The 57,671-nt window shown below is 68.4% G+C and carries 46 protein-coding genes and 2 pseudogenes (2 of these 48 cut by a window edge); 26 read left to right on the top strand and 22 right to left on the bottom strand.

All coding sequences use genetic code 11. The features are described from left to right. From QPK29_RS07895 to QPK29_RS07865, 7 genes are all read right to left on the bottom strand, one after another. Positions 1-246, bottom strand: partial view of a hypothetical protein gene (locus QPK29_RS07895; RefSeq protein WP_371771638.1) — the 5' portion only. 690 nt of this gene lie to the left of the window's left edge; 246 of the gene's 936 nt are visible here — the first part of the coding sequence; its start codon is at positions 244-246; its stop codon lies beyond the left edge, outside the window. A gap of 18 nt (positions 247-264) precedes the next feature. Continuing rightward, positions 265-1,206, bottom strand: a complete 942-nt coding sequence (locus QPK29_RS07890; RefSeq protein ID WP_371771637.1) for a hypothetical protein — start codon at positions 1,204-1,206, stop codon at positions 265-267. Between the two features lie 52 nt (positions 1,207-1,258). Next, on the bottom strand, positions 1,259-1,657 hold the full coding sequence (locus QPK29_RS07885) for a hypothetical protein (protein ID WP_056128693.1): 399 nt from the start codon (positions 1,655-1,657) through the stop codon (positions 1,259-1,261). Next, positions 1,654-2,484: a CsgG/HfaB family protein gene (locus QPK29_RS07880; RefSeq protein WP_056128691.1), complete on the bottom strand. Its 831-nt coding sequence runs from the start codon at positions 2,482-2,484 to the stop codon at positions 1,654-1,656. The genes QPK29_RS07885 and QPK29_RS07880 overlap by 4 nt, the downstream gene beginning before the upstream one ends. After that, positions 2,481-2,906, bottom strand: a complete 426-nt coding sequence (locus tag QPK29_RS07875; protein WP_056128689.1) for a curli assembly protein CsgF — start codon at positions 2,904-2,906, stop codon at positions 2,481-2,483. The genes QPK29_RS07880 and QPK29_RS07875 overlap by 4 nt, the downstream gene beginning before the upstream one ends. Before the next feature lie 21 nt (positions 2,907-2,927). Further along, positions 2,928-3,335, bottom strand: coding sequence for a CsgE family curli-type amyloid fiber assembly protein (locus tag QPK29_RS07870; RefSeq protein WP_056128687.1), 408 nt, complete (start codon positions 3,333-3,335; stop codon positions 2,928-2,930). 88 nt (positions 3,336-3,423) lie between these two features. Then, on the bottom strand, positions 3,424-4,428 hold the full coding sequence (locus QPK29_RS07865; RefSeq protein WP_371771636.1) for a zinc-dependent alcohol dehydrogenase family protein: 1,005 nt from the start codon (positions 4,426-4,428) through the stop codon (positions 3,424-3,426). Between the two features lie 96 nt (positions 4,429-4,524). Between QPK29_RS07865 and QPK29_RS07860 the strand changes: the two genes are divergently transcribed. The 4 genes from QPK29_RS07860 to QPK29_RS07845 all read left to right on the top strand — a co-directional run bounded on the left by QPK29_RS07860 (position 4,525) and on the right by QPK29_RS07845 (position 8,571). Further along, entirely contained in the window at positions 4,525-5,421 is an 897-nt protein-coding gene (locus QPK29_RS07860; RefSeq protein WP_371771635.1) for a LysR family transcriptional regulator, read from the top strand. Between the two features lie 109 nt (positions 5,422-5,530). Then, entirely contained in the window at positions 5,531-6,421 is an 891-nt protein-coding gene (locus QPK29_RS07855) for a LysR family transcriptional regulator (protein WP_371771634.1), read from the top strand. Between the two features lie 129 nt (positions 6,422-6,550). After that, positions 6,551-7,546, top strand: coding sequence for a zinc-dependent alcohol dehydrogenase family protein (locus QPK29_RS07850; protein ID WP_371771633.1), 996 nt, complete (start codon positions 6,551-6,553; stop codon positions 7,544-7,546). Beyond that, complete coding sequence (locus QPK29_RS07845) at positions 7,543-8,571, top strand: LLM class flavin-dependent oxidoreductase (protein ID WP_371771632.1); 1,029 nt, start codon at positions 7,543-7,545, stop codon at positions 8,569-8,571. Before QPK29_RS07850 ends, QPK29_RS07845 begins: the two co-directional genes overlap by 4 nt. Positions 8,572-8,766: 195 nt before the next feature. Here QPK29_RS07845 and QPK29_RS07840 read toward each other — a convergent pair whose 3' ends face one another. Together QPK29_RS07840 and QPK29_RS07835 are read right to left on the bottom strand one after the other, a co-directional pair. After that, positions 8,767-9,402 carry a Gfo/Idh/MocA family protein gene (locus QPK29_RS07840; RefSeq protein ID WP_371771631.1) on the bottom strand — a complete coding sequence of 212 codons (636 nt, stop codon included), beginning with the start codon at positions 9,400-9,402 and terminating at the stop codon, positions 8,767-8,769. Further along, a complete protein-coding gene (locus QPK29_RS07835) occupies positions 9,399-9,845 on the bottom strand; it encodes a nuclear transport factor 2 family protein (protein WP_371771630.1) in 447 nt (148 codons plus the stop codon). The genes QPK29_RS07840 and QPK29_RS07835 overlap by 4 nt, the downstream gene beginning before the upstream one ends. Before the next feature lie 108 nt (positions 9,846-9,953). On the opposite strand from QPK29_RS07835, the gene QPK29_RS07830 reads away from it, so the two are divergent. Then, positions 9,954-10,877 carry an AraC family transcriptional regulator gene (locus tag QPK29_RS07830; protein WP_371771629.1) on the top strand — a complete coding sequence of 308 codons (924 nt, stop codon included), beginning with the start codon at positions 9,954-9,956 and terminating at the stop codon, positions 10,875-10,877. Between the two features lie 11 nt (positions 10,878-10,888). On the opposite strand, the pseudogene QPK29_RS07825 reads toward QPK29_RS07830, so the two are convergent. From QPK29_RS07825 to QPK29_RS07815, 3 genes and pseudogenes are all read right to left on the bottom strand, one after another. Then, a pseudogene (locus QPK29_RS07825) lies at positions 10,889-11,230 on the bottom strand ((2Fe-2S)-binding protein); the annotation flags it as partial. Positions 11,231-11,417: 187 nt separating this feature from the next. Beyond that, positions 11,418-11,582, bottom strand: a pseudogene (locus QPK29_RS33530) (PAAR domain-containing protein); the annotation flags it as partial. A 78-nt stretch (positions 11,583-11,660) separates the two neighbouring features. Then, positions 11,661-11,951, bottom strand: coding sequence for a hypothetical protein (locus QPK29_RS07815; protein ID WP_371771628.1), 291 nt, complete (start codon positions 11,949-11,951; stop codon positions 11,661-11,663). Positions 11,952-12,071: 120 nt separating this feature from the next. Between QPK29_RS07815 and sodC the strand changes: the two genes are divergently transcribed. Continuing rightward, complete coding sequence (sodC, locus tag QPK29_RS07810) at positions 12,072-12,602, top strand: superoxide dismutase [Cu-Zn] SodC (protein ID WP_371765330.1); 531 nt, start codon at positions 12,072-12,074, stop codon at positions 12,600-12,602. 4 nt (positions 12,603-12,606) lie between these two features. Here sodC and QPK29_RS07805 read toward each other — a convergent pair whose 3' ends face one another. Next, a complete protein-coding gene (locus QPK29_RS07805; protein ID WP_371771627.1) occupies positions 12,607-13,083 on the bottom strand; it encodes a nuclear transport factor 2 family protein in 477 nt (158 codons plus the stop codon). Between the two features lie 141 nt (positions 13,084-13,224). Between QPK29_RS07805 and QPK29_RS07800 the strand changes: the two genes are divergently transcribed. From QPK29_RS07800 to QPK29_RS07790, 3 genes are all read left to right on the top strand, one after another. Then, positions 13,225-13,785, top strand: coding sequence for a TetR/AcrR family transcriptional regulator (locus QPK29_RS07800; protein WP_371771626.1), 561 nt, complete (start codon positions 13,225-13,227; stop codon positions 13,783-13,785). Positions 13,786-13,956: 171 nt separating this feature from the next. Further along, positions 13,957-16,572 carry a hybrid sensor histidine kinase/response regulator gene (locus QPK29_RS07795; RefSeq protein ID WP_371771625.1) on the top strand — a complete coding sequence of 872 codons (2,616 nt, stop codon included), beginning with the start codon at positions 13,957-13,959 and terminating at the stop codon, positions 16,570-16,572. Positions 16,573-16,636: 64 nt separating this feature from the next. Then, positions 16,637-17,641 carry a hypothetical protein gene (locus QPK29_RS07790; RefSeq protein WP_056329100.1) on the top strand — a complete coding sequence of 335 codons (1,005 nt, stop codon included), beginning with the start codon at positions 16,637-16,639 and terminating at the stop codon, positions 17,639-17,641. A 139-nt stretch (positions 17,642-17,780) separates the two neighbouring features. Here QPK29_RS07790 and QPK29_RS07785 read toward each other — a convergent pair whose 3' ends face one another. Genes QPK29_RS07785 through QPK29_RS07775 form a run of 3 tightly spaced genes read right to left on the bottom strand, consistent with a single transcriptional unit; the run spans position 17,781 to position 20,976 of the window. Further along, a complete protein-coding gene (locus tag QPK29_RS07785; RefSeq protein WP_400189745.1) occupies positions 17,781-17,957 on the bottom strand; it encodes a hypothetical protein in 177 nt (58 codons plus the stop codon). Positions 17,958-18,003: 46 nt separating this feature from the next. Further along, positions 18,004-20,280 carry a M28 family peptidase gene (locus QPK29_RS07780; protein ID WP_371771624.1) on the bottom strand — a complete coding sequence of 759 codons (2,277 nt, stop codon included), beginning with the start codon at positions 20,278-20,280 and terminating at the stop codon, positions 18,004-18,006. 27 nt (positions 20,281-20,307) lie between these two features. Next, positions 20,308-20,976 carry an energy transducer TonB gene (locus QPK29_RS07775; RefSeq protein WP_371771623.1) on the bottom strand — a complete coding sequence of 223 codons (669 nt, stop codon included), beginning with the start codon at positions 20,974-20,976 and terminating at the stop codon, positions 20,308-20,310. 260 nt (positions 20,977-21,236) lie between these two features. On the opposite strand from QPK29_RS07775, the gene QPK29_RS07770 reads away from it, so the two are divergent. From QPK29_RS07770 to QPK29_RS07735, 8 genes are all read left to right on the top strand, one after another. Continuing rightward, entirely contained in the window at positions 21,237-21,887 is a 651-nt protein-coding gene (locus QPK29_RS07770) for a response regulator (protein WP_229412145.1), read from the top strand. 26 nt (positions 21,888-21,913) lie between these two features. Continuing rightward, entirely contained in the window at positions 21,914-22,897 is a 984-nt protein-coding gene (locus tag QPK29_RS07765) for a hypothetical protein (protein ID WP_400189744.1), read from the top strand. Further along, positions 22,894-24,477 carry a sensor histidine kinase gene (locus tag QPK29_RS07760; protein WP_082577329.1) on the top strand — a complete coding sequence of 528 codons (1,584 nt, stop codon included), beginning with the start codon at positions 22,894-22,896 and terminating at the stop codon, positions 24,475-24,477. The genes QPK29_RS07765 and QPK29_RS07760 overlap by 4 nt, the downstream gene beginning before the upstream one ends. Before the next feature lie 60 nt (positions 24,478-24,537). Next, positions 24,538-26,226 (top strand): M14 family zinc carboxypeptidase, encoded by a 1,689-nt coding sequence (locus QPK29_RS07755; RefSeq protein WP_371771621.1) that lies wholly within the window; start codon positions 24,538-24,540, stop codon positions 26,224-26,226. Between the two features lie 19 nt (positions 26,227-26,245). After that, positions 26,246-27,916, top strand: coding sequence for a PQQ-dependent sugar dehydrogenase (locus tag QPK29_RS07750; protein WP_371771620.1), 1,671 nt, complete (start codon positions 26,246-26,248; stop codon positions 27,914-27,916). A gap of 77 nt (positions 27,917-27,993) precedes the next feature. Further along, positions 27,994-28,656: a cytochrome b/b6 domain-containing protein gene (locus tag QPK29_RS07745; RefSeq protein WP_371771619.1), complete on the top strand. Its 663-nt coding sequence runs from the start codon at positions 27,994-27,996 to the stop codon at positions 28,654-28,656. Between the two features lie 24 nt (positions 28,657-28,680). Then, positions 28,681-29,349, top strand: coding sequence for a response regulator (locus tag QPK29_RS07740; protein WP_371771618.1), 669 nt, complete (start codon positions 28,681-28,683; stop codon positions 29,347-29,349). Then, positions 29,346-30,677 (top strand): ATP-binding protein, encoded by a 1,332-nt coding sequence (locus QPK29_RS07735; RefSeq protein ID WP_371771617.1) that lies wholly within the window; start codon positions 29,346-29,348, stop codon positions 30,675-30,677. Before QPK29_RS07740 ends, QPK29_RS07735 begins: the two co-directional genes overlap by 4 nt. On the opposite strand, the gene QPK29_RS07730 is transcribed toward QPK29_RS07735, so the two are convergent. From QPK29_RS07730 to QPK29_RS07720, 3 genes are all read right to left on the bottom strand, one after another. Continuing rightward, the gene (locus tag QPK29_RS07730) at positions 30,678-32,486 is read right to left on the bottom strand and encodes a DUF885 domain-containing protein (protein WP_371771616.1); all 1,809 of its coding nucleotides are present in this window, start codon (positions 32,484-32,486) and stop codon (positions 30,678-30,680) included. It abuts the gene before it with no gap. 78 nt (positions 32,487-32,564) lie between these two features. Continuing rightward, entirely contained in the window at positions 32,565-33,698 is a 1,134-nt protein-coding gene (locus QPK29_RS07725; RefSeq protein WP_056128625.1) for a branched-chain amino acid ABC transporter substrate-binding protein, read from the bottom strand. A 63-nt stretch (positions 33,699-33,761) separates the two neighbouring features. Next, positions 33,762-34,247 carry an Lrp/AsnC family transcriptional regulator gene (locus QPK29_RS07720; RefSeq protein WP_056128727.1) on the bottom strand — a complete coding sequence of 162 codons (486 nt, stop codon included), beginning with the start codon at positions 34,245-34,247 and terminating at the stop codon, positions 33,762-33,764. 152 nt (positions 34,248-34,399) lie between these two features. Between QPK29_RS07720 and QPK29_RS07715 the strand changes: the two genes are divergently transcribed. The 4 genes from QPK29_RS07715 to QPK29_RS07700 all read left to right on the top strand — a co-directional run bounded on the left by QPK29_RS07715 (position 34,400) and on the right by QPK29_RS07700 (position 47,261). After that, positions 34,400-36,322 (top strand): aminotransferase class V-fold PLP-dependent enzyme, encoded by a 1,923-nt coding sequence (locus tag QPK29_RS07715; RefSeq protein WP_371771615.1) that lies wholly within the window; start codon positions 34,400-34,402, stop codon positions 36,320-36,322. Positions 36,323-36,481: 159 nt separating this feature from the next. Continuing rightward, a complete protein-coding gene (locus QPK29_RS07710; protein ID WP_371771614.1) occupies positions 36,482-44,665 on the top strand; it encodes a GH36-type glycosyl hydrolase domain-containing protein in 8,184 nt (2,727 codons plus the stop codon). Further along, the gene (locus QPK29_RS07705) at positions 44,662-45,531 is read left to right on the top strand and encodes an outer envelope protein (RefSeq protein WP_371771613.1); all 870 of its coding nucleotides are present in this window, start codon (positions 44,662-44,664) and stop codon (positions 45,529-45,531) included. The genes QPK29_RS07710 and QPK29_RS07705 overlap by 4 nt, the downstream gene beginning before the upstream one ends. A 95-nt stretch (positions 45,532-45,626) precedes the next feature. Then, on the top strand, positions 45,627-47,261 hold the full coding sequence (locus QPK29_RS07700) for a CehA/McbA family metallohydrolase (RefSeq protein WP_371771612.1): 1,635 nt from the start codon (positions 45,627-45,629) through the stop codon (positions 47,259-47,261). Here the strand turns inward: QPK29_RS07700 and QPK29_RS07695 are convergent. Continuing rightward, positions 47,258-47,833 carry a TMEM165/GDT1 family protein gene (locus QPK29_RS07695; protein WP_371771641.1) on the bottom strand — a complete coding sequence of 192 codons (576 nt, stop codon included), beginning with the start codon at positions 47,831-47,833 and terminating at the stop codon, positions 47,258-47,260. The two genes, QPK29_RS07700 and QPK29_RS07695, sit on opposite strands and share 4 nt — an antisense overlap. Positions 47,834-47,926: 93 nt before the next feature. Here QPK29_RS07695 and QPK29_RS07690 point away from each other — a divergent pair, with 93 nt between their 5' ends. Continuing rightward, positions 47,927-49,549, top strand: a complete 1,623-nt coding sequence (locus QPK29_RS07690; RefSeq protein ID WP_082577333.1) for a serine hydrolase — start codon at positions 47,927-47,929, stop codon at positions 49,547-49,549. A 113-nt stretch (positions 49,550-49,662) separates the two neighbouring features. On the opposite strand, the gene QPK29_RS07685 is transcribed toward QPK29_RS07690, so the two are convergent. Together QPK29_RS07685 and QPK29_RS07680 are read right to left on the bottom strand one after the other, a co-directional pair. Further along, the gene (locus tag QPK29_RS07685; RefSeq protein ID WP_371771611.1) at positions 49,663-50,577 is read right to left on the bottom strand and encodes a hypothetical protein; all 915 of its coding nucleotides are present in this window, start codon (positions 50,575-50,577) and stop codon (positions 49,663-49,665) included. After that, positions 50,577-52,118, bottom strand: coding sequence for a S1C family serine protease (locus QPK29_RS07680; RefSeq protein ID WP_371771610.1), 1,542 nt, complete (start codon positions 52,116-52,118; stop codon positions 50,577-50,579). Before QPK29_RS07680 ends, QPK29_RS07685 begins: the two co-directional genes overlap by 1 nt. 374 nt (positions 52,119-52,492) lie before the next feature. On the opposite strand from QPK29_RS07680, the gene QPK29_RS07675 reads away from it, so the two are divergent. The 4 genes from QPK29_RS07675 to QPK29_RS07660 all read left to right on the top strand — a co-directional run. Further along, the gene (locus QPK29_RS07675; RefSeq protein ID WP_160406771.1) at positions 52,493-54,130 is read left to right on the top strand and encodes a TldD/PmbA family protein; all 1,638 of its coding nucleotides are present in this window, start codon (positions 52,493-52,495) and stop codon (positions 54,128-54,130) included. Between the two features lie 13 nt (positions 54,131-54,143). Next, a complete protein-coding gene (locus QPK29_RS07670) occupies positions 54,144-55,481 on the top strand; it encodes a TldD/PmbA family protein (protein WP_371771609.1) in 1,338 nt (445 codons plus the stop codon). A 129-nt stretch (positions 55,482-55,610) separates the two neighbouring features. After that, positions 55,611-57,248, top strand: coding sequence for a TldD/PmbA family protein (locus QPK29_RS07665; RefSeq protein WP_056128594.1), 1,638 nt, complete (start codon positions 55,611-55,613; stop codon positions 57,246-57,248). A gap of 5 nt (positions 57,249-57,253) precedes the next feature. Continuing rightward, positions 57,254-57,671, top strand: partial view of a DUF4159 domain-containing protein gene (locus tag QPK29_RS07660; RefSeq protein WP_036240140.1) — the 5' portion only. Its footprint extends 203 nt past the window's final position; only the first 418 of its 621 coding nucleotides appear in the window; its start codon is at positions 57,254-57,256; the stop codon falls past the right edge of the window.

The raw sequence follows: 57,671 nt of genomic DNA, 5'->3' as shown, positions 1-57,671 counted from the left end.
GCGGATGTCGCGCTGGAAGATGCCCCCGCTCGTGGCGCCGGGGCCGCCCACATGGTTGTCGTTGCCGGTCTGCGTGATCGATGCGCTGTCCGGCTGCGTCGTGTCGTACGGTGTCAGGCCAACCTGCTCCGAGGCCGCGGTGTTGCCGTTGCCCTGCTGCGCGACCGCGATGGTCTGGCTCGACGCGACGTGGCTGGCGCAGGCCAGGATGGCGCCAATGGCGATTGCCGAAAGTCTGGATTTCATGAGCGTGCTCCTCGCGTATCAGTGCTGGTAGACGTTCGACCAGTTGCCCGAACCGCTCTGGTTCACGTTGGCGACATACTCGGATGGGCCGGACTGGTTCACCGTCGCGCCGTTGATATTGCCGATCTGGACAATCGAGGCCTTCAGGAAGCCGTTGGCCTGGGTCAGGTTGGCAATGTTGCCGTTGCCGCTCTGGCTGATGTCCGCGAAACCGGCGCCCGACTCGCTTGCGTTGACAACGTTGCCGACGCCCTGTTGTGAGAGGGTAAGCATGATATCGGTGTCGATCAGCAGTACATTCGCGCTGTTCACACTGCCGTCCTGGGTGATCCTGGCGCCGGGGCCAAGAAGATTGTCCGCGTAGATCGCGACCGTATTGCCTTCGCCGGTCTGGTTCACCTGCGGGCCGCCATGCGAGCTCCTCAAGTGTTCCGCCGTGGTCGTGTTGCCGGTACCGTTCTGCGTGATGTGGAACGACGCGTCGCCGGTGTCGACCTGCAGCAGGCGTGCCAGGTTGGCGCTGCCGTTCTGGTCGATGGACACATCGTTGGACACCGCGTGCGTCTGCGTGACCGCCGCATCGTTCCCGTTGCCTTGCTGGGTAATCACGGCCGTGACCGGCGGCGGGTTCGGCCCGGGCCTGCCGTCCTGCGTGATGCCGGCATTGTTGCCTGTCCCGGTCTGGGTGACCAGCGCACGCGCGCCGCCGTTCGGAGAGAGGATCTGGAAGATGCCGGCGCTCGTGCCGCCGGGACCGCCGACATGGTTGTCATTCCCGATCTGCGTGATCGATGCGGTGGTGGATGAATAGATGACTGCCTCGGGCGTCGTATTCACCTGCTCCGCGGCAGCTGTGTTGCCGCTGCCCTGCTGTGTGACCGTGATGGTCTGGCCCGACGCGGCCAGGCTGGCACAGGCCAGGCCGACGCCGAGCGCGATGGTCGAGAGTGCGAGTTTCATGGAGTACTCCTCGAAGTGGACAGGGGCGTTATCGAAAGCGATTCAGCGGCCCCTAATGCTGAACGATGGTGGCCGACTTGCCGTTGCCATACTGGGTGATGCGCGCATAGCCGTGCTGGCCGTACTGCTCGATGCGGGCCGTGTTCAACGCGCCCTGCTGGTCGATGCCGGCGCGGTTGCCTGCGCCTGCCTGCAGGATGCTGGCCGTGTTCCGCTGGCCGCTCTGCTGCACGACGGCCTCGTTGTCCAGGCCCGTCTGGAGCAGGCTGGCGTTGTTGTCGCTGCCCGCCTGCGACACCGATGCCCGGCCTGGCGCGGCGGGCATCGGTGTCGCGGCAATGACGGCGGTCGGCACATCGAGTTCGGACGGTCCCAGGTCGCCCGCGCAGGCGCCCACGAGGATGCCGCTAGCCAGCAGCAGGCCGCAGGCGCCGTGCCGCAGCGCGTTCATGGCGCGCTCCCCGCGGCGGCCAGGTAGCGCCGCAGCACCGGATTGGATACCCCGTCCTCGTCCTGCGGCGCCCAGTTCCCGGCCCGGATGCCCTGCGCGATCAGGTGCACCACGGCGGCCTCGATCGCCTCGCCCACGCACAACTGCGTCGGCTCGTTGCGGGTCGTGCCCGCCTCGAATTCCGCCAGGTCCTTCACGTTGACGAACTTGAAGACGCTCGGATGCAGCTCGTACGAATAAATGGTCTTGGTGGTCGACACGCTCTGCAGGATCTGGCCGCCGCGGATGTCGACCGTGCGCAGGTTGACGGTCACCTGGTCGACCCGGTACTGGGTGCTCATCCCGATGCCGAGGAAGCGCGCGCCCACGCCGCCGGTGCGCACATTGCTCTCGTAGGCGACGACGCCGCCTTCGATCAGGACCGAGGCCGCGAGCAGGGGCGGCATCTGCACGGGCGGCGTCCCCGCCGGCTGCGGCATCTCCAGCGCGCGCACGATCTTGCGTTCGGTGAGCAGATTCTGCAGGTTCTCGCGTTCGACCGGGATGAACCAGCCCGAGTCCTGCAGCGCCCGGATCAGCATCGACGACGCACCCTGCGTCACCGCGGTGGAGAACGAGCTGTCCGGCGCCGGCTTGTACTGGCCGGTCTGGTCGCGGATGCCGTACACGGCCACGGCGATCCTGCCCTTCGGTGGCGGCAGGGTGAGCAGGTCGCGCCGGATGGCGGTGTCGGGCGTCAGCCGGGCATTGTCACGCACCGCCGAGGGCACATGGGCGCATCCGGCCAGCGCGCACAGCAGTGCCAACACGGCCAGCCGCGCGTTCATTGTCCCACCTCGAACGAGGTCACGGCGCCGGTCGTCTTGTCCGTCGTGGTCACGCGCAGCACGCCGCCGCCCAGGTCGGTCACCGTGATGACGAAGTTCTCGGTCGAAAAGGTCCCCGGCAACAGTTTGCCGTCCGAACCCATCAGCTTCGACGTCGCGGCCGACGCGAGCTGGCTCAGCATCATGCGTTCGAGCGTCTGGTTGAACTGTTGGAGGGGCGACTGGTTCAGCGGCGACGACCCGCCGAGGCCCGACAGGCCATGCTTGTTGGTCGCCGACGCCGCACCGAGCAGGCCCGGACCGTTGGAGGGCGCGCCGCCGAAATTCGGGTTGACCGGCACGTAGACCAGTTCGGAAGCGCACGCGGCGGCGCCCCAGAGCGCGAGGCTGCAGGCGACAGGCAGGGACAGTCGGTGGGACATGGCTCACTCCTTCATGCGGGGTCAGAATTCGTCGGGCGCGAGGTCGGCATCGAGGACGAGCGTGCGTTGGCGCTCGATGTCCAGGACGGCCTGGTAGGCGCTCTCGGCGGCGTTTTCGCCCAGCGCCCTCAGCGCCGTGCGCGCGGGCGGCAGCTGCACCTGGAGTACCCGGCGCGGACCGTACTCGACCCAGACCAGCGTGCCCCAGCGCGCCGACGGGCGCTCGCGGATGGCGATCGTGTAGCGGTCGCTGCCGGGCTTGTCGAGCCAGGCCGTGATGAAGGAACGGCAGAACTCATGACCCGCCACCGTGATGGGCTGGCTTGTCACGATGCCCCAGCCGTCCGGGGCGGGGTCGCGCGCGGGCTGTGCGACGGCAGTACCGGCGGCCAGGGCCAAGCACATGAAGTGGCGGGCAATGCTGATCATCTGCAACCTTCATTGCTTAAGAGTTATAAAATAAGCAAGAAATCTCAGTGCAGTGTATCGAGCGGACGAGCCCGGCCCATGAGCATTGTCAGAGATGCGCTATTCCGATTTTGCCGATGTGGGCGCCGCTTGCCAGCATTTCGTAAGCGCCGGCCACCTCGTCGATGCCGATGGTCCGCTCAACCACCGGCACGATGCGGTTGGCCTCGACGGCCCGCACCGCTTCCGCCAGGTCCGCCACCGATCCCGTGCTGTTGCCCACCACGCGCAAGGCCTTGCCGATGATGGAGAACAGGTTGACCGACGTCGTCGCGCCCGACAGGAAGCCGACCGTGAACACGGTGCCGCCCATCGCGGCCGCGTTCAGCGAGCGCTCGAACGTCGCGTCGCCGACCGTCTCGACGACGAGGTCGGCACCGCGGCCGTTCGTCGTTTCGAGCACGACCCGGTCCCAGGCTGGCGTCGCGCGATAGTTCACGAGGTGATCGGCGCCGAGCGCGCGGCCGCGCTCCAGCTTGGCATCGGAGGACGACACGAGGATGACGGTCGCCCCGCTCGCCTTGGCAAACTGCAGCGCGAACAGGCTCACGCCGCCCGTGCCCAGGATGACGACCGTGGAACCGGGCCGCACGGACGCCGAGCGCACCGCATTCCACGCCGTCGTCGCCGCGATCGGCAAGGCCGCACCCTGGACGAAGTCGAGATGATCCGGCAGGCGCACGACGCTGCGGGCCGGCACCGCCACGTATTCCGACAGCGACCCGGGCAGCGTGATGCCGCGCATGGCCGCGATCCGTTTTGGGCGCATCGGGCCGTCGAGCCAGTCCGGCATGAAGTGGGGAATGACCCGGTCGCCGAGCGCGACATTCGTCACGCCCGCGCCCAGCGCGACGATGTCCCCGGCGCCATCGGCCACGGGCACTATCGGCAGCGTTGCGCCGGGGAAGTCCCCCGTTGCGACGGCGACGTCGATGTAGTTCAGCGCCGCCGCGCGCAGGCGGATGACGACGTCGCCGGCGGCCGGCTGCGGATCGGGCAGCGACGTGCGGCGGAACGCGGTCAACGAGGGTTCGACAAGCTGGATGGCATACATGGGTTGGCTCCTATGAAATGAGACGCCCGGTGTGATTGCCAACGGAAAGACGATAAACTCGGCTTTTCTTGCAACATTTCCAACCAGGACTTGCGAATGGATCTGCTGGACAGCATGAAGGTCTACGTGTGCACCGTCGAGAAGGGCAGCCTGAGCGCGGCGGCGGACGCGTGCGGCATGTCGGCGACGATGGCCGGCAACCACGTGCGCGCGCTCGAGCAGCGGCTCGGCATGCAGCTGATGCACCGCACGACGCGGCGCCAGCACGTGACGGCGTTCGGCGAGGAGTATTACGCGCGCTGCAAGGAGATCCTGCGGCTCGTGGCCGAGACGGACGCCCAGGCGCTCACGATGCGGCTCGCGCCCGCGGGCACGTTGCGCGTCAGCGCGCCCGTCACGTTCGGCACGGAGGCGCTGGCGCCGGTGCTGTCCGATTACCTGGCGCGCTATCCGCAAGTGGATGTCGAACTGGATATTTCCGATCGCTTCGTGGACCTGATGGCAGACGGTTACGAGGCCATCATCCGTGTCGGCCAGTTGCCACCGGATGCGAACGTCGTCGCCCGGCCGCTGGCGCCGTACCGGCTGATGCTGTGCGCATCGCCCGACTACCTCGCGCGGCGCGGCGTGCCCGACACCCCGGCCGACCTGGCCAGTCACGATTGCCTCGCGTTCGGCGCGGCCAGCATCAACCAGTGGCGCTTCCAGCACGACCACGACGTGTGCCAGGTGCCCGTCACCGGCCGCGTAAAAATCAACAACGGGCAGGCGTTGCGCACGGCGGCGCTGCAGGGACTCGGCATCGTGCTGCAGCCGACGATCCTGCTCGAGGCCGACGTGCGGGCAGGGCGGCTCGTCCAGCTGTTTCCCGAATACGGCCTGCCGGAGCGGCCGATGCACATCGTCTACCTGCCGGACCGATATCGCTCGCCCAAGCTGCGCAGCTTCATCGATTTCATCGTCGAACGTTTCGGCGAGGTGGCAACGGCATGACGCCGTCGCCCGGCCGGGTGTCGTCGTGTTCCTGCTTCGACGCGCATGAGACGCCGGCCGTCTTCCAAAATCTGCCGCCCAGCCGGATAATCATCGCGAAGGGGATACTATGGACAAGCTCGATGCAATGCGGGTCTTCTGCGCAGTGGTAGAGGCTGGAGGTTTCAGCAGGGCTGCCGAGCGGCTCGGCATGTCGCCGTCTTCGGTGACGATGCAGGTGGCAAGCCTCGAATCCCATTTTCGCGTGAAACTGCTGCATCGGACGACACGCAGCATGTCCCTGACGAGTGAGGGCGTCCTGTGTCACCAGCATGCGATGCAATTGCTGGCTGATATGACAGATCTGGAATCGCAACTGCACGACGCGGCGGATATTCCCAGCGGTACATTGCGGGTGGATATGCCGGGCATTGTCTCGCGCCTGTATGTGGCGCCCGCGTTGCCGCGGTTCCTGGCGGAATACCCTGAAATCACGGTGCGCGCGTCGGCCAGCGATCGCCTGATCGACATGGTGGAAGAGGGTGTGGATGTGCTGATCCGTATCGGGAACGTGTCGGATTCCGGACTGGTGGCGCGCCGGTTGATGCAGACCCGGTTCATTTGCTGCGCGTCGCCGGAATTCGTGCGCCGGCACGGCGCGCCCCAGTCGCCCGACGCGTTGCCGGATTTTGCCTGCCTCGGATTCATGCTCCCCAAGGTCAGGCGCCTGCGGCCCTGGGTGTTCAATGGCGCGGACGACTTCCACCCCCGTACCCGCATGAGCTCGGACCACGTCGATTCGCTCCTCGAGTCATGCAAGGCGGGCGGCGGGATCGGGCAGTTCATGTCGCTGTCCGTGGCGGATGCGCTGCGCAGCGGCGAGTTGCTGCCATTGCTGGAACCCTGGCAGGCAGACGGTCCCGTGGTGCACGCGCTGTTCCAGCAACGGCATCAGCGGGCAGCGAAAGTGCGCGCCTTCATCGATTTTGTGACGGCGTTGTTTTCGCCGCCCGCGCCCTGATCGCCTGGCTGCACCACGCCATCGTCCCCATTATTTTGAATTCGTAAAAACTGCATCCATTGCTGCCCCGTTGAACCACGGATGCCGGCTCACTACACTGATTTCATTCCAACTCCACCGGAGTAAATCATGAAACAGACGATGAAAGCAGTTGTGTTGAACGCCTTCGACGCACCGATGTCGCTGAGCGAAGTCGAGCGTCCAGTTGCCGCACCGGGTCAGGTTCTCGTGCGCATCAAGGCCAGCGGGGTCAATCCCCTGGACCTCAAGATCGCCGCCGGCAAGGCCGATCACGCCAAGGTCACGCTGCCCGCCATTCTCGGCATCGACATGGCTGGCGTGGTCGAAGCGGTCGGCGAAGGCGTGGACGGCTTTGCACCGGGAGACGAGGTATGGGGCATGACCGGCGGCGTGGGCGGCGTGCAGGGTTCGCTGGCCGGATACGCCGCCGTGGACGCGCGGCTGCTGGCCCACAAGCCGGCCAGTATCGGCATGCGCGAGGCGGCGGCGCTGCCGCTGGTGTTCATCACCGCATGGGAAGGCCTGGTCGATCGCGCCCACATCACGGCAGGCAAGAAGGTGCTGGTGCATGGCGGCGCCGGCGGCGTCGGACATATCGCCGTGCAGATCGCGCAAGCGGCCGGTGCCCAGGTGTATGCGACGGGCAGCGCGTCCCAGCGCGCCACGATCGAAGGCTTCGGTGCCACCTTCATCGACTACCGGACGACCAGCGTCGACGAGTACGTGCAGCAGTACACGGACGGCGAAGGCTTCGACATCGTGTACGACACCGTGGGCGGCGCCACGCTGGACGCTTCCTTCAGGGCCGCGCGCCGCTACCACGGCCACGTCGTGAGCTGCCTTGGCTGGGGCACGCATGCACTGGCGCCGCTGTCGTTCCGTGCCGCCACGTATTCCGGCGTGTTCACGTTGCTGCCCCTGTTGAGCGGCAGGGAGCGCGCCAACCATGGCGCCATCATGGCCGAGGCGGCCAAGCTGGTGGACGCCGGCAAGGTCAAGGTGCTGCTGGACGCGCGCCATTTTGCCCTGGACGAAGTCGACCAGGCCCACGCGGCAATGCAGGACGGCAGCGCGCGCGGCAAGATCGTGGTGGAGGTCGCATGAACCTCCTCGCGCGGACACCGCTGTCGGCGCTGGACGTCGTTCCCATGCGCGCCGGCGGGTCGGCCGCCGACGCCTTGCGCGAGGCGCTGGCGTACGGGCGGGATCTCGACCGACTCGGCTTTCACCGGATGTGGCTGGCGGAGCATCACAACCTGTCCGGCGTCGCCAGTTCCGCCACCGCTGTCCTGGTCGGTCAGATTGCCGCCGCCACCCGCAGGCTGCGGGTCGGCGCCGGCGGGATCATGCTGCCGAACCATGCGCCGCTGGTCGTCGCCGAGAATTTCGGTACGCTGGAAACCCTGTTTCCGGGGCGGATCGACCTGGGTCTCGGCCGCGCGCCCGGCGCGGACGGCGCAACCATGCGCGCGCTGCGGCGCAGCGCGGGCGACGGCGGCGGTTTTCCCGATCAGGTAGCGGACATCCAGAGGCTGCTGGGGCCGGACATGCCGGGCCAACGGGTGCGCGCGGTTCCCGGCGTCGGCACCGGCGTGCCTGTCTGGATCCTGGGTTCCGGCACCTTCGGCGCTGCGCTGGCGGCCGAACGCGGCCTGCCCTTCGCCTTTGCGGCCCACATCGCGCCCCAGGCCCTGCATGAGGCGGCGCATGTGTACCGCTCGACCTTCCAGCCGTCGGCCGTCGGTGCACGACCCTACCTCATGGTCTGCCTGCCGCTGGTCGCCGCGGACTCCGACGAGAAGGCGCAGTTCCTCGCCACGACCATGTTCCAGCGCAGTCTTGCCCTGGTCCGTGGCGAAGGGCTGACGATGCTCCCGCCCGTCGCCGACATGGGCCCGCACTGGCGCCCGGACGAAGAGGAGGCGGTGCGCAGCATGCTGGCCGCGGCGATCGTCGGCGGTCCCGCGACGGTCGCACGGGGGCTGGAGCAGGTCCTGTCCACCACCGGTGTCGACGAACTGATGTTCAGTTCGAATTTCTATCACGCCGCCGACCGGCTTCGCTCGGCTGAAATTGTCGCCCAACTACGCGGCGAGACGCTGAAGACGCCGCTGGCGCTGGACGCGTAAGCAGCCGGTCCCGGCCTGGCGGCGGTTCATACGGCCGCCGCCGGGCAGCGCTCCATTCCCACTCCCCACTTATCGGCATGAACGGCGAGCCCGCCTGCGCGGGCCGATGACACGCGCCTGTTCGGCCAGTGCTTTGTGCAGGATTCCTGAAAAGAGTTCGCATTGATAGGGGGTAACTCTTTGGCCGGTCTGCGACTAACCTTGATTCCATCGCGGTGCAATCCGGCGCCAGCGACGACAACCCGAACCGTCGATCGAATGGGCGAAGGGCACGTTCAGCATGGCCGCGCCGGTGGCCGGGTCGAGCGTATAGGCGTAGGCCTCGTTCATGGCCTCGCCCCAGATGATGCCGGAACCGATCATGCTGGCGGACAGCACCTGCCCTACGTAGCCATCCTTCACCAACTGGCGCGCATGGGCGAAAGCGGGTGCGGCGCGCGTCTGCAGGCCGATCGAGGTCGCCACGCCGGCGGCGCGCGCACGGTCGCGCATGGCTTGCGCCTCGGCCAGGCTGGTGCCCAGCGGCCATTCGGAAAACACGGCCTTGCCGGCATCGACGGCCTGGCCGACCAGGGCGGCGTGCCGCGGCACCTTCACGGTCACGACCACCAGGTCGACTTCCGGGTGGGCCGCCAGTTCGGCCGCGGAGCCGAAAGCGTGCGGCACGTCGAAGCGCTTCGCCGCGGCCTGTGCGGTGGCAAGGTCGTGATGGCTGACCGCGGTGATGCGGTATTGCGGCAGCTGTTGCAGCGCCGGGATGTGTGCCGTCGTCGCCCAGCCCTTGTCGGGGTGGACGCCGATGATGCCGACGCGGATGGCCTGGTGCTTCATGGTGTGATCTCCAGTATGGTGCGGCGCAGGTCGAGGCGGGCGAGACGCCAGCCGCCGGCGCCATGCACCCAGGTTTCGTGATAGTGGCCGTAGCCGTGATGACGCGCGGGGCGGCCGTCCGCCTGCTCCGGGAAGACGATGTAGTCCTCCATCGACCAGATCGCGCCGATCTCGCCGTCCGAGACCAGGGTCAACTCGCTGTTGTGCACCTGGTGGATCGAGCGCGCCCCTGCAAGGTACTCGCGGGCGGATGCGGTGAAGGCGTCGCGCGACGTGAAGGCGGCGACGAGGGCGTCGTCAGTGTCGTGGATCCTGATGTCGGGCGCCGGGACGAACAGCCCGGTGAAGGCGTCCCACTGCCTGGTGTCGAGATAACGGCAGTAGCGGGCTTTCGCCTGGCGCACCTGGTCGAAGGCGGCGAGGGGAGTCGAAGTCGGGGACATGATGGACCGTAGTGATTCGTCGTAGGTCTATAATATGAACGGTGGCGTGGACGAACACGTTTCATTCGTCCATGATTTTTGCTTGATCGTACAATTTTCTGAGATTTCATGGATCCTCTCAGCGATATCCTCACCGGCCTGCGAATCCGCCGCGCCATGTTCACCCGGCTGGAAGCCAGCGCGCCCTGGGGCTTCGATTCGTCCGGCGAGCCCTTCCTCAAGTTCGTGCTGCTGGTGCGCGGCTCGGCGATCCTGACGACGGCCGACCATCCCGAACCGATCGCGCTGCGCGGCGGCGACGTGTTCATCATGCTGCAGGACCAGCCCTACCGCATCTACGACCACGAGGATTCGGCCACCACCGCCTGCGTCGATATCGAGAAGCTCCGCATCGGCAACAGGATCGAAGTCGGCGGCGGCGGCGCGCTCACGTCCTTCATCAGCGGATTCTTCGAACTCGATGCGCAGGCGGCCCGGCCCCTGATGAAGGTACTGCCGCCATTGCTGCACCTGAAGCTGGACAAGGACCGCGGCCTGGCCTTCCAGTCGGTGCTGGAGCTGCTGGCCATCGAGACCGAGGCGCCGGGACTCGGGGCCGAGGCGGTCGTCGGCCGCCTGTTCGAGCTCCTGTTCGTCCACGCCATCCGCGCCTATTCGGCGCAGCCGGGCGGTCCGACGCAAGGCTGGCTGGCCGCCAACGCCGACCCGCACCTGGCGCGGGCGCTGGCCGCCATGCATGGCGAGCTGGCGCACGACTGGACCGTGGAATCGCTGGCCCGTGCGGCCGGCATGTCGCGTTCCGCCTTCGCTGCGCGCTTCAAGGCCGTGGTGGGGCAGACGCCGCTGGAGTACCTGACCCAGTGGCGCATGTATTGCGCGACGCGCCTGCTGCAGCACCCGGGCCTCGCGCTTGCCGATGTATCGCGCCAGGTCGGCTACGAATCGATGGCCGCGTTCAACCGCGTGTTCCGGCGCGAGACGGCGATGACGCCGGGTGCCTTTCGCAGGAGCGTCGACGCCGTCGGTGCCTAGGGCTTCTTTCATCAGGCCTTGGCCGCATGGATGGCAATTCGTATGCGCGCATAGGTCCCGCAGCGGCAGATGTTCGTGATGGCGCCATCGATATCGGCATCGCTCGGATCCGGCTTGCCGGCCAACAGCGCCGCCGCCGCCATCAGCATGCCCGACTGACAATAGCCGCATTGCGGTACCTGGTGCACGATCCAGGCCTTCTTCAGGCGCTGTCCGATCGGATCGGACAGGCCTTCGATGGTCGTGATGCTGCGGCCGTCCACGGCCCCCACGGGCATGACGCAGGAACGTGTCGCCACGCCGTCGACGTGCATCGTGCACGCGCCGCACAAGGCGGCGCCGCAGCCGAACTGCGCTGGTGATCCAGACGCCGGCCGGTGTGCTGTTCATATTGGAAACCGTCTACCAGTGCGTAGAGCCACAAGGCCGCGTCGGCCTGCCGAAGGGCCTGGAAACGTTCGACGATATCGTTCACGCTAGCTTCTCACGACCATGGCCGATCCTGCGGCAGCGGCTTTGGCAAGGCATTCGAGGCAGATAGTCGGCGCCGGTGGTGATGGCAAACACGCCCTTGCATTTCGGGCATACCGTCAGGTCGCCTTAGCGTGCCACGGCTTTGCCGTAGACCTCCCACGTCATGTCACCGCTGATGACGGTGCCGCCATGACTGGTGCGGTCACCCATGCGAATCAAGGGTTTGCTCATCGATTTTAGTCAGGCCCAAATGTGAAATGGTCTAGCGGATGAGTAACAAAATGCCAACCTATTTCGCTTTCTTGGCCCTCAATCGCGCCTGAACCCGGACTTCACCCGCAAGAGCACATCCGCAAACCGCTGCTCGACCGGCTGGCCGGGCCGCCGGAGCCAGGCGTCGATCGCGGGTTGGCGATAAAAATTCGGGGCCGTCGCTTCGTAGCGGAGGAAGCGGGCGATGACGTCGGCATCCGTGAATCCCAGGACCACCGCATGCGCATGGGCGCGCTCGAGGCGGTCCGGCAGGCTGGCATCGTGGGCCAGTTCCGGGTGGATGTCGATGATGGTCTGGCGGATTTCTGAGAGTAGGTTATCGGACATGACGGCTCCTCGGTCGACTCGCCATTGTTCCTGCCGCGCTCACGGTATCCGTTGCGTCAACTCAGCTGGTTATCGAATACACTATTCCCGCGACACATTCCCAACCTGAAAGGAGACGGTATGACCATCAAATCGCTCATCGCGCTCGCATGCGCACTGTCCGCAGCCGCCGGCGCCCACGCCGCCGACCAGCTGCAAGCGTCGATGACGCTCGTGGGCCCGGACGGCACCGGCAAACCGATCGGCGCCGTGACGATCACCGAATCGAAGAGCGGTCTCGTGTTCACGCCGAACCTGACGAACCTGCCGCCGGGGGCGCACGGGTTCCACGTGCATGAGATGGCCAGCTGCGGCACGAACGAGAAGGATGGCAAGAAGGTGCCGGCCGGCGCGGCCGGCGGTCACTTCGATCCGACCGGCGCCAAGCACCATGCCGGCCCGTCCGGCGACGGTCACCTGGGCGACCTGCCGCCGCTCGTCGTCGGGGGCAATGGCGGGGCCAGCACGGCCGTGACGGCCCCGCGCCTGACCAAGCTGTCCGAAGTGAAGGGCAAGGCGCTGATGATCCATGCCGGTGGCGACAATTTCTCCGATCAGCCGAAGCCGCTGGGCGGCGGGGGCGACCGTATCGCCTGCGGCGTCATCCAGTAAGGGATTACAACCCCAGCGCCGACAAGCCGGGATGATCGTCCGGCCGCCGACCCAGCGGCCAGTGAAACTTGCGCTCGGATGCCTGGATCGGCATGTCGTTCAGGCAGGCATAGCGCCGCTGCATGAGGCCGCTCTCGTTGAATTCCCAGTTCTCGTTGCCGAACGTGCGGAACCAGTTGCCGGAATCGTCGTGCCATTCGTAGGCGTAGCGCACGGCGATGCGGTTCCCTTCGAAGGCCCACAATTCCTTGATCAGGCGATAGTCCAGTTCCTTCTTCCATTTGCGGTCCAGGAACGGGACGATCTGCTCGCGGCCGGTGACGAATTCCGCGCGGTTGCGCCAATAGCTGTCCGGCGTGTAGGCCAGTGCGACTTTTTCCGGATTGCGGCTGTTCCAACCGTCTTCCGCCAGGCGGACTTTCTCGATGGCGGTTTCACGCGTGAACGGGGGGAGTGGTGGACGGGGTTCGATCGTGGACATGCAGGCTCCTTGTAGTGGTGAGGTAGACAGGTCTGTATCGTAAGCGAAACGCGTCCGACGCGGCCCATCCATCCAGCTAGTTGATGTAGACAGGTCTGTATCATATAATGGAGACTCGCACTCCGACCCGACCTGACGACCATGGCCCAGCCTTCCGCCCGCGACCGCATCCTCGATACGGCAAAACGCCTGTTCTACCGCGACGGATTCCGCGCCACCGGCATCGACCGGATCGTCGCGGAATCCGGCGTGGCGAAGATGTCGCTGTACCGCCATTTCCCGTCGAAAGACGATTTGATCGCCGCGTTCCTCGACTGGCGCCACGAGCACTGGACGTCGTGGTTCACGGCCGCCGTCGACGCCAGGCTCGCGCGCGGGGAAGGGCTGGCTGCCGTGGCCGACGCGCTGGGCGAGTGGTTCGCGCAGGACGACTTCCGCGGCTGCGCCTTCATCAATGCCGTCGCGGAGACGGGCGCGACGGACGATCCCCGCCACCGCGGGCAGGCCGTGCGCCACAAGCGCGAACTGGAGCGCTATCTCGGCGGCGTGGCTGCACGGCTGGGACTGGCGGCGCCGGACCAGGTGGCGGAAGAGGCGCTGCTGTGCGTGGAAGGCATGATCGTGCGGGCGCAGATGGATCCAGGCCCCGGGATCGTCGACGCGGGCCGGCGCCTGCTCGCACGGATCGAACGGGGCGCGTAACATTTTCCCATCTTTTTGTTACAACATTTCAATATATGCACACGCCGGGCTCACGCCGCCTGCTATGATGGCTAGCTGAGCCGCTCCGGCTTGCCTCCGACTATCCACGATATGCCCTGGCCGTTCGATCCTGCATCCCTGGATGACACATCCGCCCGCAAGCCGGGCGACATGGAATTGCAGATGCGGCGCCACGCGTGGGAGACGACGCCCGTCGGTCCCGTCGCGCACTGGCCCTTCAGCCTGAAACTCGCCGTCCGCACGCTGCTCGATTGCCAGCTGCCGATGTACCTCGCCTGGGGCGACGCGTACACGCAATTCTTCAACGATGCCTACGTGCCGATCCTCGGCGCCAAGAAGGACGGGGCGCTGGGCGGCGACGTCCGTGCGACGTGGCCGGAGATCTGGCCGGTGATCGGCCCGATGTGGGCGGGCGTGCTGCAGGGCGAGCCGGTCGGTTCGAGCGACCTCGCCCTGACGATCAACCGCTACGGCTATTTCGAGACCTGCCACTTCGCCTATTCGTACAGTCCCGTCTGTGGCGACGACGGGAACCCCGAGGGCGTGCTGGTGACCTTCGTCGAGACGACGGAGACGGTGCTGGCCGAACGCCGCCGCGCCTTCCAGCTCGAGTTGGCCGACATCCTGCGCCGCGAGACGTCGTCCGGTCCGCTGCTGCGGGCCGCGCTGCGCCAGGTCGGCGCGTACGTCGACGATGCCACCGTGACGTATGCGGAGACCAGGCCGGGCGCGGCTGCGGCCGTGATCCTGGAACAGTGGGACGGCGGCACGCGCACGCCGCAGTCCGGCCGCACCGTGGCGCTGGAGGCGCTGGCGCTTGGCGTGCCGGAACGCCTGTGCAAGGGCGAGACCGCGTGGTCGACGGCTGGCGCGGCCGGAAACAAGGCGGGCATCGCGGTGCCGCTGATGGACGGCGACCGCCTGGCGGCCGTGCTGGCGCTGCATGCGCCGCTCGACGCGGGCCGCATCGGGGACGAGGTCCGCCTGCTGGAAGACGCCGCGCGCCGCATGTGGGAAGCGCTGCGCCGCATCCGCGCCGAGGAGGCGCTGCGCGAAGAGACGCGCGTGCTGGAACTGATGAAGAGCGCCACCGAGACGCTGGCGTCGACGATTGCCCTCGAGCCGCTGATGCAGGCCATCACGGATGCCGCCACGCAGCTCGTCGGCGCGGAATTCGGCGCGTTCTTCTACAACGCGAGGAACGACAAGGGCGACGTCTATTCGCTGTACGCGCTGTCCGGCGCACCGCGCGTTGCGTTCGAACGCCTGGGCATGCCGCGCGCCACCGCCGTGTTCGGGCCGACGTTCCACGGCAGCGCGCCGATCCGCAGCGACGACATTCGCCAGGACCCGCGCTATGGCCAGTCGGCGCCGCACCACGGCATGCCCGCGGGGCACCTGCCTGTCGTGAGCTATCTCGCCGCGTCCGTCGTGTCGCGCTCGGGCGAGGTGATCGGCGGCCTGTTCTTCGGCCATGCGCAGCGCGCCATGTTCAGCGAACGCAGCGAAGAATTGATCGGCGCCTTCGCCGTGCAGGCCGCGATCGCGATCGACAACGCGCGCCTGTACGACATGGCCCAGCGCGCGGCCGAGGAGCGCGAGCAGCTGCTGTCCAGCGAACGCGCGGCGCGCGCGGAGGCCGAGCGCCACAACAAGATGAAGGACGAGTTCCTCGCGATGCTGGCGCACGAACTGCGCAATCCGCTGGCGCCGATCACGAGCGCGGCCCAGCTCCTGCGCCTGCCCGAAGTGAACGAAGGGCTGCGCCTGAAAGCCAGCAACATCATCTCGCGCCAGGTGCGGCACATGACGGAGCTCGTCGACGACCTGCTGGACGTCTCGCGCGTCACCCGCGGCCTGGTGAAACTGGAGAACGAGATCCTCGACCTGAACAAGGTCGCGATGGCGGCCGTGGAGCAGGCGCGCCCGCACATCGAGGAGCGCCAGCATGGCCTCGCGGTGGAGCTGCCGGATGCGCCGGTACCGGTCGAAGGCGACCGCACGCGCCTGATCCAGGTGCTCGTCAACCTGCTCAACAACTCGGCCAAGTACACGCCGCCGGGCGGACGCATCGCCCTCGTCGTGACCCTCGAAGACGGCGCGGCGCGGGCCGCGGTGCGCGACAACGGCACCGGCATCGACGCGCAGCTGCTGCCGCACGTGTTCGACCTGTTCACGCAGGCCGACCGCGCGCCGGACCGCTCGCAGGGCGGCCTCGGGATCGGCCTCGCGCTCGTGAAGAGCATCGTCCGCATGCACAACGGCCAGGTGGCCGCGCACAGCGCCGGGCTGCAGCAGGGCACGACCATGACCGTCACCCTGCCGCTCGCGCAGGCCGAGGTGGGGCAGGTCGTGCGGTCGGGCGAGGGCAGCGGGGAGGCGCGGCCGCTCACGGTGACCATCGTCGACGACAACGGCGACGCCGGCCAGTCGCTCGCGGTGCTGCTGCGCGCGCACGGCCACACGGTGCACGTGCACGAGGACGCGGCCGGCACGCTGGCGCATGCCGATTCCGCCACCGAAGTGTTCATCCTCGACATCGGCCTGCCCGACATGACGGGCTACGAACTGGCGCGCCGCCTGCGCCGCGACACGCGCCACGCGCACGCCGTCTACGTCGCGCTGACGGGATACGGCCAGCAGCGCGACCGCGAGCTGTCGCGCCAGGCGGGCTTCGACCACCACCTCGTCAAGCCGGTCGAAATCGGCAAGCTGGCGCAGATCCTGGCCGCGGCAGCGGAGAGGAAGCCGGCCATGGAAGGTTGACATTCATTGTCATAACGATCAGTATTAGCCGCGCCTGACTTATCCCAATTTCATCCAGCCGACCGTGTCCCGCAAAAAGAACAGCCGTCAATGGGCCCGCCTGCGCATCCTGTGCTACGCGGGACTGGACCTGATGACGATGGTCCAGGATGCCTTCACCCTGGTGCGCGAGCTCGTGCCGAATTCCTGTGCCGAGCTGGCCCTGCGCGTCGATCCGGCCGGGGCGTCGCCGCTGGCCGGGGACGACCCCGCGTACGTGTCGGTGCTGCCGCCGCCGAGCGGCTATGCGTACCGCGACCACGCCGGCTTCACGGCGAACGGCACGCCCGCATTGCACACGCTGCAGGTGCCCTTGATGAATGCCGGCCGCCGGCTGGGCGAGATCACGCTGTGGCGCCACGACGGCCCCGCGTTCGACCGCCACGACGAGGAAGACCTGCAGCGCGTGGCGACGTATTTCGAGCACGTGCTGCGCAACGCGCCCGAACTGGCGGCCGGCGGCGCCGGTGTCGTCGAGGACGAGGCCATGCTGCTGGCCACCGTCGACGGCCAGATCCTGTACCTGAGCGATTCGGCCGGCGCGCTGCTCGACCAGCTGGCGGCGCAGGAGCGCCAGGCCTTCAACCGTCGCACCTTGCCCCCGTTCTGCCTGCGCCTCGTGGAATCCGTCGCGCACGGCGACCGCTATCCGTGGCTGCTGCCGCTCGGGACGCTCGCCATGGCCGGCGGCGTGCTGGAGGCGCGCGCGCAGTGGATGAGCGCCGGCGGCGCGGCCGCGCTGCATGCCGAGGACCCGGCTTACATCCGCACGGTCGGCATCTTCATGAAATTCGTCGTGCCGCTGCCGCTGCGCATCTGGCGCGCCATCGGCTCCGTCGAGCTGTCGCCGCAACAGGCCGAGGTGGCGTTCTGGATGGGCGTCGGCGGCGGCCGCGAATCGGCGCGCGCCAACATGGAAGTCAGCGACGCCGTGCTGCGCGATTGCGTGAAGGCCGTCTACGAAAAATTCGGCTGCTCGTCCGAGGCCGGCCTGCTGGAACAGCTGCGTCCCACCGTGTCGCGGATGTGACCCCACGGGTGGGGCTGGGACGGCGCGGGCGATGTTCCTATCATGGCGTCAAGCTCGAAGCAGGGACCCGGCAAGCGCCGCGGTCCCTGCCCGCTAATTCAACGACCATTCACCGGGGAAGGGGAGACGGCGCGGTCCCTCAGTCCGACAATAACAGCGATACGCATGCCCCAAGGCGTGCGAGGGGAACCCTGCGCCAGCGGCCCGCCGTCTCCCTGACTTTCCCGAACTGGTCGTCCTTCTCCCACGCGGGCATGGCCGGCGCATCGGCCACCCTGCGGCCCAGGTCCAGCGTGAACTGCGCCTGCTGCGCCATGCCCGCGGAGCCGTTGTCGGGATCCGCATCGTAGAGCAGGCACCGCTCAGGGGAACCGCAGCACGTCGGCCGCCACCGTGGTCCCCGACAGCGGCAGCAGCGGCGGCAGGCCGGGGGGACGGGGCGGCAGGTCGCGGGCGGGCAGGCCGGGGATGCGTTCCTGGATGTACACGAGGAACGGCGGATCGCCCTGGAAATCGAACGCGAAGCGCAGTGTCTCGTCTCCCATGCCGTGCAAGGCGAGATGCCAGCTGAAGCACGATTTCTCCGTCAGCACGCGGCCGTTGACGCTCGTGCGCCACGGGCACGCGCCCTGCACGCGCACGACGATGTCGGGCGCGCGGTTCTTCGAGCGCAGCGTGAATTCCACGTGGCGCCGCCGGGGGCTGCGTTCGTCCTTGTCGATGACGAGGCCGGGCCAGGCGATGCTGTCGTCCTTCGGCGCCGCCGCGTACCACACGGGATCCGCGTCGGGCCCGAACAGGTAGGGCAGCGGATACGGATGCAGTGTGTTGGGGAAGACCTGGCGCGTCCACGCATCGAGCGGCCCGGCCGGATGCAGCCAGAACGCCTGCCAGCTCGGGGTGTCCTTGTAGTACACGAGCCGGTTCGGCGCCGGCAGATCGGGCACCTGCGGCACGGCCGCATACGCCATGCCGAACGAGACGCCGGCGCCGGCCAGCAGCGGCCGCACGAGCCAGCGCCGCGCGAGCGCATCGAGGGCCATGCCGCACAGCCCCGCCAGCAGGCACACGAGGCTCGAGGGCAGCACGAGCCAGGCCGGCGTGAAGAACGCGAAGCTCGCGCACACCGCCGGCAGCAGCAGGACGAGGGCCGGCAGCGCGCCGGCGGCCGCGATGGCCGCGCGCCGGGCCGGCGTCCACGCGCGTGCGCCCATGAGTACGAGCCATGCGGCTTGCCCGGCCAGCAGCGGCCACGCCAGCACGTAGCTGGCGCCGGGTGCGCGTACGCAGGTCGCGACGAGTGCGACGTCGGCGGCGAGCAGTACGCCCAGGGCCGTCGCCGCGACGCCGAGCCGCTGCTGCAGGCGCCGCTGCAGCGCGATGAAGACGGCGGCCGGCACCAGCATGAAGGCCGCCAGCTGCCAGCGCACGCCGCCGTCGTCGGCGAGGACGGCGGCCGGATAGCGGGCCTGCAGCACCGGCAGCGCCTCGCGGCACAGGTACGCGGCGAAGGTGGCGCAGATCGTGATGAACAGGACGCTGAACATGGCGTCGACGATGTCGGTGGCGGAGATGCGGTTGCGCAGGGCCGCGCGGCAGGCCCAGGCGCCCAGCGCGCAGCAGAGCAGCGCCAGCGGCCAGGTCAGGCGGGCATCGTAGTGGACCATGCCGGCGAGCGGCAGCGCGAAATACACCTGGCCGTGCGGGGGAGAGACCAGCGCCAGGTTGGCGTTGCCGAGGCGGCGCAGCAGCGCGAGCATCGTCTCGCCCTCGTGCTGCAGGCTCGCGCTGGACAGGCGCTGCGGCACGTCGTGCATGCCTTCCCGGCCCAGCGGCCCCTGCGTCGTGGCGAAGTGCAGCACGGGAAAGGCGCCCGTCGCCAGCGGCGCGGCGCCCGCGCTTTGCGGCAGGCGGTCGTACAACTCGGCCATGAAGGACGAGCCTTGCGGTTGCGGCGCCGCGCGCGCCCAGGCGTCCAGCGCAAAGCCGTCCGCGTGCGCCGCGTCGATCAATTCGAGCGGGCCGCGGTTGCCGGCATTGTCGAAGCGCAGGGCGACGCGCACCTGCTTCGCCCACGGGTGCGATTGCATGAAGGCGCGCGCACCCATCGCCTGCACCGTGTCGGCGTCCGTGAAGACGAACAGCAGATCGTTGTCGAGCGGCGGCCCGGCCTGGAGGACGCGCATGGCTTCCAGCAGCGCGGCGGCGGCCGCGCCGCCGTCGGCCGCGCCGGGCGTCGGCGCGGCGGAATCGTAGTGGGCCATGGCCAGCACGGCGCCATGGCGCGCACCGCCCCGCTTGCGCACGACGATGTTGCGCGCGGTCGCCATCGTGCTCTGCCCATGCGACATCCAGTCCCACGACGTCGCGGACACGGTGTCGACCTGGACCTCGGGTTCGAGGCCGAGCGCGCGGATGCGCGCCAGCAGGTACGCGCGCGCGCGGGCGTTCGTGACGCTGCCGGCCGGACGCGGCGCCTGCGCGAGCACTTGCACGTGCGCCTGTGCACGCGCCGCGCTGAATCCGGGGACGAACGGGCCGGTCGGCACCGGCGCCGCGCGCGGCTGCAGCATGAGCCAGGCGAGGAGGAAGGCCAGGCCGCAGGCCGCCCACACGGCCGGTCGAGGTACGTGACGCATCGTGCGTTTCCCTTTGTTCGCCAGCAACTAGTCGAGCTTCCAGACGAAGGCCAGCTTCGCCCAGCCGGCTTGCGCGACGCCGTTGTTCGTGGCGGGCTTGAATGTGCACTGCGTCAGGGCATTGATGGCGGCGCGATCGAGGTCGCGCGACCCGCTCGACTGTTCGATGCGCGAGGAACTCACGCGGCCGTCGGCGCCCACGAGCAGCGCCAGGGTCGTGGTCCCGGTGTCGCCCCGGCGCGCGGCCGCGGCCGGATAGTCGGGCAGGGCGCAGCCATTGGCGTCCGCGAACACCGCCGTGCGCAGCTGGCCCGGGTTGGCGCTGGGCGTGGCCGGCGCGTCCGGCACGGGGTCGGACGGCATGGCCGGGAACGGCGACGGCTCGGCTACCGTGGTCGCCTGGATGGGGTTCGGCACCGGCGGCGGAGCGACCTCCACCTCGACCTTCGGCACCACGACGTCCGGCGGCGCCAGTTGCTGCGTGGGCTTCGGCGGCTCGGGCGGTGGCGGCGGCGTCGGGCGTTCCGGCTCGATCATGACGAGCACCTGCTCCGGCAGGCTGGACAGGGAAATCTTCTTCGTGTTGATGCTGTGGATGAACACGGCGCCGAGTGCCACGTGCAGGGCGGCGACGAGGACGAATTTCGCGGCTTTCGCATCGGGGCGGTTGGCGCCCGGGAGACTCGTGAATTGCATGGCCATCCTCCTTTTTGTTGTACCGGCATTGCCGGAGGTAAAACGGAGTGAAGCGTAAAATCCATCGAACGGAATCAATATATGCTATCTCATAGCAATAGGTAAAGCGATTTAATGGCAATGTGGGCTTCCACTTTATTGCCGTGGCCGTCTTGACAAGTCCGAATATGGATGCATGCCGCCTCGCGCCCGGTGCTGTTGTGTGGAATAATCGTCTCTGTGCTTTCGCCTGAAAGCAGAAGTAGCCTGGAGAATCGAACGTGCAGAAAGAGCAAAAGCCGATCCGCGTGATGCTGGCGGACGACCACCCGATCGTGATGACCGGGTTCGCGATGTCGTTGTCGGCGCAGGGAATGGAAGTGGTGGGCCAGGCCAAGAGCCCGAGCGAGGCGGCCGCGATGTATGCGGAATTCAAGCCGGACGTGGCGGTGCTCGACATCCGCTTCGGTACCGAGCTGACGGGGATGGACGCGGCGCAGAACATCCTCCGGACCGACCCGAAGGCCAAGATCGTGTTCCTCAGCCAGTTCGACCAGGACAGCCTGATCAAGGAAACCTACCGCCTGGGCGCGCACGCCTTCGTGACCAAGGATTGCGACCCGGCCGACCTGGCCGACGCCGTGCGCCACGCGCACGCGGGCAAGCTGTATTTCCTGCCGCAGATCGCGGAGCGCCTGGCCAGCTTGGCCGTGCGCGGCGACGTCTCGCCGCAGTCGCAGCTGGACGAGCGCAGCCTCGAGATCTTCAAATTGATGGCCGAGGGCCTGACCAATATGGAGATCGCCGAGCGCCTCAACCTGTCGACCAAGACCATCAGCAACATCAGCCAGTCCGTGAAGGAGAAGCTCGGCGTGCACCGGCAGGCGTACATCACCAAGCTCGCCGTCAAGCATGGCTTGATCGAGCCCTGACCCGTTTCGTTGCCGTGTTGTCGTCCGTGCTCCGGTTTGCAAACTTGGGTTCCCGCCTGCGCGGGAACGGCGGTGCCTGCGTCCGCACGTCGTCCCTGCGCAGGCAGGGACCCAATGTGGTGCTGTCGCTGGCCGCCCTGATGTCGACGACGTCCGCGCACGCCTTCGCCACCCGCGACATCAAGCCGGAACCCGTGCAGGGCTACCGCTTCCAGGTCGTCACGACGGACGACAGCGCCATCACGCGCCGCATCGTGGACGACATCACGCGTCGGCTCGTGCCCGTGTTCGCCGTGTTCCGCACCGAACTGGCCCAGCACCGGCGCATGCTGTACGTGACCGTCGGTCCGGCCGCGCTGCGCGAGGTGGCGCAGCGCCGCTGCGACTGCGTCGTCGTCTCCACGTTCACGTCGAGCCAGGTCGTGCGCTCCATCCTCGGCACGCTGCCGCCCGCGCGCGCCGCCATGTTCACGGCCGTGTACGCGGAACCGGCGCCGGTCGACCAGCTGCGCCTCGTGGCCCTGCTGTACCGGCGTCCCGTGCGCGTGGCCGCCATCCTCGGTCCGGACACGGCCTTCCTCAAGCCGCTGCTGGAGGGCGAACACGTGAACGTGCTGGAGGGCGATTCGGACGAGGGCATCAACCGCCTGCTGGGCCAGATCGCGCAGACCGACGTGCTGCTGGCGCTGCCCGACAGCGCCGTCTACAACACGGAAAACTTCCGTAACATCCTGCTCTCGGCCTACCGCAAGAAGCAGGGCGTGATCGGCTTTTCGGCCGACATGGTCAAGGCCGGCGCGCTGGCGACGACGTATTCCGAGGTCGAGGACATCAACGCCCAGGTGGCCGAGATCGTGGCCAGCTACGTGGCCGGCGGCGAACTGCCGCCACCCCAGTTCCCGCGCTATTTCCACACCATCGTCAACGAGGGCGTCGCGCGCTCGCTCGACGTCGAGGTGCCGGACAACGTACGCAACTTTGCCCGGCCCGCGCCGGCACGCCAGCCATGAAACGCCCCGCCGCCCTCCGTGACGCCTCGCTGCGCGCCGCCAAGCTGCGCTCCGCCACCTTGCGACCCGCGAAGCTGCGCCCCGGCGCGCTGCAGTTCTGGCGCGGCTGGAGCATCGGCCTGCGCATGGCCTTCATCACCATGCTGCCCGTGACCCTGCTGTTCACGTCCTTCGTCTGGTATTCGTGGTACGCGCACCGCGCCCAGGTCGACGAGGAACTGGCGGAACGCGGCCGCATCCTCGCGCGCGCGCTCGCGGAGACCAGCGAATACAACGTCATCTCGGGCAACCTGTCCGACCTGCGCCTGACCATCAACGGCCTCGTGCAGTCGGACAGCAGCGTGTACCGCATCGACGTAGTCGACATGAACGGCCAGAATACGGTGTTCGCCCTGTCCGAGCACCCGATCGAGGCGGAGGGCCGCTCGTTCGAGGCGCCGATCCGCAAGCAGGTCGTCTGGATCAACCTGTTCTCGGACAACGGCACGCCGCACGTGTCGGCCTCCAGCGACACCCGCCCGCCGACCTTGACGACGGAAGTCGTGGGCCTCGTGCGCGTCACGATGTCGCCCACGAACATGCTGGCCAAGCAGCTGCACCGCTTCCGCGTCGAGCTGGCGATGGCCGCGCTGGCGCTGGCCGCGAGCGGCGCGCTCGCGTACATCCTCGCGCGCAGCCTCACGGTCCCGCTGCGCGAGGCGATTTCCGTGCTGCGGCGCATCCGCGGCGGCAACTACCGCGTGCAGCTGCCCGTCACGACGGGCGGCGAGGTGGGCGAACTGCAGGCGTCGATCGGCGAGATGTCGGTGGCGCTGGACCAGTCCAAGCAGGACCTGGAAAACAAGGTGGCCGAGCGCACGCGCGACCTGCTCGCGTCGCGCAACGAGGCGCTGCGCGCCGACGCCGACAAGCGCAAGCTGATCCAGAAGGTCAACAGCATCATCGAGGAAGAACGCAAGAGCATCGCCGTCGAGATCCACGACGAGTTGAACGCGTCCCTGATCGCCGTGCGCCTGGAATCGCAGACGATCCAGCAGCTCGCGGCCAAGGTCACGCCGGGCGACGAGATCGACCAGATCCGCGCCAAGGCGCAGGCCATCACCAAGCTGGCGCTGGACCTGTACGCGAACGGCCGCCGGCTCGTGCGCCGCCTGCGTCCGGAAGTGCTGGACATGCTGGGCCTGCACGGCGCCGTCGAGGAGATGGTCAGCCACTACCGCAGCAGCTCCGGCGTGCACTTCGAATTCGAATCCCAGGGCGATTTCTCGAAGATCGGCAACGAACTCGCCATCTCCGCCTACCGCATCGTGCAGGAAGCGCTGTCGAACATCATGAAGCACTCGCAGGCCGGCTTCGCGCGCGTGAGTCTCGCCCTGTCCGACGAGGACGGCGCGCTGCACATCGAAGTGCAGGACGACGGCGAAGGCTTCGATCCGGCCGTCGCGTCGGAAGGCATCGGCATCATCGGCATGCGCGAGCGCGTGTTCGCCCTCGGCGGCAGCATCCACGTGCAGTCGCGCCCCGGCGAAGGCACCCTCGTCGCCATCACCCTCCCGCTCAGCGACGTGGCGACTGCCTGAAAGCAGTCTTCTGGGGTAGAGTAGCGACCTCGATCTACCATTCGCTAGCAAACCACCACCATGCTCAACGCATTGCAGACGCCTTTCGAGAAGGGCAACCAGAATCAGACCACGACCTGGTCCGATTGCATCGCCTGGTACGACAACCTCGCGCACCAATACCCCCAGGTGCTGCGTTTTTCCGTGGTCGGGACCTCCGACGCGGGCGTGCCGATCCACGCCGGCGTGATCTCGGCCGACGGCGTGTTCGACCGCGCGCAGATCAAGGCCGCGGGCCGCCCCGTCTTCTTCAACAACAACGGCATCCATCCGGGCGAACCGGAAGGCGTCGATGCGTGCATGGCGCTCGTGCGCGACCTGTGCCAGCAGCCGGACCGCCTCGCGGCGCTGGGCAGGACCGTGTTCCTGTTCGTCCCGCTGTACAACGTGGACGGCGCGTTCAACCGCGCCGATACGTCGCGCGTGAACCAGGACGGCCCGGAGTCGTTCGGCTTTCGCGGCAACAGCCGCCACCTCGACCTGAACCGCGACTTCGTTAAGTGCGACACCCTGACGGCACAGACGTTCAATAAACTGTTCACGGAATGGGATCCGGACGTGATGGTCGATACGCACACGTCCAACGGCGCCGACTACAGCTACACGATGACCTTGATCCCGACCCAGGCCGACAAGCTGGGCGGCGACCTCGGCGTCTTCCTGCGCGACGAGATGCTGCCCGCGCTGTACGCGGAAATGGACAGGCGCGGCTGGCCCACGTGCCCGTACGTGAACCCTCTCAAGGACAGCCCGGATGACGGGATCGCCGACTTCCTCGAGACGGCGCGCTTCTCGACGGGCTATGCGGCGCTGCACGACACGATCGGCTTCATGCCCGAGACGCACATGCTGAAACCGTTCGCCGACCGCTACCACTCGATGCGCGCGCTCGTCGAGACGGCGCTGGACTTCACCGTCGCCCACGGTACCAGGATCGTGCAGATGCGCCGCGCCACCCGCGCGTCCGGCCGCACGCGCCGCGAATGGCCCGTGCACTGGGCGATGGACGAGGCGAATCCGTCCACGTTCCGCTTCAAGGGTTATGCGGCGAAGTACAAGGCCAGCGTGCTGGGCGACTACCAACGCCTGTACTACGACCGCAACGAGCCGTTCGAGCGCGACATCGCGCACTACAACCGCTTCCCGGCCGACGTCGTCGTGTCGGCACCGACGGCGTACGTCGTGCCGCAGCAATGGCGCGAAGCGATCGAGCGCCTGCGCTGGAACGGCGTCAGGCTGGAGCGCGTGGACGCCGAGCGCACGCAGGAAGTCTCCGTGTACCGCATCGCGGCCCTGACGACGCGGCCGCACGCGTACGAAGGCCATATGTTCCACGACGACGTGCAGCTGGAGCGCGTGCGCGAGACGGTCGTCATCCGCGCCGGCGACTACCTCGTCCCGCTCGACCAGGACCAGGCCCGCTACGCCGTCGAGACGCTGGAGCCGCAGGCCCACGACAGCTTCTTCCGCTGGGGCTTCTTCAACAGCGTGCTGGAAAAGAAGGAAGCCTATTCGGACTACGTGTTCGAGGACGAGGCCGAGCGCCTGCTGGCCGCCGAGCCGGAACTGGCCGCGAAGTTCGGCGCGTGGAAGGCCGCCAATCCGGACCTGCTGAAGGACCAGGGCGCGGTGCTCGACTTCATCTTCGCCAACTGCGCGCGCTGGCGCGAGCCCGAGTGGCGCCGTTATCCGGTCTTCATGATCGACTGATTTACCTGGGGGAGAAAAAATGAACTACAAGATCGCCGCCACGCTGGCGCTGCTGGGTGCCGCATCGGGTGTGTCGGCCGCACCATCCGCGGGCCAGACCTATTTCGAACAGAACTGCGCCAGCTGCCACACGGCCGATGCCGCCATGGGTTCGCGCGCGGGACCGCCGCTGTTCAACGTCGTGGGCCGCAAGGCCGGTTCGGCACCGGGCTACAACTACACGGATGCGCTGTCGAAGGCCGGCGCGGCCGGCAAGACGTGGACGCGCGCGGAGCTCGACGTCTTCCTGCGCGACCCGACCAGGGATGTGCCGGGGACCGCGATGCCGATCGGGATCGCGGATGCGAAGGCGCGCGGCGCGGTGATCGATTACCTGGCGGCGCAAAGCGGCAAATCGGCCGCTCCGAAAACCGCCGCCGCGGCGGGCGCGCGCGCCGGCGCCTGGACCGACGACAAGCCGGGCGACGTGCACCACATCACGGTCGACCAGCTCGTCGCACCGTTTGCCAGCGAGAGCGCGGGCAATGGGCCCAAGCTCGCGAAGCGTCCGGACGGCGCGCTGCCGGCCGTGCCGCAAGGCTTCAAGGTCGGCGTGCTGGCCGACACGGGCAAGGCGCGCTACGCGCTGCGCGCGCCGAACGGCGACATCATCCTGGCCGATTCGGGCAAGGGCGAAGTCCGCATCCTGCGCCTGTCGGCCGATGGCGCCAAGGCGGGCACGGACAGCGTGTTCGCAACGGACCTGTCGCGCCCGTACGGCCTCGCGCTGTGGCCGGCCGCGAATCCGACATACCTGTACGTGGCCAACGCGAATTCCGTCGTGCGCTTCCCGTATGCGGCAGGCGACCTGAAGGCGAAGGGCAAGCCCGAAACCATCGTCGAGAAGATCGTCGACGGCCTGGGCAACCACATCACGCGCTCGCTCGCGTTCTCGCAGGACGGTAAAACCCTGTTCGTGTCGGTCGGCTCGGCCACCAACGTCGGCGAAGGCATCGGCGCCACGCCGCCGCAGCCGCTCGCGCAATGGGAAGCCGCGCACGGCCTGGGCGGCGCGTGGAACCAGGAGACCGACCGCGCCACCGTGCTCGCGTTCGACCCGGACGGCAAGAACCGCCGCAACTACGCGAACGGCCTGCGCAACTGCGTCGGCATGTTCGTGCATCCGGATACGGGCGACCTGTATTGCAGCGTCAACGAGCGCGACGAACTGGGCGACAACCTGCCGCCGGACTACGTCACGCGCGTGAAGCGCGGCGGCTTCTACGGCTGGCCGTGGTACTACCTGGGCACGCACGAAGACCCGCGCCTGAAGGGCGTCCGTCCGGACCTGAAGGACAAGATCACCGTGCCCGACACGCTGATCCAGGCGCACTCCGCGCCGCTGGGCATGACCGTGTACCACGCCCCGGCGGGCGCGAAGCACGCGTTCCCGAAAGAGTACGACGGCGACATCTTCCTGGCGCTGCACGGCTCGTGGAACCGCGGCATCCGCACCGGCTACAAGGTCGTGCGCGTGATGATGAAGAACGGCGCGCCGACGGGCCAGTACCAGGACTTCATGACCGGCATGGTGCTGTCCGACCGCGACGTGTGGGGCCGTCCGGCGGCCGTGACGGTGGCGGCGGATGGCGCGCTGCTCGTCGTGGACGACGGCGGCGGCGTCGTGTGGCGGATCGTGCCCTCCAAATGAGGCGATAAGAAAACCTTAAGCAGGCTTGCCGATGATGAGGGTCGGGAGATGTCCGGCCCATCGATCAGGAGGCAAGCATGAAAAACGTTCTTGTGTGGGACCTGCCGGTCCGCATATTCCACTGGCTGCTGGCGGCCAGCTTCGCCGGCGCCTGGCTGACGGCCGGCCACGAGCGCTGGATGCTGGTGCACGTGACCCTCGGCTGCACCGTGCTGGCGCTGGCCGTCCTGCGCGTCGCGTGGGGCCTCGTCGGCACGCGCCACGCCCGCTTCGGCGATTTCGTGCGCGGGCCGCGCGCCGCCATGCGCTATCTCGGCGGCCTCGTACGCGGCCAGCCGCAGCACTACCTCGGCCACAATCCCGCCGGCGGCCTTGCGATCGTGGCCCTGCTGGCGCTGGCCGTGACGGCCGCCGCCGCCGGCCTGGCGACGTACACGCTGGGCGACGCGTACGAAGATCTGCACGAAGTGCTGGCGAACCTGATGCTGGGCCTCGTCGGGCTGCACGTGGCGGCGGTCGTCGTGTCGGGCTGGCTGCACCGCGAGAATCTCGTCGCGGCCATGTTCAGCGGCCGCAAGCGCGGTGCGCCCGCCGACGGCATCGCCACGCCCCGGCGCGGTGTCGGCATCGTGCTGCTGGCAGCCGTGCTCGGGTTCTGGGGCTGGCAGCTGAGCCATCCGGCCGCTGGCCTGGGCGCCGTCGCGGTGGCCGAGGCCCATGGCGAAGACGGTGACGACTGACCCGCCGCGTGGGAGAATGAGCGCATGCACATCCTTCTCGCGGAAGACGATCCCCTGCTCGGCGACGGCCTGCGCGCCGGGCTGCGCCAGCTCGGCTTCCAGGTCGACTGGGTGCAGAGCGGCGATGCGGCCGAGCGCGAACTGCGCGCGCAGGACTACGCGGCGGCCGTGCTCGACCTGGGCCTGCCGCGCCGGGATGGCATGGACGTGCTGGCGGCCGTGCGCGCCGCCGGGCTGGCCACGCCCGTGCTCGTGCTGACCGCGCGCGACGCCGTGCCGGACCGCATCCGCGGCCTCGACGCTGGCGCCGACGACTACGTGGTCAAGCCCGTCGACCTCCACGAACTGGCCGCGCGCCTGCGCGCCCTCGTGCGGCGCGCGCATGGACAGCCGCGCGACCGCCTGCGCGCGGGCGACGTCGAACTCGATCCCGCCGCCCGCACCGTGCGCAAGGACGGTACGACGGTGACGCTGTCGACGCGCGAATTCGACCTGCTGCATGCGCTGATGCTGAATACCAACCGCGTGCTGACGCGCGAACAGCTGGAACAGCACCTGTACAGCTGGGGCCAGGAAGTGGAGAGCAACGCCGTCGAGGTGCACGTCCACAACCTGCGGCGCAAGCTGGGGAGCACGTTGATCCAGACGATCCGCGGCGTCGGCTACGTGCTGCGCGATTCCGCTGCGCCATGAGTCGCGGCGCCTCGCTGCAGGTCCGCCTGCTCGGGCTGATGTTCGGCGTGCTCGCGGCGCTGTGGGCCGCGACGCTCGCGCTGACCCTGTCCGACACGCGCCACGAACTGGACGAACTGCTCGACGCGCACCTCGCGCAGTCGGCATCGCTGCTGCTCGTGCAGGACGCGGATGCCGACGAGGACGTCGCGGCGCCCGACGCGCCGATCCTCCATCGCTACGCGCCGCGCGTGGCCTTCCAGGTGTGGCGCGATGGCCGCCTCGTCCTGCGTTCCGCCAACGCGCCCGCGCTGCCGTTCGGTCCCGCCGCGCGGCGCGGCGGCTTCGCGTTCGTCGATGCGCCGGGCGCGCGCTGGCGCGTGTTCGCCGCCTACGATCCCGCGCGCCGACGCCAGGTGTACGTCGGCGAGCGGCTCGATGCGCGCGGCGAGATCCTGGCCGCGGTGCTGCGCGGCGTGTCGTGGCCGCTCGCGCTCGCGCTGCCCGTGCTGGGGCTCGCGACGTGGTGGACCGTGCGGCGCGGCCTCGCGCCGTTGCGCCGGATGGGACGCACGCTGGCGGCGCGCCGTCCGGACGCGCTGGATCCCGTCGCGCTCGATGGCATGAGCGCGGAAATGCTGCCGCTCGCCGCGTCGCTCAACGGTCTGCTCGGACGCATCGCCGACCTGCTGGCGAACGAGCGGCGCTTCACGGCGGACGCGGCGCACGAGTTGCGCACGCCGGTCGCGGCCATCCGCATGCAGGCGCAGGTGGCGCAGGCCGCGACGGACGATGCGACCCGCGCGCACGCGCTGGACGGGCTGCTCGCCGGCTGCGACCGCGCGGCGCGCCTGATCGACCAGCTGCTGACGCTGGCCCGCGTCGAGTCCGCGCAGGCGCCCGAGATGGCCGGCGTTGAACTGGGGGGCGTCACGCGCGGCGTGATGGCCGAGCTGGCGCCGGCCGCGCTGGCGAAGGCGCAGCGGCTCGAGCTGGATGCGCAGGGGACGTACGTCGTGCGCGGGAATGCGCTGCTGCTGGCGGTCCTGGTCCGCAACCTGGTCGACAACGCGGTGCGTTATGCGCCGCCGGGGGCCGCCATCGGCGTGTGTCTGCATCGGGAAGGGGATGAGGTCGTGCTCGACGTCGAGGATGGCGGCGCGGGCCTGGCCGACGCCGACCTGGCGCGGCTCGGCGAACGGTTTTATCGCGTGGCCGGCAACGGCGCGGCCGGCAGCGGACTCGGATGGTCGATCGTGCGCCGCATCGCGGCCGTGCATGGCGCACGGGTCGCGGTGCGGCGCTCGCAACGGCTGGGCGGATTGGCCGTCGCCGTCACGTTCGGATGATTACTTGCTCTCGGCGATCCAGCGATCGACCTTCTTTTCCAGCAGCGCCAGCGGCAGCGTGCCTTCGCCCAGCACGATCTCGTGGAACTTCGGCAGGCTGAATTTCGGGCCGAGTTCCTTTTCCGCGCGGGCGCGCAGTTCCTGGATCTTCAGCGCGCCGATCTTGTAGCCCAGCGCCTGCGCCGGCCACGCCATGTAGCGTTCCGTCGCATTGCGCGCGTCCGCTTCCGTGTAGCCCAGCGTCTCGCGCATGTACTGGATCGACTGCTCGCGCGTCCAGCCCTTCGCGTGCATGCCCGTGTCGACGACGAGGCGCACGGCGCGCAGCATTTCGTCGTTCAGGTGGCCGAAGTAATCCTCGGGCTTGTCGAACAGGCCCATCTCCTTGCCCAGCGTCTCGGCGTACAGCGCCCAGCCTTCCGTGAACGCGTTGTTGCCGCCGAACTTGCGGAAGTTCGGCAGGCCCAGTTCCTGCATCAGCGCGATGTGGAAGTGGTGACCCGGCTGGCCCTCGTGCAGGAATAGCGTGACCATGCCCGTGCTGCCGTACTGCTTCGGGTCGTTCACGACGGACCAGAACACGCCCGGACGCGAGCCGTCCACGGCCGGCGGCGTGTAGTGGTCGGACGCGGTCGCGCGCGACAGTTCCGGTTCCAGGCGCAGGTCGAGCGGCGTCTTCGGCCGCAGCGAGAACAGCGCCGGCAGCTTCGCCTGCAGCACCGTGTTCAGGTGGCGGTAGACGTCGATGATCTCGCCCTCGGTCTTGAACGGCTTGTACTTCGCCTGCTCCGACACCCACACCGGCAGGCCGGCCGGCGGGCCGTCGTAGCCCATCTTCGGACCGATGCGCGCGAACTCGCCCTGGATGCGCGCGACTTCCCGCAAGCCGATCTGGTGGATGTGTTCCGGCTGCAGGTCGGTCGTCGTCTGGCTCGCGACGCGCGCGAGATACCAGTCCATCCCCTGCGGCAGCGCGCTCCAGCCCGTGCTCGTGCGGCAGGCCGGCAGGTAGTCGTGCTCGATGAAGTCGGCCAGGCGCTTCAATGAGGGATTCAGCTTGCCGGCTATGGTGCTGCGATACGCGGCCGTCAGCTTCTTCCTGTCGGCATCCGAAAACGCGGCCGGGAAGTTCTTCACGGGCGAGTAATAGATGCTGTCCTCGGCCTTGGCGGCGACCAGCTGCTTGAACTGGGGCAGGGCGGATTCCATGATCGCCTTCGGCTGCACGATCCCGCGCTTTATCCCTTCGCGCATGTTGGCGATGGCCTGGTCGATCCACGGACCGAGCTGGTTCAGGCGGCTCAGGTAGGCCTGGTAATCCTTCACGGTGACCAGCGACTGCGCCTGCTGGCCGCTGCTGTAGTTCGCGAGCGTGATCGGCAGCGCGTCCATCTGGTCCAGCGGCAGCAGGTACTCGGGGAACGGCTCGAAGCGCAGCGCGGTCTTGAGTTCGTAGTCGAGGATGTCGTAGCTCGTCTGGTCGCGCTGGGACAAGCCGTCGCGCGGGATCGCGTGCAGGCGTTTCAGGTAGCCCTTGTACAACGCGTACTGGTGGGCGATGTTCTTCGGTGCGATCGTCATGCCGATCTGGTCGGGGAAGCGGTTGTCGCCGCTTTCGCCGGCGGCGACGGGATCGAAGCGCGCTTCGGCGTCCCAGTAGTCGTCGGCCAGTTTGTTCAGCTGTTTCGATGCGGCGCTGGCGTTCGTGGCGCCGGCCGTGGGCTTGGCCGCGGTGTCGGCGGCGAGGGCCGGCGCGCAGGCGATGAGGCAGGCGGCGGCGAGGGTGCCCAGGGTAAGGGTCTGTTTCATGATGTTTGAACGATGTAAAGGAAGCGGCGCCAAGGATACTCCCGGCACCGCCCGAGGCCCAGTCTTTACGGGCGATCTTTAATAATTGGCCAGCGGCGCCAGTTGCCCGCCCTTGAACGTGTAGACCGTGACGGCCGTCTTCTTCAGGTTGCCGCTCGCATCGTAGCCGTACGTGCCGGCCACGCCCTGGTAGCTCATCGTGTGCAGCTGCTTGCCGACGGCCGCGGCGTCCGTCGTGTTCGCGGCCTGCATGGCGCGGGCGATGAACATGGTCTGGTCGTAGAACGCGGGCGCGTACACGTCCGGGTCGCGCTGGTAGCGCTGTTTGTATCGCGCCTTGAACGCGGGGCCGTTGGCCTGCTTGTCGAGCGTCGCGCCGGCCTGCGCGCACATCACGTTCTCGCCGACGGCATCGCCGCCCAGCTTGGCCATCTCGGGGCTGCACAGCGTGTCGCCGCCCAGCAGGCGCACGTTCGCCATGCCCAGCTGCTTCATCTGGCGCGCCATCGGGGCGCCCTGCGGCGCATAGCCGCCGAAGAAGATGGCGTCCACTTTCTTCGCGCGGAACGCGGTCAGGATGGCGGAGAAATCGCTCGCCTTGTCGTTGGTGAATTCGCGGCCGACGACGGTCACGCCCGAGGCGCGCGCCTGCTTCGCGAATTCGTCGGCGATGCCCTGGCCGAACGCGGTGCGGTCGTCGATCACGCCCACCGTCTTGATCTTGAGTTCCCTGGCGGCGTACGACGCCATCGATGCGCCCACCTGGGCATCGCTGGCGACGATGCGGAACACGTTCGGGTAGCGCGCCTGCGTGATCTTGGGGCTCGTGCCCACGGTCGACATCAGGATGCCGGCATCGTTGTAGACGCGCGAGGCGGGGATCGCCACGCCCGAGTTGTACGGGCCGAGCACGAACTTGACGCCGGCGTCGGCGAACTTCTGCGCCACGCTCACGCCGGCTTTCGGGTCGCCCTGGTCGTCTTCCGACAGCAGTTCGAATTTCAGCGTCTTGCCGCCCACCTTGAGCTTTTGCGCGTTGAGTTCCTCGACCGCGAGGCGCACGCCGTTCTCGTCGTCCTTGCCGGCGAAGGCGTTGGAACCCGACAGCGGGCCGCTCACGCCGATGCGCACGACCTGGTCCTGGGCGAGCGCGGTGGTCCCGGTCGCGAGCAGGATCGCCGCCAGCGCCAGGGTCTTGATGGTTGATGCCATTCCGTTGTCTCCGTTGTTATTCAACGGCCGCCATCATCGCATGATCGGCGCGATGAGCAAACTTCAGGCGGGCAGCCCGTGCGTGATCAGTTCCAGCGGCAGCGCGGTGGTGCACTTGATCTGCTCCATCGAGAACGCGGAGGAGACGCCGGACAGCTGCGCGGTGCGGATCAGCTTTTTGTAGAAACGGTCGTAGCCGTCGATGTCGGTCGTGACGACCTTGAGCAGGTAGTCGACGTCGCCGCTCATGCGGTGGAATTCCAGGACTTCCGGCAGCGCGATGACGGCGGAGGCGAAGCGCTCCAGCCATTTTTCGTCGTGCTCGTTGGTGCGCACGCTGACGAATACCGTCACGGGCAGGCCGACCTTGTGCCGGTTGACGATGCTGACCCGGCTCTCGATGTATCCCTCTTCCTCCAGGCGTTTGACGCGTTTCCAGCAGGGGGTGCTGGAGAGCCCGACCTTTTCGCTCAGGCCGGAAATCGACAGCGTGGCGTCGGCCTGCAGGGCGGCCAGGATCGCGCAGTCGTATTTGTCGAGTGAATTCATCTTGTCCATCGCACGGTCTCTAGAATGTTCGTTCTTCAGCGCAGGAAAAATCAAAGATTCTTTAGTACGTCATTTTCGGCACCTAACCGTAACATATTACTCAACAATCGCGCTGCTGGCGCATTTATTTTTGGACTTTTAGCAATTATTTTATGGCCTCCGACCTCTACCTCGACGCAAACGCCACTTCGCCGGTCCTGCCTTCCGCAATCGCCGCCGCGGTCGAGGCGATGGAGGCCTCGTTCGGCAATCCGAGCAGCAGCCACGCCACCGGCCTGCGCGCCAAACGCATCCTCGACACGACCCGTGCGCGCGCCCGCCGCGTGCTCGGTGCCGGGCCGGGACGCGTGCTGTTCACGAGCGGAGCCACGGAAGGAATCCAGACCGCCGTGCTGTCGGCGCTCGTCGCCGTGCGCGAGCGCCGCGCGGCCGGGGAAGACTGCGGCGACCTGCTGGTCTACGGCGCCACCGAACACAAGGCCGTGTCGGAAAGCCTCGCGCACTGGAACCGCCTGCTCGGCACGGGGCTCACCTTGCAGCCGCTGCCCGTCGACGCCGCAGGACGCCACCGCCTGGACGTGCTGCGCGACCTGGCGCCGCGCGCGGCCATGGTCTGCACGATGGCGGCCAACAACGAGACGGGCGCCATCTCGGACCTGGACGGCATCGCGCGCGTGCTGCGCGCGAGCGGATCGAAAGCCTGCTGGATGGTCGACTGCGTGCAGGCGCTGGGCAAGCTGCCGCTCGACCTGGCGAACACGCGCATCGACTACGCGCCGTTCTCCGGTCACAAGCTGCACGCGCCGAAAGGCATCGGCATCCTGTACGTGCGCGACGGCGCGCCCTACACGCCGCTGATGATCGGCGGCGGCCAGGAAGGCGGCCAGCGCTCCGGCACGGAAAACATGGCCGGCATCGCCGCGCTCGGCGCCGTGCTGGCCGCACTGGAAGAGGGCACGACGTTCCGCACACACGCCGAGCTGGCGGCCATGCGCGACCGGCTCGCGGCCGCGTTGCGCGACGCGTTTCCCGGCATCGTCTTCAACGCGCCGTTCGAACACACCCTGCCGACCACGCTGAATGTCGCCGTGCCCGGCGTCTCCAGCAAGGACCTGCTCGACCTGTTCGACGCGGCCGGCGTGCGCGTCAGCGCGGGCTCGGCCTGTTCCGCCGCCAAGGCCGCGCCCAGCTACGTCCTCGATGCGATGGGACTGCCCCTGTGGCGCAGCGGCGGCGCCGTGCGCCTGTCGATCGGGCCGCTCGCGGACGATGCCTTCGTCGACGCCGCCTGCGCGCGCATCCGCCGCTGCGGCGAGGCGTTGCGCACGTCGCCGCTGAGCGGTGGGCATCCCGGCGTGATGCAGGTCAGCGGCGACGGGCGGCATGGCTGGATCGTGTTCGATGGTGAAACCTGCGTCGCGCTCGATCCGCCGCCCGGACAGGTCGAACGCATCGCCGCGCTGGCGCGCGACGCGGGCCTGCGCCTGGCCGACTTCGACGCGGCGGAGTGCGCCACCGTCGCGCTGGACGACGGCAGCCATGCGCCCTGCATGCCCATCGGCGGCGCCGTGCTGGCCCGCCTGCCGGACGGCTGGCTGCTGGGCGAGGCGCAAGAAGGCCGCTTGCCGCGCACGGCCGTGCGCCAGGTCTTCGGCGCCATCGATGCGACCCGCCTGGCGCAGATCGCGCATGACGGCGCCGTGATCTGCCACGGCACCGATGTCGACGGCCTGGCCTGCGCGACGGTGAATGCGTTGCGCGATGCCGGCGCGCCGGGCCAGCTGCATCCCGACGCGCTGGACGTGTTCCTGCGCCGCCACGCGGACGCGCTGCTCGTCGACGTGCGCGAAACCGGCGAAGCGGCGGCCGGCGCAATCACCTTGCACGGCCGCGCGGCGCACCACGTGCCGCTGTCGCGCCTTGCCGAGCACCTGCCGGCATGGCTGTCCGATCCGGCCCGGCCGATCGTGTTCGTCTGCCGCAGTGGGAACCGTAGCGCGAAGGCCGCCCTGTGCCTGCGCCGCGCGGGGCATGTGCAGGCGTGGACCCTCGTGGGCGGGCTCGCGCTGGCGTAAAACATACCGATCGTCAATGAGCGTTCGCTAACGCACAGTTCCCCGGCACCTGATTGCTTAGCATGGCGGCAGCCGTGCGCCCTCGTCTCACGCTTCATCCGAATGGTCGCGTCCCGCGTCAGCCGGCGGTCGGTTGCGCACGCCACCACGAGGTTCCTGTTGAAAGAAGAAAAAGTGCTGCCGCCCGCAGCCGGGGTCGCCGATGACGACGCCCCGCTGCGCGCCGAACTGTTTTCCGCCGCCCAGATGGCCGTCCACGGCCGCCGCCTCGCCGCGCGCCATCAACTGGCCGACGCGCCGGGCAGCGACCGCCTGCTGGACCGCCTGGACGACAATGCCGCCGTCATCGCCGATGCCTGCGCCGGCCTTGCGCGCGCCGCGCGCGCCGGCGTGCGCCTGCCGCCGGCGGCCGACGCGCTGCTCGACCATGCCTGGCTGATCGACGACCACGTCCGCCTCGCGCGCCGCCACCTCCCCGACGACGATTGCTGCGCGCTGCCCTGCCTGCAGGATGCCGATGCGCGGGGCAATCCGCGCGTGTACCAGCTGGCGCTGGACGTGATCGCGCATGGCGACGGCCGGCTGGACGCGGAAAGCCTCGCGCGCTTCGTCGCCGCCTACCAGGAAGGCGCGCCGCTGGCGCTGGCGGAACTTGCGGCGCTGCCAGCCATGCTGCGCCTCGTGCTCATCGAGAACCTGCGCCGCCTCGCCGTGCGCCAGGCGGACACCCGGCGCCAGCGCGTGCAGGCCAACCGCTGGGCCGACCGCATGACGGCGCGGGCCGAGCAGCGGCCCGGTGACCTGATCCTCGTCGTGGCCGACATGGTGCGCGACGTGCAGCCGATGAGTTCCGGCTTCGTGGCCGAACTCGCGCGCCGGCTGCAGGGCCGCGGCGGCCCGCTCACCCAGGCCTTGCAATGGATCGCCACACGCCTCGCGGACGAGGGCCGCACGCTCGACCAGGCGATGCAGGCCGACGTCACGCAGCAGGCCGCGGACGACGTCTCGGTCGCGAACTCCATCGCCAGCCTGCGCCTGCTGGGCAGCATGGACTGGCGCGAATTCGCCGAGACGATGAGCGCCGTCGAGCAGGCGCTGCGCGGCGACCCGGCCGGCGTCTACGGCCGCATGGACGGCGCCACGCGCGACCATTACCGCCACGTGGTCGGGCGCCTCGCGCGCGCCGCCGGCCGCCGCGAGATCGAGGTGGCGACGGAAGCGCTGGCGCTGGCGGCCGAAGGGCATGACGCGCGCCGGCGCCACGTCGGCTTTTACCTGGCCTGCGACGGGTTGCCGCAACTGAAGCAGCGGCTGAACCTGCGCCCCGGCCGCGTGCGCGCGCTGCCGGCCTATCTGGGCGCCGTCGGCGCGTGCACCGCACTGTTCGCGGGGGCGGCCGCCGTCCACGCGGCGCAGGATGGCGCCGGCCCGGCGCTGCTCGTCGCGATCGGCCTGCTGGGCGCGCTCGGTGCGAGCCGGCTGGCGCTGGCCCTCGTCGACCTGATGGCCGCGCGGCTCGTCGCGCCGGCGCCGCTGCCGCGCATGGATGTCGGCGCGGGCATCCCGCTAGACGCGCGCGCCATCGTCGTCGTGCCCGCGCTGCTGTACGGCCGCGACAACGTGGCGGCCCTCGTCGAGTCGCTGGAAGTGCATTATCTCGCCAACCGCGACCCGCACCTGCGCTTCTGCCTCCTGACCGACCTGGCCGACGCGCCGCGGCAAGAGGTGTACGGCGACGCCGACCTGATCGAACAGGCGCGCGCCGGCATCGCCGCGCTGAATGCGAAGTATGGAGCGTGCCGGCCGTTCCTGCTGCTGCACCGCCAGCGCACGTGGAGCGACGGCGAGGGCGCGTGGATCGGCCGCGACCGCAAGCGCGGCAAGCTGGAAGACCTGAATGCGTTCCTGCTGCGCGGCGAGCGCGCGCCGTTCGCCGTGATCGAAGGGCCCGTCGACGGCGTGGACGAGATCCGCTACGTGATCACGCTGGACGCCGGCACCGGCCTGCCGCGCGACGCCGCCCGCGCTTTCGTCGCCGCGATGGCGCATCCGCTCAATCGCCCCGTGCTCGATGACGCGGGCCGGCGCGTGGTGGCCGGTCACGGCCTGCTGCAGCCGCGCATGACGGCCGCGCTGCCGCCGGAACACGCGTCGCGCTACGAACGCCTGTGCGGCGGCGCATCCGGCATCGAGCAGGACCTGTTCGGCGAAGGCACGTTCGCGGGCCAGGGCATCTACGACCTGGCCGTGGCCGACCGCGTGCTGCGCGGCCGCCTGCCGGACGACCGGGTGCTGTCGCACGACCTGCTGGAAGGCAGCTACCTGCGTGCCGGCCTGCTGGGCGACGCCCACCTCGTGGCGCCATGCCCGGCGCGCTACAGCGACGACGTCGCCCGGCGCCACCGCCAGATCCGCGGCGACTGGCAACTGGCCGGCTGGCTGCGCGACCGCGTGCCGCGGGCGGACGGCAGCCGCGAAGCGAATCCGCTGCCGCCGCTGGCGCGCTGGAAGCTGTTCGACAACCTGCGCCGCAGCCTCGTCGCGCCCACGTTGTGCATCCTGCTGGTGCTGTGTTGGGCGCTGCTGCCGGCGCCCGCGTTCTGGACCGCGGCCGTGCTGGCCGTGTTCTTCGTGCCGTTCGCGCTGCGCACGCTCGTCGCCCTGGCCGACAAGCCGCACGACGTCGCGCCCGGCGCGCACCTGCGGCACTGCGCGCACGACGCGCGCATCGGCCTCTATCACGCGCTGCTGGACACGGCCTTCCTGCCGCACGAGGCCAGCTACAGCGTGGACGCGATCGCGCGCGGCGCGTGGCGCATGCTCGTGTCGAAGCGGCTGCGCCTGGAATGGCGCGCGCCCACGCTGTCGCGCTCCAGCACGGACATGGAGTCGAACTGGCAGAACATGTGGTTCGCTCCCGCGTTCGCGGTGGGTGTCGCCGTGCTGCTCAGCTTTGCGAACCCGCTCGCGCTGTTCGCGGCCGCGCCGCTGCTGCTGCTGTGGTTCCTGTCGCCCGTGGTCGCATGGTGGGTCAGCCTGCCGGCTGCGCGTCATGCACCGCACCTGGCGGAGGCGCAGCGCCGGTTCCTGCGCACGACGGCGCGCCGCACGTGGGCATTCTTCGAGGACCACGTCACGGCCGAGAGCAACTGGCTGCCGCCGGACCACTTGCAGGAACACCCGGCCCCCGTCGTCGCGCACAGCACGTCGCCCGCAAGCATGGGCTTCGCGCTGCTGGCCAACATGACGGCCTGGGACTTCGGCTACGCGCCTGCGGGCGACCTGCTGGCGCGCACGCGTGCGGCGCTGGACACGATGGGCCGGCTGGAACGCCAGCGCGGCCATTTCCACGACGCGTACGACACGCGCACGCTGGAGCCCCTGTCCGTGTCGGCCACCGGCAGCGGCAACCTGGCGGCGCACCTGCTCACGCTGGCCGCCGGCCTGGAACGGCTGGCCGACGAGCCCATCGCCTCCAGCCGCGCGCTGGACGGCATCCGCGACACGCTGGACGTCGTCGAAGAACACGCCGTGCCCGCCGTGCGCGAGGCGATCGCCGCGCTGCGCCTGCACCTCTCGCCGGAGCGCTGCCGCAATGCGGGCACGTTGCCGGGCCTCGCCGATTGCCTGCAAACGCTGGCGCGCCACGCGGAGACGTTGTGCGCCGCCGTGCCGGACGACGCCGATCCGCAGTTGCGCGACTGGGCCGGCAGGCTGGCGCGGCAAACGGCGGCCGCGCAGGCGGACCTGCTGGCGATGGCGCCGTGGATGCGCGTCGTGCAGGAATACGTGATCGATTCGAGCCTCACCCGCATCCCGACGGTGCGCGAGCTGGCCGGCTTCGGCATGAAGGCGCCGGGCGACGACCTGGAACCGGACGAGCGCACGCGCCAGCTGCTGCTCGCCGGGCTTGTCGCGGAAGGCAGTACGAACGCGCAGGCGCGCCTGCAGGAGATCGAGCAGCTGGCGCGTGCCGCGCGCGCGTGCGCGGACATGGATGTCGGTTTGCTGGCCGACGCGGACACGCGCCTCCTCGCATCGGATGCCCGCCTGGCCAGCTTCACCGGCATCGCGCGCGGCCAGCTGCCGCAGGAACACTGGACCGCGCTGGGCCGCCAGTCGTGCCGCGCGTACGGCCACCCGGTGCTGCTGTCCGCGGACGGCGCGCTGGACGACTACCTGGCGCCGCTGCTGGTGATGCCGGCGTACCGCGACACGTTGCTGGACCAGACGTACCGGGGCATCGTCCGCGCGCAGGCGGAATACGGCCGCCGCCGCGACGTGCCGTGGGGCTTTGCGGCATCCGGCTACAACGCGATGGACGCCGTGCTGCATTACCAGTACCGCGCCTTCGGCGTACCCGGCACGGGGACGCAACGGGCGTCAGGCGAAGACCTCGTCGTCGCGCCATACGCCGCGCTGCTGGCGCTGATGGTCGAACCGGAGCGCGCCTGCGCCAACCTGGAACGCATGGCGCAGCTGGGCTTCACGGGCCGCTACGGTTTCTATGAAGCCGTCGACTACACGCCGGCGCGGCGGCCCGCGGGCCAGGCCCATGCGATCGTGCGCGCCTTCATGGCGCACCACCAGGGCATGGGTTTGCTGGCGCTGTCCTACCTGTTGCACGACCGGCCCATGCAGCGCCGCTTCGCCGCCGAGCCGCAGTTCCAGGCCGCGTTGCCGCTGCTGCAGGAACCGGTGCCGCGCGCCGGTGCGGGGCGGCACGTGGAGGTCGAAGACATGCGCCCGCGCGCGCCCGACAGCGCCACGACGGCGCGCACGGTGACGCAACCGGACGCCGCGCCGCAGGACGTGCAACTGCTGTCCAACGGCCGCTACCACGTGCTGGTGACGGCGAGCGGCGCCGGCTACAGCGCGTGGCGCGACCTGGCCGTCACGCGCTGGCGCGCGGATCCGACCGCCGGCGACGGCGGCCACGTCTGCTACGTGCGCGACGTGGACAGCGGGGCCGTGTGGTCGAACACGTGGCGGCCCACGCTGGCGCGGCCCGAGCATGACGAAGCCCGGTTCTCCGAAGGCCGCGCGGCATTCCACCGGCGCGACCACGGCATCGAACTGCACACGGAGATCGTCGTCGCGCCCGACGACGACGTCGAATTGCGCCGCCTGCGCATCGCCAACCGGACGGGCACGACCCGCACCATCGAGCTGACGAGCTACGCGGAGGCGGCGCCGGCAACCGTGCAGATGGAGATCCTGGCACAGCGCGATGCTCTCCTGTGCACGCATGGGCAGGCATGGCTGCTGAACGTGATGACGGTGCACGGCGCGGACGCACCCGCGGCCCAGTTCGGGACGGACCGCGCGCACTTCATCGGCCGCGGACGGAGCAGGGCGCATCCCGCCGCGCTGGAGGGACGCGCGCCGCTGGACGGCCTGGACGGCATCGTGGCCGATCCGGCGCTGGCGATCCGCCGCATCCTGACGCTGGCGCCGCACCAGGAAGCGACGGTCGACATCGTGCTGGGCGTGGCCGAGACGCGCGACCACGCGCTGCACCTGATCGACAAATACCGCGACCGCCAGGTGGCCGACCGTGTGCCCGAACTCGCGTGGACGCACGGCCAGGTCATGCTGCGCCAGTTGAACGCGAGCGAGGCGGACGCCCAGTCGTACGCGCGCCTGGCCGGCAGCGTGCTGTGTCCGCAGCCTGCGCTGCGCGCCGACCCGGCCGTCATCGCGCGCAACCAGTACGGCCGGGCCGACCTGGAAGCGCTCGGCATTCCGGGCGACCGTCCGCTCGTGCTGCTGCACCTGCGCGACGCCGCCAACCTCGATCTCGCGCGCCAGGCGGTCCAGGCGTACGCGTGGTGGCGCGCGAAAGGACTCGCCGCGAACCTCGTGGTCTGGTGCGACGGCCCGGCGGCGTTGCAGGACGAGGTCATGCGGCTGCCCGGCGCGGGCGGCGTGTACGTGTGCACGTCCGAGCAGCTGTCGCTGGACGAGCGCATGCTGATGCAGGCCGTGGCGCGCGTGGTCCTGGCGGACGACCAGGGCAGCCTCGCCGAGCAGCTGCGCCGCGCGGCCGCGCGCAAGGCCGAGCTGCCGCCGGCGCTCGTGCCGACCGCGGCGCCGGACCAGGACGAAGGGACCGCGCCGGCCGTACCGGACGGCGACATCGACGGCTTTACGGCCGATGGCCGCGAATACGTCATCCGCACGGGCCCGGGCCGGCACACGCCCACGCCCTGGGTCAACGTGCTGGCGAGCCCGATGTTCGGCACGGTGATCTCGGAAAGCGGCCAGGCGTACAGCTGGAACCAGAATGCCCATGAATTCCGCCTGACGCCGTGGGACGATGACCTCGTGGCCGGCCGCGGCGGCGAAGTGTTTTATCTGCGCGACGAGCAGACGGGCGTGTTCTGGTCGCCGACGGCGCTGCCGGCACCGTCCGGCGCCGGCCATGTCACGCGCCACGGCTTCGGCTACAGCGTGTTCGAGCACGCGGCGCACGGCATCCACAGCGAGCTGTTGACGTATGTGGCGCTGGACGCGCCGCTGAAACACATCGTGCTCAAGCTGCGCAACGACGGGACCGCGGCGCGGCGCCTGTCCGTCACGGGCTACGTGGAGTGGGTGCTGGGCGAGCTGCGCGCGGACGCCGCGCCGCACGTGGTGACGGAGCAGGATCCCGTCAGCGGCGCGCTGTTTGCCCGCAACGCGTGGAACGGGGATTTCGCGGGCCGCGTCGCGTTCTTCCACCTCGATGCCGAGCACGTGGCGTTTACCTGCGACCGCGCGGAATTCATCGGCCGCGACGGCAGCCTCGCCAATCCGGCCGCGCTCGCGCGCACGACCTTGTCCGGCCGCAGCGGCGCGGCGCTCGATCCGTGCGCCGCGCTGCAAACCGTCATCGACCTGGCGCCGGGAGAAGAACAGGAACTCGTGTTCATGCTGGGCGTGGGCGGACGCCGCAACCTGGACGCCACCGGCATGGTCCAGCGCCACAGCGGCGCCGTGACCGCCGCCGCCGACCTGGCGCGCGTGCGCGACTTCTGGGACGACACGCTCGGCGCCGTCCGCATCGAGACGCCGGAGCCCGCATTCGACGTCCTCGTCAACGGCTGGCTGATGGTGCAGGCGATCGCGTGCCGGATGTGGGCGCGCACGAGCCATGACCAGTCGGTGGGCGCATACCGTTTCGGCGACCAGTTGCAGGATGCGATGGCGGCCGTGCACGTGCGTCCGGAACTGCTGCGCGACCACATCCTGCTGTTCGCCGGCCACCAGTTCGTCGAAGGCGACGTGCAGCACTGGTGGCATCCGCCGACGGGCCGCGGCAAGCGCACGCGCTGCCCGGACGATGCCTTGTGGCTGCCGCTCGCGGTGCACCGCTACGTGGGCGTGACGGGCGACTACGCACTGCTGGACGAGATCGCGCCGTTCATCGAAGGCCGCGCGCTCAGGCAGGACGAGGCGGCGTATTGCGACCTGCCCGAGCGTTCGCAGGAACAGGCCAGCATCTACGAACACTGCGTGCGCGCGCTGCGCCGCGCCCTCGTGTTCGGGCCGCACGGCCTGCCGCCGGGTGCGGGTGGCGTTGGCGAGAGCGTCCGGCTCGGATTCTTCCTGTACGACGTGCTGTGCCGCTTCGCGGAACTCGCCGACCGCCGCGGCGACTACGGCTTCTGCACGACGTGCCGCAGCGCGGCCCAGGTCCTCGCGCACAACCTCGACGGCAACGCGTGGGAAGGCGCCTGGTACCGGCGCGCGTATGGCGACGACAGCGCGAGCGGCATCGATGCGGCCACGCAAAGCTGGGCCGTGCTGTCCGGCGCGGCCGACCGGGACCGGGCCCGCATCGCGATGGAGGCGGTGGACGCCCATCTCGTGCGCGACGGCGGCGGCGTCCAGGACACGCAGGCGGCGATCTGGGCGGCGATGGCGTTCGCGCACCTGGGCGACACGGAGCGCGCGTGGGCACTGGCGCGCATGCTCGTTCCGGCCGAGCGCACGGCGCCCTACGTGATGACGGCAAGCTGGTACGCGGGCTCGGCCGGCGGGATGTACCGGTTGATCGTCGAATCGTTGCTCGGGGTGACGCGAGCCGGCGAAACCTTGACCTTGATGCCACGCCTGCCTACCAACTGGGAAGGCTTCCGTCTACACTACCGCTACCGCGGCAGCCAGTACACGATCGCCGTGCGGCGCGCGGACGAGCCGCTGCTGCACGTGGACGGGGTGGCGCAGCAGGGCAATACGATCGCGCTGGTGGACGACGGCCGGACGCACGAGGTGGAACTGCACGTGGCTTCCCGCCACGACCCGGCCGCCCCGGCGCCGCACATGAACTGGACGACCTGCGAAAAGATGCGACCATGAACACGCGACGTGCGCATGTGGTGGCTTTCCTGATCGGGATGGTAAGCATGTCGGCGCACGCCGCCGACTGGAGCGACACGGCGCTCAGCTGGCGCTACGGCCAGCGCTTCCGCGAGCCGTTCAATCCGTCCGACATCAAGAAGCACATCGTCGCGCTGACGCATGCGAGCGGCTACAAGTACGGCTCGAATTACGTCAACGTCGACCTGCTGCAGTCCGACCGCAACGATCCCGCGTCGCGGACGCAGAACGAGGGCGCGCAGGAGGCCTACGTCGTCTACCGCCACACACTGGATATCGGCGCACTGCGCGGCGCGCCGCTGGCCTACGGCGCCGTCAAGGGCGTGGGGCTCGTGCTGGGCTTCGACTGGAACACGAAGAACGACGTGGGCTACAACTCGCGCAAGCGCATGCTGGTGGCGGGGCCGGCCCTGATGTGGGACGTGCCCGGCTTCCTCAGCACGGGCCTGCTGCTGGTCCACGAAAGCAATGCGCCGAGCGGCGCGTTCCCGCCGATCTCCCAGGTACGCGGACGCTACACCTACGACATCCACCCGATGTTCTCGGCCAGCTGGGGCATCCCGATCCCCGAACGGTGGGCGCCAGGCTGGGCGTTCGAGGGCTATTTGAACTTCATCGGCGCCAAGGGCCGCGACGAGGTCGGCAGCGGCACCGGCGCCGAGACGAACCTGGACATGCAATTGATGTACGACGTGGGCAGCCATGTCGGCCAGCCGAAAAAACGTTTGCGCATCGGCCTCGAATACCAGTTCTGGAACAATAAATTCGGTAACACGGCCGGCACGACCGGCAACCGGGGCCAGCGCGCCAGCACCCCGATGGTAAGGGCCGAGTACCACTTTTGAACGGCCTTAAAATTTGTCAATAAGTTAATATCTAAATGACAATTTTATGAGCCTTGGATCAAGGCCGACATGCATGCAATTGCAAAAATTGCATCATGAAAACCTCGATCCCCACTCTCTCCCTGGTGCTGGCCGCGGCCGGCGTGTTCAACCCCTGGTGTAGCGCTGCGCCGGCCGCGACGCTCGAACATAACGAGTTCGATGCGACCCTGCTCGCGCCGTACCACGGCGACGTCCGCGATGCGCGCACGTTCACCTTGTCGTTCGAGTATCCCGGCCTGCAGGCAGGTCGAAAGGCACGCCGTCCCGTGACGTGGCGCCTGGAGCTCGTCACGCCGTCCGGCCGCCGTGTCGCCCAATGGCAGGGGCGGCTGGCGCTGGGCGGCACGCCGCGTGACGTTGCCGTACGCTGGTCGGGCATCCTCGCCGGCCGCCGGCCCACGCCCGGCATCTACCGCGTGCGCCTGCATGCCGCGAGCGGCAGCGAGACGGCCGACCAGGCGTGGGACATCGCCGTCGGCAGCGTGCCGGCGCCCGCGCTGCCCGCGTTCTCTCCGCTGCCGACGGGCCGTGCACGCATGATGGCCATGCCGGCGCCGGGCGCGTTGCCGTACACGGTCTATTACGGCAACCTGCACAGCCAGACGCGCGACAGCGACGGCGGCGGCCCCGTCGACAACTGCCACGGCGCGCAAGACCCGCAGACGGCGCCCTACGGTCCGGACGCAGCGTATCCGTATGCGCGCAGGCACGGACTGGACTTCCTGATGGTCTCGGAGCACAACCACATGTACGACGGTTCGGACGGCACGAACCTGGATGCCGATCCCGCGCAAGCGAAGGCGCTGTACCGGGCCGGCCTGAAGACGGCGCGCGACTACTCGGATGCGAATCCGGGCTTCCTCGCGCTGTACGGCATGGAATGGGGCGTGATCGGCAATGGCGGCCACCTGAACATCTTCGACAGCGACGAGCTGCTCGGCTGGGAAAAGAACGGGAAGGGCGAGCTGCTTGCGGACACGCCGACGGCCAAGAGCGACTACGCCGCGTTGTACGCCCTGATGCGCCAGCGCGGCCTGACAGGCCAGTTCAACCATCCTGCGCTGACCGGCCAGTTCACCGTGAACGGCACGCCGCTCGCATACACTCCCGACGGCGACGCCGTGATGGCCTTGTGCGAAGTGGTCAACAGCTCCGCGTTTTCCGTCAGCGAGAACGAGGGCGAGACGCGGCGCAGCAATTTCGAGCTGGCCTGCAACAAGCTGCTGGAAGCGGGCTACCACGTGGCGTTCAGCAGCAACCAGGACAACCACTGCGCCAACTGGGGCGCGTCGTACAGCAACCGCAGCGCCGTGCTGATCCCGAACGGCGTGCCGCTGATGCGCGCCAGCTTCCTCGAGGCCGTGCGTGCCCGCCGCGTGTTCGCGACGATGGACAAGGATGCGCAGGTGGTCCTCACCGCGAACGGCCACCTGATGGGCGAGCGCTTCGACAATACGGGCGCGCTGCGGCTGCAGGTGGCTTACGCCAGCGCGACGGGACGGCAGGCCGCGACGGTGGCGATCATCGAAGGCGTCCCGGGACGCAACGGCGACGTGAGCCAGCTCTCCGACAAGGCCGACGTCACGACGGCGCCTGCGCCGGGCGCGCATTTCTATTATGCGAAGGTGACGCAGGACGACGGCAGGATCCTGTGGTCGGCCCCGGTGTGGGTGACGCAGCAGCCCTAGAAGCCCAGGCTGCGGCCCGCGCCGAACAGGGTGGCGACGCCCAGCACGGCGAAGACCAGCGCCGCCAGGCCGTGCACGAGTTTCAAGGGGACGCGGCCGGCGATCCGGTCGCCGAAGTACACGGCCGGCACGTTCGCGAGCATCATGCCGAGCGTCGTCCCGGCGACCACCGCCACGGCGGACGCGTAGCGCGCGGCCAGGGCGACGGTCGCGACCTGCGTCTTGTCGCCCATCTCGGCGACGAAGAACGCGAGCACCGTGGTGAGGAAAACGCCGAAGCGCGCCAGCCGCGCCTCGTCCTCGTCCATCTCGTCCGGCACCATGATCCAGGCGGCCATGCCGAGGAAGGCGATGCCCAGCACCCAGCGCATGACGTCGGGGCCGAGCAGGCGGCTCACGAGCGCGCCGACGGCGGCGGCGAAGGCGTGGTTGGCGATGGTCGCGACGAAGATGCCGGCCACGATGGGCAGCGGACGGCGGAAGCGTGCGGCGAGGAGGAAGGCCAGCAACTGCGTCTTGTCGCCGATTTCGGCGAGGGCGACGATGCCGGTGGAAACGAGGAAGGCATCCATGGAAAGGCGGATCATAGCAGAGGTGTGCCGCCGACGCGAACATGCTATCCTGCCCCGCGCTTCCACCATCCGAGGAATCCAAGAGTGCAATCCATGACCCGCATCGCAGCAGCGATCCTGCTCGCTTTCTCCGGCGCCGCACTGGCGCAGACACCCTCCACCGCCCCCGCCGCAACCGTCATTACGCAGGATGCCTCAGCCCTGAACGCCTGGCTGGCCACCGACGTCGAACGCGCGATGAAGCTGTTCGACGTGCCCGGCATCGCGATCGCCGTCGTCAAGGACGGCAAGGTCGTCGCCACGCAGGGCTTCGGCGTGCGCAAGCTGGGCGCGCCGGACAAGGTCGATGCGAAGACGCTGTTCGAGGTCGCGTCGAACTCGAAGGCGTTCACGGCGGCCGCGCTGGCGATGCTCGTCGACGAAGGCAAGCTCGCGTGGGACGATCCGGTCACGAAGCACCTGCCGGACTTCCAGATGTACGACGCGTACGTCACGCACGAGATGACGGTGCGCGACCTGCTCACGCACCGCAGCGGCCTGGGTCTCGGCGCCGGCGACCTGCTGTGGTGGCCCACGACGAATTTCTCGACCGACGAGATCATCCACAAGCTGCGCTTCATCCGCCCCGCCACGAGCTTCCGCAGCAGCTATGCGTACGACAACCTGCTGTACATCGTGGCCGGCAAGATCATCGCGGCCAAGTCGGGCAAGACGTGGGGCGAGACGATCCACGAGCGCATCCTCGCGCCGGTCGGCATGGTCTCCACGACGACGAGCCTTGCGGAAAACGCGGGCAATCCGGACGTGGCGAACGCGCACAGCAAGATCAACGACAGGATCGCGGCCGTGAAGGCGATGCCGGTGGCGAACGCCGTGGGCGCCGTCGGCATCAATACGAATGCCGAGGATATCGCGCGCTGGATGAACGTGCTGCTGGCCGGCGGCAAGGTGGGCACGGACGCGAACGGGAAGGAGATCCGCCTGTACAGCGCGAAGCAGGCGCGCGAGATGTGGACGGCGCAGACGCCGATGCGCATCAGCGAGCCCGATCCCAAGCTGGCCGCCACGCGCCCGAACTTCCTCGCGTACGGCCTCGGCTTCCAGCTGCGCGACTGGCAGGGCCGGCTGGTCGCGATGCACAGCGGCGCGCTGCAGGGCTTTTATTCGAAGGTGGTGCTGGTGCCGGAAGCGAAGCTGGGCATCGCCATCCTGACCAACGCGGAAAGCGGCGGGTCGCTGAACGCGCTGCAATACCAGCTGCTCGACCGCATGCTGGACCCGGCCGCGGCGACCGACTGGATCGGCATCGTGAAAGCCGTCGAGGACGAGAACCACGCGAAGGAACTGGCGCGCATCGGCAAGGCGAACGCCGCGCGCGCGGCGAAGTCGCAACCGTCGCTGGCGCGCGCGGCGTACGACGGCGAGTACCAGGATCCGTGGTACGGCATCGCGACGATCAAGCATGAGGGGAACAGACAGATCCTGACGATGTCGCGCACGCCCGACCTGACGGGCGAACTGGAACACTACCAGCACGACACGTTCATCGTGCGCTGGAAGGAGCGCAACTTCAACGCCGATGCGTACGTCACGTTCGCGCTGAATCCGGACGGCAGTATCGAGCGGATGCGGATGCAGCCCATCTCGACGGAGACGGATTTCAGCTATGACTTCCAGGATCTGAACTTCACGCCGGTGAAGAAAGCGGTGCCATGACTATCGGCCTGCGGCCCATGAACCGTCGCCCCAGCGAAGGCAGGGGGCCAATTTTGCGTGCGCGGCTACTCAGATAAACTTGGGTCCCCGCCTGCGCGGGGACGACGGTATATTTAAATCGCCGGCACCGGCGAGTACCCCGACACCGCCCGATACTTCCCATTCCCGTACCGCAGCACCTGCTTCTGGTCGATCGCCGCCGGCGGCCCCCCATACGACTCCGCGCGGCTGATCGCCCCCTGGTAGCGGATGGTCAGGTCGCCCGGCTGCTCATGCGTCGCGTCGATGCTCCAGCTGCTCTCGATCGCATAGCAGTCATGCGTGTCCGGCGCAGCGCCGTCGTCGCGTGCGATGGGGTCCTGCGCGTGCGGCTTCACGAGCGGCGCCAGGCGGTGCTGGCAATCCGCCGCGCTGTCGACGTTGATGCCGGACAGTGCCAGCTCCACGGCCGGCTCGCGCCGGACCGCGTCGCGGCCGACTTCGTACACGGCGAGCCAGGTGCCGCAGTAACCCTGCCAGCAACTGCCGTATTCCACCGCAACGGCCTGGCGGCGCGCGGCCAGCGCGACCTCGCGCACGGCGGCGGCGCCGGAAAAGCCGCGCAGCGCGAAGATGCCCTGGCGTCCGCTCACGCCCCACGTGCCGCCATGCTGTTCGAACTGGTAGGCAGCCAGTGCCAGCGGCGTCGCGTGGACGGCGCTGGAGCGGCCGTCGTCCCCGGCCGGCACGAGGCCCGCGATGAGGGTCAGGTGCGACGGGTCCGTGCGCAGCACCAGTTTCGGTTCGACGAGTACGCGGTTCGGCCCCACGTTCCAGCCGGCGTAGATGCCGTGCCCGGTGCCGGGAAGCGGCGGCAAGGCCGCGCTGTGCACGCGGCCGGCCGCGCTCTCGCTCCAGCCGGGAAAGGCCAGCGCAGCCAGCTGGGCCGGCGTGGGTAACGGTTGCGCGGCCGCGGCGAAGCAGGGCACGCAGGCGGACAGCACGGCCGCGCCGAGCGCGGCGCGGCGTAACGAAAACGCGGCCGCCATCAATTCTTCTTGCCGTTCCAGACGTCCAGCATGTCTTGCGAACCTTGCGAACGGATGCCGTTGTCCTGCAGGACGCCCTCGGTGGCGTCGACCATCGCCTGGCGCGGCAGGACCATCGTCTCGCCCAGGCGCTGGTCGAAGCGCAGCACGACGAGGTCGTCCTTCAGGTCGCGCAGCAGGGCCACCAGGTGGCGCAGGCTGCGTACCGGCACGCCGTTGATGGAGTCGACGACGGAGCCGAAGCGGTTGCTGTAGCCCGTCACGAGCTTGTGCGGGAAGAACGGCGAGCTGATGACGACGAGTTCTTCGCGCTGCGCGTCCGGCTCGTCGCCGCGGCGCGTCACGAGCGGGCTGGCGTTGAAGCTGTAGGCGTTCAGCAGTTGCGCGTTGTTGCCGATGAAGGACAGGTATTCGGCCGTGGCGCGCGAGAACACGATCGGGCCGTACACGAAGTACGACGGATAGTCGCCGTCCAGCGCGGGGATCAACAGGGGACGCCGGCCGCTCGCGGGCACCTGTACCTGCATGGTCTTGCCGCCGCGGACGATGGTCAGCGGTACCTTGCCGTTTTTCGCGACCTGCTGCACGCGGTACTGGAAGCGCACGCGCAGGTTGGCCCCCAGCCTGACCATGCCCTGGTTGTCGATGGGGTAGTCGCCGATGCGCGTGATGACGTCCCATTCCTTCAGCGGGTACGCGGCATCGCTGCGGTACGGGCGGTGCACGACGACGCCGTCGGCCGCCTTGTCCAGCTTGAGGTACTGGCGCAGGACCGGGTTCTCCAGCGTCTGGATATCGTCCAGCAGCAGCGGCTTGCCGTCGTAGCGGCCGTCGGCCACGTCGCGCAGGAACAGTTCCACTTCCTCGTTCGGGATCACGTAGCCGATGTTCTGGGCATTCGCCGCCATCGAGAACGCGAGACCGATCATCTTGTCGCCGTCGATCACAGGCCCGCCGCTGTTGCCGGGGTTGATGGGCGCGTCGATCTGCACGCGCAGGCCCGCGCTGCCGTAGCCGTAGGGGACGAATTCGACGCGCGAGACGATGCCCTTGGTGACGGACAGCGACGTGCCGCCCATCGGATAACCGTAGGCCATGACGGCCTCGCGCACGTCCGGCAGGACGCTCGTGCGCTTGACCGGGCGGTGCTTGTCGAAGAACGATTCGTCGTCCAGTTTCAGCAGCGCGAGGTCCATGCCGCGCGCGATGGCGACGACGGTGGCGCCGACCTTGTCGCCGTCCTGGCTCGCCTGCACCTGCACCTGGCTCGCGTAGCCGACGACGTGGGCGTTGGTGAGGATCCGCTTGCCTTCGATGACCACGCCGGATCCGGTGATCTCCTGCGGCGTGGCCTTGGTCCAGGGCTTGAACGGGTCCGGGCGGCGCAGGGTGCTGAAGATCTTGACGACCGAGTTTTCGACGGCAGGCGATACGGGTGGCGCGGCAGTTGGCGGGGCGGTGGCCTGGCTGATTTCCTGGGCCTGGAGCGTGCAACTGGCCAGCGCGATTGCGGCGGCCGCCGCAAGGCGAACGATCTTCATGGAATCCCTGTTTTGGTGTGCAAATGTGACATGCAAACGTTGCCGTCGCAATATACACGGTGCTTAACTGTAAAAATGCACGAATTCTCACGCGTAACCATTCAGTAATCTCGTGTTGCATCCAGGCGTAATGACGCATGCATATGCGAGGTGTCCGGCCCACCTGTCGCGGACACCGGGCGGACAGTCGCGGACACCGAAAAACGCCGGAACGCGTGCAAATCCGCCGCCTGCCACGTGGCATGAAGATTGCCTATTCAAAACGTCAACTTGCTGCTAAGGTGCATCGGCTTCATGACCCCCGCAGTAAAAAAAGGAGCGGCCCGCCACCCGGGGCGCTGACCAAAAAGAAGTGTGTGATTTCAGGAGAACCCATGGAACGCCGTACCTTCCTTAAAATCGGTGCCGGAACCGCCGGTGCCATGCTGGTACCCGTCTTCGGCAACGCCATCGCCGCCGAGGAGCTGCTCACCGCGATGCCCATCGCGGCCAAGAAGGCGCTGGCCGACACCGCGCTGAACGCCGCCACCAAGGCCGGCGCGAGCTATTGCGACGTGCGCATCGGCCGCTATCTCAACCAGTACATCATCACCCGCGACCTGAACGTCGAGAACGTGACGAACACGGAATCGGCCGGCGTCGGCGTGCGCGTGGTGGTCAACGGCGCGTACGGCTTCGCCGCCACCAACGACATGACCCCGGACGGCATCGCGGGCGCGGCGCGCCAGGCGGTGGCGATCGCCAAGGCGAACGCCAGGCTGCAGTCCGAGCCGGTCCGTCTCGCACCGGTCAAGGGCGTGGGCGAGGTGTCGTGGGCGACTCCCATCGTCAAGGACTGGCGCGCGGTGCCCATCAAGGACAAGGCCGAACTGCTGATCGCGGCGAACAAGGCGGGCATGGATGCCGGCGCGAGCTTCATGCAGTCGATGCTGTTCCAGGTGAACCAGCAGAAGTATTTCGCATCGACCGACGGTTCGTACATCGACCAGGACGTGCAGCGCCTGTGGGCGCCGTTCTCCGCGACCGCGGTGGACAAGGCCAGCGGCAAGTTCCGTTCGCGCAGCGGCCTGTCGACGCCGGTCGGCATGGGCTACGAATACCTGGATGCCCGCAAGGAAGACACGATCAAGGCGGCGGGCGGCGTCGCCACGCTGTACACGAAATCGTACGACATCGTCGAGGACGCGCGCGCCGCGGGCCGCGACGCCAAGCGCAAGCTGACCGCGAAGTCGGTCACGCCGGGCAAGTACGACCTGATGCTGTCGCCGGAACACCTGTACCTGACGATCCACGAATCCGTCGGCCACCCGACCGAATTGGATCGCGTGCTGGGCTACGAGGCGAACTACGCCGGCACCAGCTTCGCCACGCTGGATAAATGGGAGTCGAAGTCGTTCAAGTACGGCTCGCCGCTGGTGAACATCGTCGCCGACAAGACGACGCCGGGCTCGCTGGGCAACGTGGGCTACGACGACGAAGGCGTCAAGACTAAGCGCTGGGACATCATCAAGGACGGCATCCTCGTCAGCTACCAGGCCACGCGCGACCAGGCGCACATCATCGGCAAGGAAGAATCGGACGGCTGCTCGTACGCGGACAGCTGGAGCAACGTGCAGTTCCAGCGCATGCCGAACGTGTCTCTGCAGGCCGGGAAGAAGAAGCTCACGCCCGACGAGATGGTCAAGGACATCAAGAAGGGCATCTACATCGTGGGCGACGGTTCGTTCTCGATCGACCAGCAGCGCTACAACTTCCAGTTCGGCGGCCAGCTGTTCTACGAGATCAACAACGGCAAGATCGGCCAGATGCTGGAAGACGTGGCATACCAGTCGAACACGCAGGACTTCTGGAATGCGTGCACGGCGATCTGCGACGAGCGCGATTGGCGCATGGGCGGCTCCTTCTTCGACGGCAAGGGCCAGCCTCCGCAGATCAGCATCGTGTCGCACGGGTCGTCGACCGCGCGCTTCAACGGCATCAACGTCATCAACACCGCCCGCAAGATCGGCTAAGGGGACCTGCATCATGACCATCCTGACCCAGGAACAGACCAAACACATCACCGACCGCGTCCTCTCGTTCTCGAAGGCCGACGAATGCATCGTCACCGTGAGCGGCAGCCGCAACGGCAACATCCGCTTCGCGCGCAACCAGGTCTCCACCGCCGGCCTCGCGGACGACACCAACATCTCGGTGACGGTCGCTTTCGGCAAGCGCCAGGGCACCGCCACCATCAACGAGTTCGACGACAAGTCGCTGGAAAAAGTCGTGCGCCGCGCCGAGGACCTCGCCCGCCTGGCGCCGGAGAATCCGGAATTCATGCCGGCCGTGTCGAAGCAGGAGTACAAGGCGTCGCAGACGTTCAGCGCGAAGACGGCCGCCATCGATCCGGACTTCCGCGCCCAGACCGCGGCGTATGCGATCGAAGCCTGCAAGAAGAACAAGCTCGTCGCCGCCGGCTTCTTCACGGACGGTAACCAGTTCTCCGGCGTGGCCAACTCGAACGGCGTGTATGGCCACCAGCAGCAGACGAGTCTCGATTTCACCTGCACCGTGCGCACGGAAGACGGCCGCGGCTCCGGCTGGGTCAAGCGCTCGGCCACCGACGCGAACAGGTTCGACGCGCGCGAAGCGGCCGATGTCGCGATCGAAAAGGCGCTGCGCTCCGTCGACGCGAAAGCACTGGAACCGGGCCGCTACACCGTGATCCTGGAACCGGCGGCCACGTCGGAGCTGCTCGGCTACATGCTGTTCGGCTTCGATGCGCGCCAGACCGACGAAGGCCGCAGCTTCCTGTCGAAGAAGGGCGGCGCCTCGCGCCTGGGGGACAAGCTGTTCGACCAGCAGGTCAACATCTGGGCCGACCCGTGGAACCCGGACGTGCCCGTGCTGCCGTGGGACACCGAGAACCTCATCGCGCGCAAGCGCATGGACCTGATCAAGGACGGCAAGGTCAACGCGCTGAACTACTCGCAGTACTGGGCCAAGAAGAAGGGCGTGCCGGCGACGGCCACGCCGGGCAACATCATCATGGCCGGCACGGACAAGTCGACGGCGGAGCTGATCGCCAACACGAAGAAGGGCGTGCTCGTGACCCGCACGTGGTACATCCGCATGGTCGACCCGCAATCGGTGCTGCTGACGGGCCTCACGCGCGACGGCACGTTCTACATCGAGAACGGCAAGATCAAGTACCCGATCAAGAACTTCCGCTTCAACGAGAGCCCCGTCACGATGCTCAACAACATCGAGGAGATCGGCAAGCCGGTCGTCATCGGTGGCGACGAGGTGCCGTTCCAGATGCTGATTCCGCCGATGAAGGTACGCGACTTCAACTTCACGTCGCTCTCCGACGCGGTGTAAAAATAAGCACGTCGTCCCCGCGAAGGCGGGGACCCATGCTGAGTGTGCCGAAGCAGCACACTTCGCCTATTCGCAAACGCAGTATGGGTTCCCGCTTTCGCGGGAACGACGGGGCACAATGGAGAATTCATGGAACGCCGTACCTTCCTCAAAATCGGTGCCGGCACGGCCGGCGCCATGCTGGTCCCCGTGTTCGGCAACGCGATCGCCGCCGAGGAACTGCTCAATCCCCTCGCGTTGAGCTTCAAGAAGTCGCTGGCCGACACCGCGCTGGACGCCGCGAAAAAAGCGGGCGCCTCGTACTGCGACGTGCGCATCGGCCGCTACCTGAACCAGTACATCACCACGCGCGACCTGAACGTCGAGAGCGTGACGAATACCGAATCGACCGGCATCGGCGTGCGCGTGATCGCCGCCGGCGCCTACGGCTTCGCCGCCACGAATTCCCTGACCCCGGACGCCGTCGCCGGCGCCGCGCGCCAGGCCGTGGCCATCGCGCAGGCCAACGCGAAGCTGCAGACGGAACCCGTGCAGCTCGCGCCCGTGAAAGGCGTGGGCGAAGTCGCGTGGGCCACGCCGATCAGGAAAGACTGGCGCACCGTCCCGGTCAAGGACAAGGCCGATATGCTGATCGCCGCGAACAAGGCGGGCCTCGCCGCGGGCGCCAGCTTCATGACGGCGAACCTGTTCCAGGTGAACCAGCAGAAGTATTTTGCATCGACCGACGGCTCGTACATCGACCAGGACATCCACCGCCTGTGGGCCCCGATCAACGCGACCGCGGTCGACAAGGCGACCGGCAGATTCCGTTCGCGCGCGGGCCTGGCGCCGCCGGTCGGCATGGGCTATGAATGGTTCGACGTGAAGCCGGAGCACAAGGTGCGCGCGGCCGGCGGCGTGGCCACGCTGTACAACGGCGGCTACGACATCGTCGAGGAAGCGAAGAACGCGGGCCGCCAGGCGCGCGAGAAGCTGACCGCGCGGACCGTCGACCCGGGCAAGTACGACCTCGTGCTGGCGCCGGAAAACCTGTTCCTGACGATCCACGAATCCGTCGGCCACCCGACGGAGCTGGACCGCGTGCTGGGCTATGAAGCCAATTACGCCGGCACGAGCTTCTGCACGCTGGACAAGTGGGAGTCCCGTAACTTCAATTTCGGTTCGAAGATCGTCAACTTCACGGGCGACAAGACGGCGCCGGGTTCGCTGGGCGCCGTCGCCTACGACGACGAGGGCGTGCCCGCGAAGCGCTGGGACATCATCAAGGACGGCATCCTCGTCAACTACCAGGCCACGCGCGACCAGGCGCACATCATCGGCGAAAAGGAATCGCACGGCTGCTCGTACGCGGACAGCTGGAGCAAGGTGCAGTTCCAGCGCATGCCGAACGTGTCGCTCGTTCCGGGCAAGCTGAAGATGACCCCGGACGAGATGGTCAAGGACGTCAAGAAGGGCATCTACATCCTCGGCCGCGGCTCCTACTCCATCGACCAGCAGCGCTACAACTTCCAGTTCGGCGGCCAGCTGTACTTCGAGATCAAGGACGGCAAGATCGGCCAGATGCTGGAAGACGTGGCGTACCAGTCGAACACGCAGGACTTCTGGAATGCGTGCACGGCGATCTGCGATGAACGCGACTGGCGCATGAGCGGCTCCTTCTTCGACGGCAAGGGCCAGCCGAGCCAGGTCAGCGCCGTCTCGCACGGCACGTCGACCACGCGCTTCAACGGCATCAACGTGATCAACACGGGCCGCAAGATCGGCTGAAGAGAATGGCGACGTACGACTTCTACTTCACGCGGTTGACGTACGAGTCGGGCGACTGGGACGTGGACCAACGCATGCCCAGCAACGTCCTGAACTCGCTCGTCGAGTACACGACGCTCAGGGTGGATACCGCGGAGCGCATCGTCGCCCTGGCGGATCCGAAGATGCTCGAAGCGCCGTTCTGCTACCTGGCCGGGCACAAGCTCGTCCAGTTCACCCCCGCCGAGCGGCGCAACTTCGAGCGCTACGTGAAGGGCGGCGGCTTCGTGTTCGTGGACGACTGCAACCACGACATCGACGGCCTGTTCGCCAAATCGTTCGAGGCCGAGATGGCGCGCATCTTCGGCCCAAAGGCGCTGCACAAGATCCCGAATAATCACCGCCTGTATTCCAGCTTCTTCCACTTCGACGGTCCGCCCAACA

It is taken from the genome of Massilia orientalis, assembly GCF_030411975.2.
Lineage (GTDB): Bacteria > Pseudomonadota > Gammaproteobacteria > Burkholderiales > Burkholderiaceae_D > Telluria > Telluria orientalis.
This window is presented reverse-complemented; position numbering and strand designations above follow the sequence as displayed.

Coding starts and splice junctions, on each gene's coding strand:
- QPK29_RS07890 (WP_371771637.1), bottom strand. CDS start 1,206: ATGAAACTCGCACTCTCGACCATCGCGCTCGGCGTCGGCCTGGCCTGT.
- QPK29_RS07885 (WP_056128693.1), bottom strand. CDS start 1,657: ATGAACGCGCTGCGGCACGGCGCCTGCGGCCTGCTGCTGGCTAGCGGC.
- QPK29_RS07880 (WP_056128691.1), bottom strand. CDS start 2,484: ATGAACGCGCGGCTGGCCGTGTTGGCACTGCTGTGCGCGCTGGCCGGA.
- QPK29_RS07875 (WP_056128689.1), bottom strand. CDS start 2,906: ATGTCCCACCGACTGTCCCTGCCTGTCGCCTGCAGCCTCGCGCTCTGG.
- QPK29_RS07870 (WP_056128687.1), bottom strand. CDS start 3,335: ATGATCAGCATTGCCCGCCACTTCATGTGCTTGGCCCTGGCCGCCGGT.
- QPK29_RS07865 (WP_371771636.1), bottom strand. CDS start 4,428: ATGTATGCCATCCAGCTTGTCGAACCCTCGTTGACCGCGTTCCGCCGC.
- QPK29_RS07860 (WP_371771635.1), top strand. CDS start 4,525: ATGGATCTGCTGGACAGCATGAAGGTCTACGTGTGCACCGTCGAGAAG.
- QPK29_RS07855 (WP_371771634.1), top strand. CDS start 5,531: ATGGACAAGCTCGATGCAATGCGGGTCTTCTGCGCAGTGGTAGAGGCT.
- QPK29_RS07850 (WP_371771633.1), top strand. CDS start 6,551: ATGAAACAGACGATGAAAGCAGTTGTGTTGAACGCCTTCGACGCACCG.
- QPK29_RS07845 (WP_371771632.1), top strand. CDS start 7,543: ATGAACCTCCTCGCGCGGACACCGCTGTCGGCGCTGGACGTCGTTCCC.
- QPK29_RS07840 (WP_371771631.1), bottom strand. CDS start 9,402: ATGAAGCACCAGGCCATCCGCGTCGGCATCATCGGCGTCCACCCCGAC.
- QPK29_RS07835 (WP_371771630.1), bottom strand. CDS start 9,845: ATGTCCCCGACTTCGACTCCCCTCGCCGCCTTCGACCAGGTGCGCCAG.
- QPK29_RS07830 (WP_371771629.1), top strand. CDS start 9,954: ATGGATCCTCTCAGCGATATCCTCACCGGCCTGCGAATCCGCCGCGCC.
- QPK29_RS07815 (WP_371771628.1), bottom strand. CDS start 11,951: ATGTCCGATAACCTACTCTCAGAAATCCGCCAGACCATCATCGACATC.
- sodC (WP_371765330.1), top strand. CDS start 12,072: ATGACCATCAAATCGCTCATCGCGCTCGCATGCGCACTGTCCGCAGCC.
- QPK29_RS07805 (WP_371771627.1), bottom strand. CDS start 13,083: ATGTCCACGATCGAACCCCGTCCACCACTCCCCCCGTTCACGCGTGAA.
- QPK29_RS07800 (WP_371771626.1), top strand. CDS start 13,225: ATGGCCCAGCCTTCCGCCCGCGACCGCATCCTCGATACGGCAAAACGC.
- QPK29_RS07795 (WP_371771625.1), top strand. CDS start 13,957: ATGGAATTGCAGATGCGGCGCCACGCGTGGGAGACGACGCCCGTCGGT.
- QPK29_RS07785 (WP_400189745.1), bottom strand. CDS start 17,957: ATGGCGCAGCAGGCGCAGTTCACGCTGGACCTGGGCCGCAGGGTGGCC.
- QPK29_RS07780 (WP_371771624.1), bottom strand. CDS start 20,280: ATGCGTCACGTACCTCGACCGGCCGTGTGGGCGGCCTGCGGCCTGGCC.
- QPK29_RS07775 (WP_371771623.1), bottom strand. CDS start 20,976: ATGCAATTCACGAGTCTCCCGGGCGCCAACCGCCCCGATGCGAAAGCC.
- QPK29_RS07760 (WP_082577329.1), top strand. CDS start 22,894: ATGAAACGCCCCGCCGCCCTCCGTGACGCCTCGCTGCGCGCCGCCAAG.
- QPK29_RS07755 (WP_371771621.1), top strand. CDS start 24,538: ATGCTCAACGCATTGCAGACGCCTTTCGAGAAGGGCAACCAGAATCAG.
- QPK29_RS07750 (WP_371771620.1), top strand. CDS start 26,246: ATGAACTACAAGATCGCCGCCACGCTGGCGCTGCTGGGTGCCGCATCG.
- QPK29_RS07745 (WP_371771619.1), top strand. CDS start 27,994: ATGAAAAACGTTCTTGTGTGGGACCTGCCGGTCCGCATATTCCACTGG.
- QPK29_RS07740 (WP_371771618.1), top strand. CDS start 28,681: ATGCACATCCTTCTCGCGGAAGACGATCCCCTGCTCGGCGACGGCCTG.
- QPK29_RS07735 (WP_371771617.1), top strand. CDS start 29,346: ATGAGTCGCGGCGCCTCGCTGCAGGTCCGCCTGCTCGGGCTGATGTTC.
- QPK29_RS07730 (WP_371771616.1), bottom strand. CDS start 32,486: ATGAAACAGACCCTTACCCTGGGCACCCTCGCCGCCGCCTGCCTCATC.
- QPK29_RS07725 (WP_056128625.1), bottom strand. CDS start 33,698: ATGGCATCAACCATCAAGACCCTGGCGCTGGCGGCGATCCTGCTCGCG.
- QPK29_RS07720 (WP_056128727.1), bottom strand. CDS start 34,247: ATGAATTCACTCGACAAATACGACTGCGCGATCCTGGCCGCCCTGCAG.
- QPK29_RS07715 (WP_371771615.1), top strand. CDS start 34,400: ATGGCCTCCGACCTCTACCTCGACGCAAACGCCACTTCGCCGGTCCTG.
- QPK29_RS07705 (WP_371771613.1), top strand. CDS start 44,662: ATGAACACGCGACGTGCGCATGTGGTGGCTTTCCTGATCGGGATGGTA.
- QPK29_RS07700 (WP_371771612.1), top strand. CDS start 45,627: ATGAAAACCTCGATCCCCACTCTCTCCCTGGTGCTGGCCGCGGCCGGC.
- QPK29_RS07695 (WP_371771641.1), bottom strand. CDS start 47,833: ATGGATGCCTTCCTCGTTTCCACCGGCATCGTCGCCCTCGCCGAAATC.
- QPK29_RS07690 (WP_082577333.1), top strand. CDS start 47,927: ATGACCCGCATCGCAGCAGCGATCCTGCTCGCTTTCTCCGGCGCCGCA.
- QPK29_RS07685 (WP_371771611.1), bottom strand. CDS start 50,577: ATGGCGGCCGCGTTTTCGTTACGCCGCGCCGCGCTCGGCGCGGCCGTG.
- QPK29_RS07680 (WP_371771610.1), bottom strand. CDS start 52,118: ATGAAGATCGTTCGCCTTGCGGCGGCCGCCGCAATCGCGCTGGCCAGT.
- QPK29_RS07675 (WP_160406771.1), top strand. CDS start 52,493: ATGGAACGCCGTACCTTCCTTAAAATCGGTGCCGGAACCGCCGGTGCC.
- QPK29_RS07670 (WP_371771609.1), top strand. CDS start 54,144: ATGACCATCCTGACCCAGGAACAGACCAAACACATCACCGACCGCGTC.
- QPK29_RS07665 (WP_056128594.1), top strand. CDS start 55,611: ATGGAACGCCGTACCTTCCTCAAAATCGGTGCCGGCACGGCCGGCGCC.